Genomic DNA, 57,671 nt, shown 5'->3' with positions numbered 1-57,671 from the left:
GTCGCGAGCGCACGGTCCCGGTGGCCGTCCTGGACCACGAGGGCGAGCGCTACCTCGTCTCCTACCGCGGTCTGAGCGACTGGGCACTGAATCTGCGCGCGACCTCCAAGGGCCGGCTGACCAACCGGGGCCGCACGGAGGACATCACCGTGGAGGAGGTCCCGGAGGCAGACCGCCCACCCCTGCTCGCCGCCTACCGCGAGCGCTACGGCGGCATGCCCACGGTCTCCGGTGTCCTCGACGCCCTGCCGTCGCCCGCGGACCATCCCGTCTTCCGCATCCGCGCATGAGAGGCCGGCGGCACCGGGCGGGCGCCAGGGGCACCGGCCGTCACGCCACCAGGTGCCGCACCTCCGACACCACGAACTCGCCGTACCGCAGCGCCGAGCCCAGTGCCGCGAGCCGCGCGTAGTGCTCCGGCGAGAGCGCCGCGCCGGACGTGGTGCCGATCTGTTGCATCGCCCGCAGCAGCAGCGGAACGCGAGGTCCGGTGTGCAGCGGCGGACGCACTCGGTCAGCGCCCGCCCGACCTCGTCCGGCAGGAAGTCCGCCGCTTTGATCTCGGCCAGGACCGTGTCGGCCAGTTCCACGCCGTCCCACTCGGCGGGGACGGCGGCGGCCACATCGCCCCCGGCGTGCCTGGACAGCCAGGAGTCGCACAGGCCGGTGAGCGTCTCCATCCACCGCGTTCCCGAGGTGGCGCCGGTACGCCCTGCGGAGAAGAAGGACGGCCCAGCCTCTGTACCGGCAGGCCACAGCACCTCGATCGTCGCCGAGGGCAGGCGCAGCAGCAGCGCCGCGTCCCGCCGGACCGCGACGACGCTCTCCGGGTCCAGGCCGTCCCAGAGGTGGTAGCCGACCGCCTCGGCGGCCGTGGGCCCGTGATGCGTCCAGTCCGCGTGGAACATGCTCATCAGCCAGGTCACACCGAAGTCGGACTCATCGATGCTGCGCACCATCCGTCATCTCCAGGACATGACGAAGGCCCCGCTGCCGTGGAGCAGCGGGGCCTTCGTCACTGTGTTCAATTACAAACATGGGGTTGCCTCTCGGAAGAGGCGAGTGGAGATGGCGGGAATCGAACCCGCGTCCAACGGTGCAGAATCAGGGCTTCTCCGTGTGCAGTTCGCTGCGATTTTCTCGGCCCCGGCGATCACGCGAACAAGTCGCCGACGGGCCCAGTCACTGTTTGGTTTCCCATCGAACCCCGTGACCGGGCTCGATGGTTTAGTCCCCTAGATTATGCCAGGGTCCGGGTCGGGAACATCCCCGGGCTGACACCCGTTAGGGCCTTCACTCACTGCTTATTAGGCAGCGAGGGCGAAGGCGCGGGAATCGCTCTTGGAATTGGCGATTATTGGTTGCGACATATGGTTAACGAGATCATTGCCGCTTCCTCGACACGCTTCCCCTGCTTCAACAGCCGCTGTCGAAACCGATCATCCCCATGTTGATTTTTCAATGCTCCGAGAGGAGCGCGCACCCTCGGTGAGGTGCAGGATCCATCGTACGTGACCAACGCACGACGGTGCCAGTCTATTCCTACTGGGCCTGGGCCCGCTGCTTCCGCTTCGCCGCCGCGATCGCGCGGTCCGACTCCCGCCGGTCCTGCTTCTCGCGCAGGGTCTGCCGCTTGTCGTACTCCTTCTTGCCTCGCGCGAGCGCGATCTCGGCCTTCGCCCGGCCGTCCCTGAAGTACAGGGCGAGGGGCACGATCGTGTGACCCGTCTCCTGGGCCTTCGACTCCAGCTTGTCGATCTCCTCGCGGTGCAGCAGCAGCTTGCGCTTGCGGCGCGCGGAGTGATTGGTCCAGCTGCCCTGGTGATACTCCGGGATGTGGGCGTTGTGCAGCCACGCCTCACCCCCGTCGATCTGGACGAAGCCGTCGGTCAGGGAGGTTCGGCCCTCGCGCAACGACTTGACCTCGGTGCCCATGAGGACCAGCCCGGCCTCGAAGGTGTCGATGATCGCGTAGTCGTGCCGGGCCTTCTTGTTCTGGGCGACGATCTTGCGCTTGCCGCCCTTCTCCCCGTCCTGCGCCTTGCCGCCCCCGCCACCCTGCTTCGGCTGGGACTCCTTCGGTACGTACATTCCCTTGCTCATAGTGCTGCCCATTTTCGCACTAAGAGGGGGCATGGAGACCAGTGCTTATCCACGGGCGGACAACCTCTAGTCGCCCAGCCCTCCCAGCACCGTCTCCGCCTGCCGGAGAGCCCCCTCGTCGACCTCGAGGTCAGGCGTGATCCCGCGGCCGTCGACGCCTCGCCCCGACGGAGTCCGATAGTGCCCCACCGTCAGCTCGGCCACCGCCCCGTCCGGCAGCCGGCTGGGCATCTGCACCGACCCCTTGCCGAAGGTACGGGACCCCACGACCACCGCCCGCCCCCGGTCCTGCAGCGCCCCGGTGAGAAGCTCCGCCGCACTCATCGTCCCGCCGTCGACGAGAGCGACCAGCGCCCGGGTCGTGTCCCCGCCGGGCTCCGCGTGCAGCGCCTGCTGCGATCCGTCGACGTCGTACGTCGCGACCAGCCCGCCGTCGAGAAAGACGGACGCCGTGGTCACGGCCTCGGTGACCAGCCCGCCGGAGTTCCCGCGCAGGTCGAGAACGATTCCTCCGCCGGCCGGGGCCTGCCGCACGGCGTCCCGGACCTGGTCCCCGACACCCTTCGTGAACGAGTCGATCTTGATGACGGTGATCCCGCCGGCGAGCTCTCGAACGGTGACCGAGTCCGTGGACAGACGGGCCCGCCGTACGGTCTTCGTCCACGCGCGCGTGCCGCGCTCGAGGCCCAGCCGGACCGTCGTACCGGCCGCCGCGTCCGTGGCGTCGCCGCGCAGCAGGGAGACCACCTCGGTGACCGGATGCCCGTCGACCTTCTCCCCGTCCACGCTGCGCAGCCGGTCGCCCTTGCGGATCCCGGCGGACGCCGCGGGCGAGTCCGAGCTCACCCTGGTCACTTCGATACGGCCGTCCCGCTCGCGCCGCGCCCACAGCCCGACGCCGGTGTACTGGCCGTCGAGGGCCTCCTCGAACTCCTCGTACTCGTCCCGGGAGTAGACGGCACCCCAGCGGTCCCCGCTGCGGCTGACGGCACGCTCGGCGGCCTCCATGGGGGACGCGCCGTCGGCCTTGGCCTCCTCGGCCGCCTCCGCCACGTCCTCGTGATGACCCGCGGGAGCGGCCGAACGGGCCGCGTCCGACGAGGACTTCCGGTCGCCGCGGTCCGCCTCGGGAAAGGAACCGGTCGCCGCGCCGGCCACCAGCACGCTCGCGAACACCAATGTCAGGGCCGCCCCGCGGCGGATGCGGCGGGGCTGACAGAACAGGTCTCGGCCTGACATGCCGGTGAGTCTAGGACAACGCAAGAGGGCCGCACGGCCGGTTGACCGTACGGCCCTCTTGGCATGCGTCACACCTTCAGGTACTTGCGCAGCGCGAAGAACGCGGCCAACGCGGGCATCAGCACACTCGCCGCGAGGATCAGCGGCAGCTTCGTCAGTACGGCGTCCCAGCCCACGAAGTTGATCAGGTTGAGCTTCGTGGACAGGGCCATGCCGTGGTCGATGGTGAAGTACCGGCCGACGACCAGGAAGACACAGGCGAGCCCACCACCGATCGCGCCGGCGACGGCGGCCTCCATGATGAACGGCGCCTGGATGTAGAAGCCCGAGGCGCCCACGAGCCGCATGATCCCGGTCTCCCGCCGACGGCTGAACGCCGAGACACGCACCGTGTTGACGATCAGCAGCAGGGCGACGATCAGCATGAGCGCCATGACGCCCAGCGCGGCCCGGTTCATCAGGTTCAGCATCGTGAAGAGGTTGTCCAGGATGCCCTTCTGGTCCTGCACGGACTGCACGCCGTCGCGCCCGTTGAACGCGGTCGCGATGACCTGGTACTTCTCCGGGTCCTTCAGCTTGATCCGGTACGACTCCTGCATCTGGTCCGGCGTGAGGGACGCGGCCAGCGGGGAGTCGCCGAACTGCTCCTTGTAGTGCTTGTACGCCTCGTCCTGGGACTCGTGGGCGACCGTCTCGACGACCGACATCTTCTTCAGGTCGGAGAGGATGTCCTTCTTCTGGTCCTCGGTCACCGCGCCCTTGGCGCAGTTGGGGTCCGACTCGGCGTCGCTCTTGTTGCAGAGGAAGATCGAGACGTTGACCTTGTCGTACCAGTAGCCCTTCATGGCGCCGACCTGGTCGCTCATCAGGAGCGAACCGCCGAACAGGGCGAGTGACAGGGCGACGGAGACGATGACGGCGAAGGTCATCGTGAGGTTGCGACGGAGACCGACACCGATCTCGGAGAGTACGAACTGGGCGCGCATGGCGTCTTCTTCAGGCCTTTCCGGGGACTCTTCGAACGGCGGTCAGTGCTGGTAGCCGTAGACGCCGCGTGCCTGGTCGCGGACGAGACGGCCCTTCTCCAGCTCGATGACGCGCTTGCGCATCTGGTCCACGATGTTCTGGTCGTGGGTCGCCATCAGCACCGTCGTGCCCGTCCGGTTGATCCGGTCGAGCAGCTTCATGATGCCGACGGAGGTCTGCGGGTCGAGGTTGCCGGTGGGCTCGTCGGCGATCAGCAGCTTGGGCCGGTTGACGAAGGCCCGCGCGATGGCCACGCGCTGCTGCTCACCACCGGACAGCTCGCCGGGCATCCGGTCCTCCTTGCCGCCCAGCCCGACGAGGTCGAGCACCTGGGGCACGGACTTACGGATCTCGCCCTTCGACTTGCCGATGACCTCCTGCGCGAAGGCGACGTTCTCCGCCACCGTCTTGTTGGGCAGCAGCCGGAAGTCCTGGAAGACCGTCCCCAGCTGGCGGCGCATCTGCGGCACCTTCCAGTTGGAGAGGCGTGCGAGGTCCTTGCCCAGGACGTGCACCTGGCCCTGGCTGGTCCGCTCCTCGCGGAGAACCAGCCGCAGGAAGGTGGACTTCCCGGAGCCGGAGGACCCGACGAGGAACACGAACTCACCCTTCTCCACTTCCAGGGAGACATCCCTGAGTGCGGGGCGGGTCTGCTTGGGGTAGACCTTGGATACGTTGTCGAATCGGATCACGGATGCACCACGGTAGGCCGGGGGTAGATGAGCGTGACCATACGCGAACCGGGTGCGGGAGCGCAGGCGCCGGTTCGGGTTGCGTAGTGGATGGGGGGGTTTGTGCCGGCCTGGAAACCCTCGCTTCGGCAGCGCCCGGGCGACCCTCGGTGGAACCTGGCACAGTAGGGAAGGGAACGTTCTGCTACCCGCGGGCGTTGTCCTGTATGGAACCGACAGCAAGAAGGGTGACGCGCATGACGTACGACCGCCTGGTGTGCGCAAACTGCGCGGCGCCCGTGAATGAGGGCCGGTGCCCCGTGTGCCGCGCCAACCGCGAGCGGCTGCAGCAGGAGAACCTCTTCGCGGGCCTGAACCCGATGGCCCTGATCGCCCTGCTGGCGGTGCTGATCGCAGCGGTGGCTCTGCTGGCACATCAGACCGCGTAGGCCAGCACCCCGAGGACGCAGGAAGGGCCCGGAGCGGATACGCTCCGGGCCCTTCGCCGTACGGCAGGCGCACGTTAAGCAGATGCGCGACTACCGGAAGTCACCTTCAGGCGGCAGCGCCACCGCGGCCGCTCGCGAGGCGCGGCAGGATGCGGAAGCCGATGCCACCGGCGATCATCGTGGCGGCACCGACCAGCAGGAAGGCGGTCTGCCCGGCACCGGTCTCGGCGAGCTGCGCACCGCCCGTGCCCTGGGCGGCGGTGTCGGACGTGGTGTCCGTGCCGGTCTCGGTGAGGGCCGAGGAGCCCTCTTCCTGGACGGAGGTGTTGGAGCCGCCGTCGGGGTCGTTGTTGTTGCCGCCCCCGGCGTTGCCGTTTCCGTTGCCGTTTCCGTTGCCGTTTCCGTTCCCGTTCCCGTTGCCGTTCCCGTTCCCGTTGCCCGGGTCGGTCGGGTCATCGGTGGGCTCGGTGGGCTCGTCGGTCGGCTCCTCGGTGATCGGCGGCTCCTCGGTGACCGGCGGCTCCTCGGTGACCGGCGGCGAGTTGGGTGCGGTCGGGATGCCTCCGTCCGGAGGGGTCGGAGTGCCGTCGCCCGGCTCGCCGTCGCCGAGGCCGGTGTCGACGTTCACGCCGACCCCGCTCTCGTCCACGCTCACACCGATCTCCAGCGCGGAAGCGGCGCCGGCAGCGGTCAGCGAGGCGCCGGCCGCGATCACGGCACCAGCGGCTATGCGCGCGATCCGGATCCGCGTCTTCTTCGTCATGTGGTTGCTACCCCCAGTAGCTCATCGTCAATGAGGCGGCGCTCGGGGCCGTGATCGACGGGAGAAGGTAGCTGTACTTAGGTCCCCCGGTTCACATGCGCCCCAGAGATACGCATGCCGCGCTTTACCTTTCCCATTTTTCAAAGCAACGTCAAGGCCGTTGCGCGCGCGATGTCCTGGTAAGCGCTCTTTGCCGGGGAAAGCGGTCTGTGAGTGTGATGTAAAACCCAGACATAAAGCAAACTGCCGCCCGGTGGGCGGCAGTTGCGAAGGATTACCAAGTCGACAAAGTTACTTCTCCCGCTGCTTGCGCCAGCGAATCCCGGCCTCCAGGAAGCCGTCGATCTCGCCGTTGAACACGGCCTCGGGGTTGCCGACCTCGAAGTCGGTGCGCAGGTCCTTGACCATCTGGTACGGGTGCAGGACGTACGAACGCATCTGGTTGCCCCACGAGTTGCCGCCGTCGCCCTTGAGGGCGTCCATCGCGGCCTGCTCCTCCTGGCGGCGCCGCTCGAGCAGCTTGGCCTGGAGGACGTTCATCGCGCTCGCCTTGTTCTGGATCTGCGAGCGTTCGTTCTGGCAGGAGACGACGATGCCGGTGGGGAGGTGGGTGAGGCGCACCGCGGAGTCGGTGGTGTTCACGCCCTGGCCGCCGGGCCCGGAGGAGCGGTAGACGTCCACCCGCAGCTCCGACTCGTCGATCTCGATGTGGTCGGTCTGCTCGACCACAGGGAGGATCTCGACACCCGCGAAGGAGGTCTGGCGGCGCCCCTGGTTGTCGAAGGGCGAGATGCGCACGAGGCGGTGGGTGCCCTGCTCCACGGAGAGCGTGCCGTAGGCGTACGGGATCTGCACGGCGAAGGTGGTCGACTTGATGCCGGCCTCTTCGGCGTACGACGTCTCGTAGATCTCGGTCTTGTAGCCGTGCTGCTCGGCCCACCGCAGGTACATCCGCTGAAGCTTCTCGGCGAAGTCGGCGGCGTCGACGCCACCGGCCTCGGCGCGGATGTTGACGAGCGCCTCGCGGGAGTCGTACTCACCGCTGAGCAGCGTACGGACCTCCATCTCGTCGAGCGCCTTCTTGACGGAGACGAGCTCCGACTCGGCCTCGGCGAGGGTGTCCGGGTCGTCCTCCTCCTGGGCCATCTCGAACAGCACGGAGAGATCGTCGATCCGGCTGCGCAGCGCGTCGGCCTTCCTGACCTCGGCCTGGAGGTGGGACAGCTTGCTGGTGATCTTCTGCGCCTCGTCCGGGTTGTCCCACAGGGACGGCGCGGCCGCCTGCTCCTCGAGCACGGCGATGTCTGCCCTCAGCTTGTCGAGGTCCAGAACGGCCTCGATCGACTCCATGGTCGAGGAGAGGGACTTGAGCTCTTCGGATACATCGACGACTGCCACGCCCTCCAGCGTAACGGCTGTGGCAACCGACCTCGCCCGTCCACCACCGTCACCGGCCGGGAAGCAGGTCAAGCACTGCTCCGGCGGCATGCGGCGCCGTAGCGGCATCGCCGCGTCCCTGCTCGACAGCGCCCGAACCGCTCTTCCTCGACGAGCCGACGACCGGCCTCGGTCCGCGCGGCCGCCAAGAGGTCCGGGACATCGTGCGCGCGGTCGTCGCCCAGGGCACTGCCGTGGTGCTGGGGCCGCCACCCCGGCTTCCTCAGGGGGAGGCGGGCGCCGAGTTCTTCGTGTCCTGCGGTGACGCCCCGGCGTCGTCCGACGTGGCCGCCCACACCCCGACGCCCGCCGCGGCCACGAGCACCAGCGCCGCGGCTCCCACGGCCAGCCGGCGCCGCCGCGTGGTCGCCCGGTGCCGGGCCGAGCCCGGACGGGGCGCGCCCGCTGCCCGAGGCACCCGGGCGGTCCCCCGCGCGCCCCCGGCCAGCTCGTCGGGCGCCGGCACCCGCATCGACGTGTGCGTGTCCCGGTTGGAGTCGGCGGGCTTCGCGCCCGGGACCAACGGCACGGCTCCCCGCCGCACCGGCCGCCCGGAGGACACCGCGTCCCCGTCGGAAGCCGCCGTCGGTGCCTCCCCGTCCGGCTCCCCCTCTTCCTCCGCGTCCGGCTCGTCCACGTCCAGCGGTGGCATCCCGGCCAGCAAGGGCAACAGCTCCCGCAGTCGCACCCCCAGCTCGGACGCCCGCAGCCGAGAGGCCGGCGCCTTGGCCAGGCACTGCACGATCAGCTGCCACAGCTCATCGGGGATACCCGGAAGGGGAACCACCGTCTCCGTGACATGCCGTCGCAGCACCGCCCCCGGATGCCCGCCGCCGAACGGCGTGAACCCGGCCAGCAGCTCGTACAGGACGGTCGCGAGCGCGTAGATGTCCACGGACGCCCGTGGCGGCAGCCCCTCGACGATTTCCGGCGCCAGGTAGTCCGGCGTCCCGATGATCTTCGTGGCACGGGTCCGCCGCGGCGAGTCGATCAGCTTCGCCACACCGAAATCGGTCAGCAGCGCGGGATGCGAGCCCCCGGGGCCCAGCGGTCCCTGCATGTCCAGCAGGATGTTCTCCGGCTTCACGTCCCGGTGCACGACCCCCTTCGCGTGCGCCGCGGCCAGCCCGTCCGCGACGTCCGCCACGATCGCCACCGCCGCCTCGGGCGCGAGCCGCTTCTCCCGGTCGAGCCGGGTGCGCAGATCCGTGCCCCGGACCAGGTCCATGACGAGCGCGAGGTCGTTGCCGTCGACCACGAGGTCGCGTACGGAGACGACGTGGGGGTGCTCCAGGCCGAGCAGGGCCGTGCGCTCCTGGACGAAGCGGCCCACGAGCTCCTGGTCGGACGCGAGATCCTCGCGCAGCAGCTTGACGGCGACGGGCCCCTCGGGTCCCTCGCCCAGCCACACCGTGCCGGCGCTGCCCCGCCCCAGGATCTGGTTGGCGGTGTACCGGCTGCCGATCTTCCGTGCCAAGGCTGCTCCTACAGACGCGTGTTGTCGCCAAAGCTACGCGCCGCAAGAGCCAACCTTCACCGCGGAGACGGAAATCACCCGCTGGGTGTCGACAAATCCCCAGAGTTACTGCTGACCTGAGGAGTTTCCGCCCAGATCCCCGATCCACCCGCTCACGGTGTCGACGATGTCCCCGATCTGCTGCCAGTAGCTCTTGCCGGTGCCGATCCAGTCCTGGAGCGGGCTCAGCTCCCAGATCAGCCAGCTCGCGACGAACAGGATGACGATCGTGAACAGACAGCCCTTGAGGCAGCCCAGACCCGGGATCTTCATCGGGTTGGCGCTGCGCTGGCGCGGCTGCCGGGGTTCGCGCGCGGGGCGCTCGGGCTGCGGCGGGGGCGCGTACCGCTGCGGCTGCTGCTGCGGGGCGTACTGCTGGGGCTGGGGTTGCTGCCGGCGGCCGTGACCGCCGTCCTGCGGCGGCCGCTGCGGAGGGCGCTGCTGTCGCTGCGGCGGCTGTTGCTCCGGCCTGGCGACCTGCCGCTGCGGACGGCGGCGCAGCGGGTCCTCGTTGGGGTCGAGGTACTGGACCTGCGTCTGTTCGTTGCGGTCCCGGGCCGCGCGCAGCTGGTTCTGCCAGGGGTGCGGGTCCTCGGGCCCACCGGGCTGCTGTCCCTGCTGGCCGTACTGCCCCTGTCCCGGCCGGCCGGGCGGTACCGGCGGCATGACGGCGGTCGGATCGGCCGCGCCACGGTGCGGGAGTACGGCGGTGGGGTCGGCGGCGCCGACGGGGTTCCCGGGGCCGGTGTGCGGCAGGAAGCTGGTCGCGGCGTTCGGGTCGTAGGCACCGGCGGCGCCCGCGCCGTGCGGCAGCACCTGCGTCGGGTCGGCGGCGCCGGGCGCGTCCGGTACCGCGGCCGGGGCCGGGTCGGGCAGCAGCAGCGCGCCGACGTTGTCCGCGGCGGCGATCTGCGCGGAGTTCGCGTGCACGCCGATGCCCTCGGCGACGACCCGCAACCCGCGTGCGAGGTTCTCGGCGCTGGGACGCCGGTCCGGGTTCTTGCTCAGGCAGCGCTCTATGACCGTCCACAACGGGTCGGGGACCGTGGAGGGGCGGCGCGGTTCGGCGCTCAGGTGCTGGTGCAGGACTTCCAGGGCGGAGCCGCCGGAGAACGGCGGACGGCCGGTGACCAGCTCGTACAGCAGGATGCCGGCGCCGTAGATGTCGACCGCGGAGGTCTGCGGGCGGCCCTCGGCGGACTCGGGAGCGACGTACGCGGGCGTGCCGACGAATTCCTGCGTCCGGGTCAGGCCCGGGGAGTCCGCGAGACGCGCGATGCCGAAGTCGGTCAGGAGGGGGTGCATCTGGCCGCCGTACTGCCGCAGCAGCACGTTGGCGGGCTTGAGGTCGCGGTGGACCACCCCGTCGGCGTGGCTGGCGGCGAGGGCGTCGGCGATCTGGGCGGTGATCAGGGCGGCGCCGACGGGGCTGAAGGGGCCGTTCTCGCGCAGATAGCGGTGCAGGTCGGGGCCCTCGACGAGGTCCATGACCAGGGCGAGCAGATCGCCTTCGACGACCAGGTCACGCACCCGCACGATGTTCGGGTGGGTCAGCCGGAGCAGGACGGAGCGCTCGCGCAGAAACCGCATCACGATGTCCGGATCGCTCGCGAGCTCCTCCTTGAGGACCTTGATCGCGACGGTCTCGCCGGGCTGTCCCGGTACGGCGGCCTCGGCGCCCGCGGTCTCCCGCTGGCGGGCTCGCCACACGGTCCCCGTGGCACCGCGTCCGAGCGGCTCCTCGAGGAAGTACTTGCTGCCTACCGGCCGCACGTCATGCACTCCCTGCTGCTTGCTGTCGTTCCGACCCACTTCCGACCCACTGTAGTGCCGCTCCTCATGGCACTACGTAAGCGTTCCCAAGCGCGTTCGAAGGAAAGACGCTCCGGTCGGGTCCGCTGGTTGCCGGACGTTGGACGTGACCGATCTCAAGTGATCGTCGGCGCTGCACTGGTCAGGCACTTTTGGGGGCAGAGCTGACCAATCAAGATCACTTGCCCTCGGGCGGCGGGCGTGTTGTCAGTGGCAGGTGCGAGGATGCCTACCGTCAAGGCCGACGAACTTGGGCGCGTGCTGGTGCGCGAACTCGTCCGCGCAGAAGGGACCGCTGACGGCGATGCAGATCCGGCTGACCGTCGTAGACCCGCTGGGTCCGCCCGACCGCGCCCGGGGCCGCGCCACGAGCTGTGACGTGCTGGTCACGGCGCCCGTCGGCACAGCGCTGGCCGCGGTGGCGACGGCACTCGCCTCGGCGGTCCCGGCGGACGGGGGCACCTCCCGCGCGGGCGAAGCCGAGCGCGGGGGCGGCCCGGTCGTGCTGTACGCGGACGGGGAGCGGCTCGACACCCAGCGAGCCACCCTGGGCGAGCCACCGCTGATCGACGGCGCCGTGCTGTCCCTGGGCGCCCCGGCGGCCCCCGAGCCGCACCCCGAGCTCGACGACGCCCCCACCCAGCTCCACGTGGTCGCCGGCCCCGACGCCGGCGGCGTCCATCTGCTGCACGGCGGCCAGATCCACATCGGCCGCTCCGCCGACGCCGACGTCCCGCTGGACGACCCGGACGTCTCCCGCCTGCACTGCGCGGTCACGGTCGCCGCCGACGGCCGCGTCTCGGTGGCCGACCTCGACTCCACGAACGGCACGACCCTGGACGGCACCCGCGTGGGCACCCGCCCGGTCCGGTTCCCTCCGGGGGCACTGCTGAGGATCGGCGAGTCGGTGCTGCGCCTGTCACCGAGCGGGGGGCGACGGCTCGGGACGGAACCTGACGGCGAGGGCCACGTGCGGGTGACCTCCGTCGAGGGCGGGCCCGTGGCGGGCGACCAGCAGGGGCCGGGGGGCTCGGATGCCGCCACCCGGTCCGGCCGGACCGGCCGAGCCGGGTACGCGCCGGGCGGGAACGGGCAGGGGTCGGAAGCGGCCGGCGGGCCGGGCAACGGTGGTCAGGGGCCGAGCGCGACCGGGGCCCGCCGGGGCTCGGAGACCACCTCGGGGTCCGGCTCGGCCGGGTACCCGTCGTCGGATGCGGTCCAGGGGCGTGGAGTGGCAGGAACCCGCGAGGACGGCGGAAGTGCCTCCGGCTCGGCCCCCGGACAGGCCCAGCCCCTGCCACGCGCGCGCGGCAGGGTGTCGGAAAGGGCCGGGGCCGACAGGTCCGCGCCGTCCTCGGACGCGGGGCCGGCCGAGGGCTCGGCACGCACGCGTGAAGGCAGTGGCAGTGGCAGTGGCAGTGGCGACACCTCACCCCGGTCGCCCACCGACCGGACCCATCACACCTACGGCTCGGCGGGCTGGGGCGCCTCGGGCGGAGGCCCCGAGGGCACGGGAGGACAGGGCCACGGCCCCGCAGAGCCGCGGGCCGTCGTGCCGGAGCAGGGCGGTGCGCCCCGGATCGAGCGCCGGGACGAACCCGACGGCGGGCGCCCCGACACCGACGACAACCCCCGGAGCGCCGCCGGAGCGGTCTCCGACGACCCGGGCCACGGGCACGGCAGGGGCCCCGGCGGGGACACCCACGGCGGCCGGTCCGGGGTCGGCTCCTTCGAAGTGACGCGCACCACCGCAGTCCTCCCGCCTCCCGCAACCGGCCAGGACCTGCCCTCGGCTCCCGACGCCCCCGCGACCGGCCGCCGCAAGGGCACCCCCCTGCGCGGAACCGACGTACCGCACGGCGTGCGGCGCCGTGGTGGGCTGTCCGCGTGGGCCCGGCGGCTGACCGGAGGGCGGAGCGAGCAGGAGACGCCCGGGCGGGACGAGGCGTACGACGAGGAGAGCGCGCCCGTCACCGCGGTTCCATCGCCCGCCGCCACCCAGGCGCCCGAGGCCTGGCCCGACCCGGCGGCCCTGCTGCTGACGGCGCTGGGTCCCGGCGCGCGGCTGTGGGAGCGCGGGCCCGGGCATCCGGAGGCGCTCACCGTGCGGCTGGGCACCGCCGACCGTGCGGCGCCCGACGGCTCGGGGCTGCTGCCGGCCGTTCCGGTCACCGCGGATCTGCGCGAGGTCGGTGCACTGGGCCTCGCCGGTCCGCGCGCGCGGCTCGCCGGGCTGGCCCGCGCGGTGGTGGCCCAGCTGGCCGCCCTGCACGCGCCCGAGACCCTGGAGATCGTCCTGATCAGCGCGGACCGCTCCCGGCCCGCGCGAGAGCGCACCACCGAGTGGTCCTGGCTCGGCTGGCTCCCCCATGTCCGCCCGGGTCACGGCCAGGACTGCCGCCTCCTGCTCGCCCATGACCGCGAGCAGGCAGCGGCCCGCACCGACGAACTTCTGCGGCGCCTGGACGACCACCTGTCCGACGCGCAGGCCGCACCGGCCCGCAGGACGATCCCGGCGGCCCGCTCCGCCGCCCCGCCGGACCGCCTCCGCACCACCGCCCGACGGCCCTCCTGGGCGCGCGAGGACGCGGAGGACGAGACGAGCGGCGGTTTCCCGGGGCCGTACACCGTGGTCGTGGTGGACGGCGATCCCGGCGGCGCCGACCTGCGCAAGGCCGTGGCGCGGCTGGCTGCGGAGGGCCCCCTGGCCGGCATCCACGTCGTGTGCCTGGCCGAGACGGCCCCGGCCTCCCCGGCGTCCCCGGTGACGGACACCTACGAGGCGGCGTGCGCGGTGGCCCCGACGTTCCGCGAGTGCGGCGCGGTCGGCCTGCTCAGCGGGGACGTGGCGACGGCACTGCGGCTGACGCGGGTGGCGCGGGCGGGGGTTCCCGCGCGGGCGGGCATCGAGACCGACGGCCCCGGTGCGGCACCGTCCGGCGACCGCCCCGAGCCCGGACGCCCGGCCACCGGCACCTCCCACCCCGGAACCACCACGTCCCCGGCCGACGCACGCCAGGCGGACATCTCCCGCACCGGCACCAAGGCCCACCCCACCGGCACGCGCGCCGACGCTCGCACCGGCGCCGACGCCGACACCCTCCACCTGACCGCCGACCCCACCCCCGCCCCCGTCGGCCACGGCACCGTCGCCGCCGTGGACGCCGTCTCCGCGGCCTGGGCCGAGCGGTTCGCGCGCGCACTGGCGCCCTTGCGTACGGACGGCACCGCCGGTGGGGGGCACGCGCGCGTGTCCTCGCCGTTGCCCCAGGCGGCGCGGCTGCTGGACGAGCTGGGGCTGGCCCGGGCCACCCCGCCGTCGCTGATGACCCGCTGGGCGGACGCGGCCGACGACCCGGAGTCACTCGGCGGCCGGGCGTGGGCGGTGCTGGGGGCCGGACCGCGCGGCCCGGTCTGCGCCGACCTCGTGGCCGAGGGCCCGCACCTGCTGATCGAGGGCCCCGCGGGCAGCGGCCGTACGGAACTGCTGCGGGCGGTCGTCGCCTCACTGGCCGCGGCCGAGCGCCCCGACCGGCTGAGCATCGTCCTGATGGACGGCCGGGACAGCGTGAGCGCCGGGGGCGGCGGTCACGGCGAGGGCCTGCGGGTGTGCACGGACGTGCCGCATGTGACCACCCACCTCACCGCCAACGACCCGGTCCGCATGCGGGAGTTCGCCCAGTCCCTGAGCGCCGAGCTGAAGCGGCGCGCGGAGCTGCTCGGCCGCTCCGACTTCGCGGAGTGGCACACCGGCCGGGAGCTGTCGGGCCGTATGGTCGCCCAGCGCGCGGCGCATCCGCGGGGCACGACAGGCACCCCCGGCGACCCGGCCGCCGGCGACCTGGACTCCCCGCCCAGCTCCACGATCCGGCTGCGTCCGGCGGCGGCCCGCCGACAGACGGAGACGGCACCCCCGCTCCCCCGTCTGGTCGTGATCGTGGACGACCTGGACGCGCTGGTCTCCCCGCCCCTGGGCTCCCCCGGCAGGCCGGCCGCCGGCTCCGTCATACGCGCGCTGGAGGCGGTGTCCCGCGAGGGCGAGCGCCTGGGCGTCCACCTGGTGGCCGCGACCGGCCCGGGCGGCCGTACGGCGGAGTCCGAAGCGGCCCGCCGGGCCACCCTCCGCGTCACCCTGGACACCCCGGCCACCGGGCCGGACGAACCGGCTCCCGGCCGCGGCCGGCTCACCTGGTCCGACGGCCGGGTCACGGCCTTCCAGGCCGGCCGGGTCACCGGCCGCATCCCCCGGACGGCCACCCTCCGCCCCACGGTCGTCCCCCTGGAATGGGAACGCATGGGCGACCCACCGGCCCGCCGCCCGGTCCGGGAACTGGGCAACGGCCCGACGGATCTCGCCCTGCTGGCAAGTGCATTGGAACGGGCGGCGAGGGAAGTCGCAGCAGCAGAGGTCCCGTCGCTGCTCTAAGACGTGAAGGGATCCGGGGGCACCGCCCCCCACTGACGCGTGCCGCAACGCACCGGCACTGGTCACGACGGCATCACGATCTTCCGGTTGACAGCGGACGCCCACTTGCCGACCTCGTTCCCCCGGCGTAGACCAGTTCGCACGGGACAGCCCTCGAACGTTCGACGAGGAACGAAGAACGGGGTCGTGATGCGTAGCACGAGCAGCACCAACCGGAAGCCCAGGTCAGCGAACAGGGCTTCCGCGAAAACGGCGGCCGCCGCCCTCGCGGCAGCCCTCGCCCTGTCGCTCGCCGCATGCGGCGGAGACGACGACAAGAGCAGTGACACGGGCGCGACAGGCGGCAAGGAGACCGGCACCAGCCTCACCCTGCCCAAGCTGAACGGTCAGAACCTCCAGGTCGCCGCCGTATGGAGCGGCGAGGAGCAGGCCAACTTCAAGAAGGTCCTCGCGGAGTTCGAGAAGCGCACCGGCGCGAAGGTCTCGTTCGTGCCCGCGCAGGACCCGATCATCAACTTCCTCGGCTCGAAGGTCGCGGGCGGCCAGCCGCCGGACATCGCGATGCTCCCGCAGCCGGGTGCCATCAAGCAGGCCGTGGACAAGAAGTGGGCCAAGCCCCTCGGCACCGAGGCCAAGGCCGAGCTCGCCAAGAACTACTCGCAGGGCTGGCAGGACATCGGCAAGATCGGCGACACCCAGTACGGCGTCTACTACAAGGCCGCCAACAAATCCCTGATCTGGTACAACGCCAAGGTCTTCGAGAACGCGGGCGCCACCGAGCCGAAGACCTGGGACGAACTGCTCACCACCGCCCAGACGGTCTACGACTCGGGTGTGACCCCGTTCTCCGTCGGCGGCGCCGAGGGCTGGACCCTGACGGACTGGTTCGAGAACATCTATCTCTCCCAGGCGGGCCCGGAGAAGTACGACCAGCTGGCCAAGCACGAGATCAAGTGGACGGACCCGTCCGTGAAGGACGCGCTGACCACGCTGGCCCAGGTGTGGGGCAAGAAGGACTATGTCGCGGGCGGCGCGAAGGGCGCGCTGCAGACGGACTTCCCGGCCTCGGTGACGCAGACCTTCACCGGCGGCGACCAGCCCAAGGCGGCGATGGTCTACGAGGGCGACTTCGCGCAGGTCAACATCCAGACGGCCAAGGCGAAGGTCGGCACGGACGCGAAGGTGTTCCCGTTCCCGAAGGTCGGCGACACCGCCCCCGTGGTCTCCGGTGGCGACGCCGCCGTGATCCTGAAGGACTCCAAGGCGGCGCAGGCGCTGGCGACCTTCCTGGCCTCGCCCGACGCGGCGACGATCCAGGCCAAGTTGGGCGGCTATCTCTCGCCGAACAAGAGCGTGGACATCTCCTCGTATCCGAACCCGGTGCAGCAGAAGATCGCCAAGGCGCTGATCGAATCGGGTGACGACTTCCGCTTCGACATGTCCGACCAGGCCCCGCAGGCCTTCGGCGGCACCCCCGGCAAGGGCGAGTGGAAGGCGCTCCAGGACTTCCTGACGAACCCGAAGGACGTCGCGGGCACCCAGGCGAAGCTGGAGGCCGCAGCGGCGGCCGCCTACGGGAACTGACGCGATGACCTCGGCCACCGAGGCAGGGGCCCCTCCGGCCCCTGCCTCCCCCAAGTCGCGCAAGAGCGTGACCGGCACGCGCAGGACCGTGGCAGTGCTGTTCCTGCTGCCCGCTCTCGTGCTGCTGGGCGCGCTCGTGGTCTACCCGATCGGGTACTCGCTCGTCCGCAGCTTCTACGACCAGTCCGGTGACGGTTTCGCCGGAATCGACAACTACAAGGCGCTGTTCACCGACGACGGCATCCGCACGGCCCTGAAGAACAACATCATCTGGGTGGTGTTCGCGCCGACGATCTCCACCGCGCTCGGTCTGATCTTCGCGGTGCTGACCGAACGGGTGAGCTGGGGAACGGCGTTCAAGCTGGTCGTCTTCATGCCGATGGCGATCTCGATGCTGGCGGCGGGCATCATCTTCCGGCTCGTCTACGACCAGGACCCGGACAAGGGGTTCGCGAACGCGGTGTGGGTGGGCGTGCACGACACGTTCGCGCAGTCCTCGGCGTTCCCCAAGGCCCACCCGGGCCGGAACTCGCCGCTGGTGGCTCAGGGGGGCGGTTTCATCACCAAGACGACCGTCCACACCGGGGGCACCATCACCCTGCCCCTGGTCGGTGTCGCCCCGGACCAGATGCCCGGCGACGCGAAGAAGGCCGTGGCACCCCAGGCCGACCCGGGCCGGATCACCGGGACGACCTGGCAGGACTTCACCCGTGGCAAGGGCGTCGGCAAGCTCGGCGGGGTGGACCCGACCGAACTCGGCTATCCCGGCATGAAGATCGAGGCGGTCAAGGACGGCAAGGTCGTCGAGACGGCGAAGGCCGGGGACGACGGCACGTTCTCCTTCTCGGAGAAGGCCGACGGGGCCCAACTGCGGCTTCCGGCGAGCAACTTCAAGGAGGCCTACAACGGGATCGACTGGCTCGGCCCGTCGCTGGTGACGCCGGCGATCATCGGGTCGTACATCTGGATGTGGGCCGGTTTCGCGATGGTGCTGATCGCGGCCGGGCTCGCGGGCATCCCCCGCGAACTCCTGGAGGCCGCCCGGGTCGACGGCGCGAGCGAGTGGCAGGTCTTCCGCAGGGTCACGGTCCCCCTGCTGGCACCCGTGCTCGCGGTCGTCACCGTGACCCTGATGATCAACGTCCTGAAGATCTTCGACCTGGTCTTCATCATCCCTCCGGGCTCCTCGCAGGACGACGCGAACGTCCTCGCGCTTGAGCTGTACCGCAAGGGCTTCGCCGAGGACCAGCCGGGTATCGCGAGCGCCATCTCGGTGTTCCTGCTGCTGCTGGTGATCCCGGTGATGTGGTTCAACATTCGTCGGCTCAGGCGGGAGGTACGGCGATGACCACTCAGGCCGAAAGGCTTCCCGAGACGGCGGCGGCCGACGGGGTGAAGGCGAAGCAGTCGCTCGGCTCACGGCTCGTCGAACGCGTCAGCGGCGGCCTGATCAGCGTCGTCCTCGTCCTCGTCGGCCTGTTCTGGCTGGTGCCGACGATCGGGCTGCTGATCTCCTCGCTGCGCACCCCGGAGGACCTCGCCGCGACGGGCTGGTGGAAGGTCTTCACCGAGCCGTCCCAGATGACCTTCGACAGCTACGACAAGCTGCTCCACAACAGCGACATCACCGGCTCGATCGTCAACACCGTACTGATCACGGTCCCGGCGACGGTCCTGGTGATCGTCATCGGCGCGCTCGCGGGCTACGCGTTCGCGTGGATGGAATTCCCGGGCCGCGACTGGTGGTTCATGGGCGTGGTCGGTCTGCTGGTGGTGCCGGTGCAGGTGGCGCTGATCCCGATCGCCGAACTCTTCGGCAAGCTGGGCCTGTTCGGCAACATCTTCGGGGTGATCCTCTTCCACACGGGCTTCGGTCTGCCCTTCGCGGTGTTCCTGCTGCGGAACTTCTTCGCGGAGATCCCCCGCGAACTCCTGGAGGCGGCACGGCTCGACGGCGCGGGTGAACTGCGCCTGTTCGCCAGGGTGGTGCTGCCGCTCGGCGCGCCAGCGATCGCGAGCCTGGGCATCTTCCAGTTCCTGTGGGTGTGGAACGACATGCTGATCGCCCTGGTGTTCACGGACGCCGACAGCCAGCCGATCACGGTCGCCCTGCAGACCCAGATGCGCGCCTTCGCCGACAACGTCGACGTCCTGGCACCGGGCGCGTTCATCTCCATGGTGATCCCGCTGCTCGTGTTCTTCGCGTTCCAGCGGCAGTTCGTGTCCGGCGTGATGGCGGGCGCGGTCAAGTAGCCCGCACGACAGCCGACTTGAAGGGGCGGACCGATACCGGTCCGCCCCTTCACGTTCGCCCGAATGCCGTACAGACCGTAACCAAGCTCCTCCTTGGGGCGTTCCCGGGCAGAACTTCCGCGCCGAACCCATGGAGGTGCCGTGCCCAGGTTCAGTGTCATCGTCCCCGCGTACAAGGTTCAGGCGTATCTGCCCGCATGCCTGGAATCGGTGCTGTCACAGTCGTACGAGGATCTGGAACTGATCGTGGTCGACGACCTCTCGCCGGACGCGTGCGGCGAGATCGCCGACGAGTTCGCGGCCCGCGATCCACGCGTCCGGGCGGTCCACCTGGCGCGGAACAAGGGGCTCGGTCCCGCCCGCAACGCGGGGATCGCGGAGGCGACGGGCGACTACCTGGTCCTCCTCGACGGCGACGACACCCTCACCCCGCACGCACTGCGGGCGATCGCCGACCGGCTGAAGGAGACCGGCGAACCGGACGTCCTGCTCTACGACCACGCGCTCGCCCCCTGGTCGGGCGAGACCGTCCGCAACGCCTCCATGGGGCAGCTCACCGAGCAGGGCCCGGCCCCCTTCCTCCTGGAGGGCCGGCCGGGGCTGCTGCGGGCACCGACGGCGGCCTGGAACAAGGCATACCGCAGGGAGTTCGTGGACAGCGGGGGCTTCGCCTTCCCGTCCGGCCACCACGCGGACACGCCCTGGACCTACCCGGTCCTGATGACCGCCGAGTCGATCGCCACCCTGGACCGGGTCTGCGTCCACCACCGGCAGCGCCGGCGGAGCCGGGCCCTCGAAACGACCGGCCACTTCGACATCTTCGACCAGTACGACAGGGTCTTCGCCCACATCGACTCGCGCCCCGAACTCGCGCGGTGGCGGTCGGTGTTGTTCCGCCGCATGGTGGACGAGCTCTGGGCGGTGTTCGCCGACCGGGACCGTCTCCCGCGCGGCAGCCGCGCCGAGTTCCTGCGCCGGGCCCGCGACCACTACCGCGCCCACCGCATCCCCGGCCACCCGGTCCCGGTGCGCTCCTGGCCGCGCCACAAGGTGATCCGCCTGGGCCTGTACCGCACCTGCCGGGTCGTGGAACTGGCCCGGCGGCTCGGGCGGCTGGCCACCGGGCCGGTCGTCCGCCTCGCCAGGGCCCTGCGCGCGGCGGCCCTCCGGCTCCACTACCGCGTCCAGCTGTGCCTCCCCGTGCGCGAGGACCGGGCCGTCTTCGCCGCGTACGGGGGGCGCGGCCACGGCTGCAACCCGGGCGCGCTGGAGGAGGCGTTCCGCACCTTCGCCCCGCACCTCCGCACCGCGTGGATCGCCCGTCCCGAGCACCACCACACGATCCCGACCGCGACGCTCAGGCTGCGCCCCGGCACGGCCGCCTACTGGACGGCGCTCGCCCGCTCCAAGTACCTGGTGAACAACACCGACTTCGACCGCCGTCTGGTCAAGCGCCCGGGCCAGGTCCTCGTCCAGACCCAACACGGCACGCCTCTCAAGCACATGGGGCTGGACCTCCAGGAACGCCCGGCGGCCGCAAGGGACTTGGACTTCGACGAGATGCTGCGCGGTGTCGACCAGTGGGACCACCTCCTGTCCCCCAACCGCCACACCACCCTGACCTGGGAACGCGTCTACCCCGGCGGCTACACCGTGCTCCCCTACGGCTATCCCCGCAACGACGTGTTCCAGCGGGCGACTTCGGCGGACGTACGGCGGCTGCGCGAGTCCCTCGGCGTTCCCGAGGGGTCGGTCGCGATCCTGTACGCGCCGACCCACCGCGACTACCGCCGCACCCAGCGCACCACCCTCGACCTGGACCGCCTCCTGCGCCGGCTGGGCCCCCGCTTCGTCGTGCTGGCCCGCGCCCACCACCGCCACGGCGGCCCGCTCGTCTCCCCCGCGACCGGCCGGGTCATCGACGTCAGCGACCACCCGAGCGTCGAGTCCCTGTGTCTGGCCTCGGACGCCCTGGTCACCGACTACTCGTCCCTGATGTTCGACTACGCCAATCTCGACCGCCCGATCGTGATCCACGCCGACGACCACGAGGCGTACGAGGCGGCCCGCGGCACCTACTTCGACCTGCGGTCCTTCGCGCCGGGCGCGGTCGCGCGCAGCGAGGACGAACTGACCGACATCTTCGCCAGCGGCCACTGGCGCGGCTCCCGCTCCACCCAGCTGCGCTCGGCGTTCCGAGCGCGCTTCTGCCCGTACGACGACGGCCGCGCCGCCGAGCGGGTCGTACGCCATGTCGTCCTGGGCGAGACCGAGTTGCCACCAGTGATCCCGCTCGCCGAGCGCCACCCGGTGCCGTCTGCGGCGGCGGCGCTCGACCGCTTCCCGTTGGCCACCGTGCCCCTTCCCGCGACCACCGAGACCCACTAGAAGGGGTCCCCATGCCGTCCAGCCCGTCCCGTCCCACACCGACCCGTCCGTCCACCTGGCGCCCGGTGGGACGACCGGGGCGCCGGCTCCGTTCCTGAGCGCCCGCCCTAGCCCCGGGCCGCCTCCGGATGCAGCCGTACCCAGCCCTCCCAGGCCGACGTGATCATGTCCTGGACGTCGTGTTTGGCCTTCCAGCCGAGTTCGGTGGCTGCCAGGTCGGCCGAGGCGATGACGCGGGCCGGGTCTCCGGGACGGCGGGGAGTGACCGTCGGGGGACGGTCGTAGCCGGTGAGGGCGTTGATGTGGTCGATCATCTCGCGGACGGAGACGCCCTCGCCGCGGCCGATGTTGACGGTGAGGTCGCGGCCGGGGGATGACTGCAGGGCGCGGGCGGCGGCCACATGGGCCTCGGCCAGGTCGGCGACGTGGATGTAGTCGCGGACGCAGGTGCCGTCGGGGGTGTCGTAGTCGTCGCCGAAGATGCGCGGGGCCGCGTGGGCCGTGAGCTTCTCGAAGACCATCGGGACGATGTTGAAGACGCCCGTGTCGGCCAGCTCGGGGCTCGCCGCTCCCGCCACGTTGAAGTAGCGGAGGCAGGCCGTGGAGAGGCCTGTCGCGCGGCCGGTCGCGCGGACCAGCCACTCACCGGCCAGCTTGGTCTCACCGTACGGGGACATCGGCGCGCACGGGGTCTCCTCCGTCACCAGGGGGACGTCCGGCATGCCGTACACCGCCGCGGAGGACGAGAACACGAAGGAGAAGACCCCGGCCGCCGTCACCGCCTCCAGGAGGACGCGCAGGCCCTCGACGTTCTCCCGGTAGTAGTGCAGCGGCAGCTCCACCGACTCTCCGACCTGCTTCTTCGCCGCTAGGTGGACGACGCCGGTGACCTCGTGGTCGGCCAGGGTGTGCGCGATCCGCTCGGCGTCCAGCGTGGAGCCCACCACCAGCGGCACGTCGGCCGGCACGCGCTCGGCGATGCCGGTGGACAGGTCGTCGTACACGACCGCCTGTTCGCCCGCCTCGGTCATCGCCCTCACGACGTGCGCCCCGATGTAACCGGCGCCACCGGTGATCAGCCAGGTCATGTACGGCCGTCCCCTCTTCGGTTGACCCGTGTCCACGTATCAGTGAACCAGGCGGTCGGGCTGAATCTCGGTAGGTGTCAGTCCGGTCAGGCCTCGTTCGGCAGTTCCGCGTGCACCGCCGCGTCCAGGGCCGAGGTGAGCTGGTCCAGGCGGGCCCGCAGGTCGCGGATCTCGTCCATGTCGAAGCTGGTCGCGGAGGCGATCCTGCGCGGTACCTGCACCGCGCGCTCGCGCAGGGCGACGCCTTCCTCGGTGAGCCGTACGTCCACCGAGCGCTCGTCGCGGGCACTGCGCTCGCGCCGGACCAGGCCGGCCGTCTCCAGTCGCTTGAGGAGCGGGGACAGGGTGCCCGAGTCGAGCCGCAGGTGCTCGCCGAGCTTCTTGACGGGCAGGTCGCCGTGCTCCCACAGCACCAGCATCACCAGGTACTGCGGGTAGGTGATCCCCAGATCCTTGAGGATCACGCGGTAGACGCTGCCGAAGGCGCGCGAGGCCGCGTTCAGGGAGAAGCAGATCTGCTGGTCGAGGCGGAGCCAGTCGGTGGCGGTCGGTGGCGTGGTCATGGCTCCAGGATAGCTCTTGCGGGCCATTTAGTTGTGTGCAATTGAATTGTGTGCTCTACTTGTAACCGTGAGGCGGCCGCGGAGCCGCCGGAACAGACTTCGAGAGGGATGGTCTTTCATGGACGCGCTCTACACCGCTGTCGCCACCGCCACCCACGGCCGCGACGGCCGGGCCTACACGAACGACGGCAAGATCGACGTCGCGCTGGCCCCGCCGGTGGAGCTGGGCGGCAACGGACAGGGCACCAACCCGGAGCAGCTGTTCGCCGCCGGTTACGCCGCCTGCTTCGGCAGCGCCCTCGGTGTCGTCGGCCGCCAGGCCAAGGTGGACGTCAGCGACGCCGCCGTCACCGCCGAGGTCGGCATAGGCAAGCAGGGCGAGGGCTTCGGCCTCAAGGTCGCCCTCCGTGTCGAGCTGCCCGACTCCGTGGACGCGGAGACCGGCCGCAAGCTCGTCGAGCAGGCCCACCAGGTCTGCCCCTACTCCAACGCCACGCGCGGCAACATCGAGGTCGACCTCGTCATCGAGTAGGTCCAGGAACCCAACCCGACCTCCGGAACCGCGGTACGGACCGTAACGGCCGTGTGCGGCACCGGGGGTCGCACGAGGGCTTGCCTGCGCGGACGGCCCACCCTCGGGGCCGACCCGCGCGGGGGTGCGTTGCAGACCGGGGCCGACCCGCGCGGAAGGCCGTAACCGCTCGGGACTAGCCTGCGTGGATGGTCGTTCGCACAGAGCGCGCCCTGGGCGCCGTCATCGGCTCGGCCGTGGGGGACGCGCTGGGCGCCCCCTTCGAGTTCGGGCCGGAGGGTGCCTTCTCCGACCGCTTTCCGGAGCCGGGGCACGGCAGCGAGATGTGCGGAGGCGGCGGCTGGGACCCGGGCGAGGCGACCGACGACACACAGATGGCGGTCCTGGTCGCCGAGTCCCTGGTGGAGTGCGACGGGCTCGAACTCCCGGACATCTTTCGGCGGTTCCAGCGGTGGGCGGCGGCGGAGCCGAAGGACATCGGCCTCCAGACCGAGGCCGTGCTGAGCAGCGGCGACCCTTGGGACACCGCCGCCGCACTCCACTTCCAGGTGAACCAGCGAGCCGCAGGCAACGGAGCGCTGATGCGAGCGGCCCCGTCCGCCGTGCACTTCGCCCCCCACGGCCGCGAGGCCACCATGGACGCCGCCCGCCGGCTGGCCGCCCTCACCCACGGCGACCGGGCGGCCTGGGAGGGCACGGCCGTCTTCCACGAGCTGATACGGGTGGCCCTCGCCGGTGACGACCCGCTGGACGCCGTGGAGGCCACCCTCGACGCGGTCCACCCGGAGCACCGCCCGCGCTACGCCACCGTCCTGGCCACCGACTGGCATCCGGACCTGGCCACGGAGTTCAACGGCGCCGTATGGCCCTGCCTGGGCTCCGCGGTCTGGGCCCTGCGCACGACGACCTCGTACGAGACGGCCGTACGCGCCGCGATCGACCTGGGCGGCGACACGGACACGGTGGCAGCGGTGACGGGCGCCCTGGCCGGAGCGGTGTACGGCCTCGCAGACGTCCCGGAGCGCTGGACAGCACCCCTGCACGTACCCCTGCCGGGTTTCGCCGACCGGGTACTGAGAACGTCCGACTTGGCGAACCTCACCCATCGCCTCATCGGCTGACACCGAGTATCGGCGCCCACTCCCGAATGGCGCGCACCTCGACTCCCGGTGTGCGCCGGTAGTACGGGTCCGCCTCCAGAATCTCCTGCAGCTCCGCCCGCTCCACCGCGAACAGCAGCATCGCCCCCTGGTCGTCCTGCCACGGCCCCGCCGCGAACAGCTTCCCCTCGGCATGCAGGCGGCCGAGCGTCTCGCGGTGAGCGGGTCGGGCGGCAAGGCGTTCGGGCGCGGGCGTGAAGGCGAGTTCCACGACAAGCACAAGGTCCCCTTTCCAGGGCAACAGGCCGACGCGACCGACGTTAGGCTCAGCCCCCCGCACAGGTCTGTATCAGCCGATACAGCGAGGAGAGGAGCCGTCATGTCCGCGCCCGACTGGCGGCGCCTGCGGGGCGTCCCGCTGTTCGCCACGCTCCCCGAAGCCGACCTGCGCCGCCTGTGGGAGTCCTCGGTCCCCCGCCGCTACGCCCCCGGCGAGATCCTGCGCAGCCAAGGCACCCCCGCCGACCATCTGCTCGTCCTGCTCGACGGCACCGCGTCCGCGTCCGCCACGACCACCGCCGGACGCGTCATACGGTTCGGAACGTGGTCCGGCCCCTGCGCCCTCGACAAAGTCGCGCTGCTCGACGGAGCCGGCCACACGGCCACCTTCACCGCGCTCACCCCATGCGCCGTACGGGCCGTCCCACGCGGCCGCTTCACCACCCTGCTCGACGACTCCGCGACCGTGCGCGCCCACGTCTTCCGGCTCCTCGCCGCCCAGGCCCGCGCCCAGCAGGAACGACTCACCGACACGGCCACCCTCCCCTGCGAGGCCCGCCTCGCGGCCTGGCTGCTGGACGAGCTCGGCCGGGACGGAACCGACGGCCACGTCCCCCTCCCCGGCGGTCAGCGCGAACTCGCCGACCTGCTGGGAGTCACCCGCGTCACGGTCAACCGTGCGCTGTCCCGGCTCCGGCGGGACGGAATCGTCGGCCCCACGGAGAACGGCGGCGGCCGGATCCGGGTGCTCGCCCCGGAACTCCTCGCCCTGCGTGCGGCGCGGCATACCGGCCACAGTCGCTGAGGCAGGCTCAGAGCGCCTTCAGCGCCTCCGTGGTCGCGCGCGCGAGTGCCGCGAGATATCCCTTCGGCAGCTTCGGGCTGCGGATCACCACGGAGCGCCAGTACAGGGGGCCGGAGATCAGATCGAGGGCCAGCTCGTCGTTGAAGCCCGTGCGGAGCTCCCCGCGCTGCTCCGCCGCCGTGATGATCTTGCTGGCGACGCCCTCCTGACCCTTCTGCAGCGCGTTCTGCAGGGCCTCGGCGATCTCGGGATTGCGGGCCGCCTCGGCCTGCAGGTCCGGGATGATCTGCGAGGCCACCGGGTGGCGCAGCGCCCGGGACGTCACCTCGTACAGCATCCGCAGGTCGTCCTCGAGCGAGCCCGTGTCCGGCACCGGCAGGCCCATCACCGCGATCTCCGAGACGACGTCGAGGACCAGGTGCAGCTTGGAACGCCAGCGGCGGTAGACCGCGGTCTTGCCGACGCCCGCGCGGCGCGCGATGCCCTCGATCGACATCCGTGCGTACCCGGCGGCCGCGAGCTCCTCGAAGACGGCCGCTCGAATGGCTTCCGTCACATCCTCACGGAGGACGGCGGCTCCTGCCGGGGCACGGCGGCGCGGACGGGTCGGCGGCGCGTCGGCGTTGGTCGTCATGCGGACCAGCATAGGGCGTAGCGACGAAACGGTCCCGTCCCGACGCGCGTGCGCCGCGACGAAACGGGTGCGTCCCGACGCGGCGCGTCACGAGGGGTCGCGTCACGACGATACGGTTACGTTCCATCGTCATCCGTCGCGACGAAACGGTTGCGTTCCGACGCTCACTCGTCCTACGCTCACGTTGCGACGATACGGTCCCGTCCCGACGTAAGAGAACGTGAAGAGTCACGTAAGGAAACGTCGGATGACGGGCGGCCCCGGCCGCACGCGGCACCACCCCCACCCCCCGAGTGAAAGCAGCGGATGTGAGCCAGGTCCTCGACACACCGCCCCCGACAGCGCCTCCGACCGACGACGACCTCGCGGCCCTGGCCGCCCGGCACGGTCTCACGGTCAGCGGCGCCCGTCCCTCGCTGCCGGAGTACGTCCGCCAGTTGTGGGCGCGGCGCCACTTCATCACCGCGTTCTCGACCGCCAAGCTCACCGCGCAGTACAGCCAGGCGAAGCTGGGCCAGGTCTGGCAGGTCATGACCCCGTTGCTGAACGCGGCGGTGTACTACTTCATCTTCGGCGTGCTGCTGGGCACCAAGAGGAACGTGCCGGACTACGTCCCGTTCCTGGTCACGGGCGTGTTCATCTGGACGTTCACGCAGAGCTCGATCATGGCGGGCACCCGCGCGATCTCCGGCAACCTCGGCCTCGTGCGCGCCCTGCACTTCCCGCGGGCCGCGCTGCCGATCTCGTTCGCCCTCCAGCAGCTGCAGCAACTGCTCTTCTCGATGGCCGCCCTGGTCGTCATCCTGCTCTGCTTCGGTGTGCCCCTCGCCGCGTCCTGGCTGCTGGCGATCCCGGCGCTGGTCCTTCAGTCCACGTTCAACGCGGGCGTCTCGATGATCATGGCGCGGATGGGCGCCAAGACGCCGGACATCGCGCAGCTGATGCCGTTCGTCCTGCGCACCTGGATGTACGTCTCCGGCGTGATGTGGAGCATCGACAAGCTGGCCAAGGGCCACCACGACTGGCCGTCCTGGGTGGTCCCCGTCCTCCAGGCCAACCCGGCCGCCGTCTACATCGACCTGATGCGCTACTCCCTGATCGACAGCTTCCACGCAAGCCAGCTGCCGCACCACGTGTGGGCGCTCGCGGTGGGCTGGGCGCTGGTCGCCGGCGTCGGTGGCTTCATCTACTTCTGGAAGGCTGAGGAGACGTACGGCCGTGGCTGACATCGAGAACGACAAGATCCCCACCGTCGTCGTCGACGGCGTGGACATCGTCTACCGCGTCAACGGCACCGGCGCGGGCAGGGGCTCCGCCACCGCCGCCCTCAACCGCATGATGCGCCGGGGCCAGGTCGAGAAGGCAGCGGGCGTACGCAAGGTGCACGCCGTCAAGAACGTGTCGTTCGTCGCCTACAAGGGCGAGGCGGTCGGACTGATCGGCACCAACGGCTCCGGCAAGTCGACCCTGCTCAAGGCGGTCGCGGGTCTGCTCCCGGTGGAGAACGGCCGTATCTACACCCACGGCCAGCCCTCCCTCCTCGGCGTCAACGCGGCCCTGATGAACGACCTCACCGGCGAGCGCAACGTCTACCTCGGCGGGCTCGCGATGGGCATGTCCCGCGAGCAGGTCAGGGACCGCTACGAGGAGATCGTCGACTTCTCGGGGATCAACGAGAAGGGCGACTTCATCACCCTGCCGATGCGCACCTACTCCTCCGGCATGGCGGCCCGCCTGCGTTTCTCCATCGCCGCCGCCAAGGACCACGACGTTCTGCTCATCGACGAGGCTCTCGCCACCGGCGACCGCTCCTTCCAGAAGCGCTCCGAGGCCCGCATCCGCGAGCTGCGCGAGACCGCGGGCACGGTGTTCCTGGTCAGCCACAGCAACAAGTCGATCCGCGACACCTGCGACCGGGTGCTCTGGCTGGAGCGCGGCGAACTGCGCATGGACGGCCCGACCGACGAGGTCCTGGCGGCCTACGAGGACTTCACGGGCGGCCCCGACAAGGCGAAGACGAAGGTCGCGGCCTGAACCGGCCCTGACCCACGGCTTTCGCTCATACGACGACGAGGGCGCCCGGAACTTCACGGTTCCGGGCGCCCTCGTCGTCGTATCACTGATGAATGCTGCCGCTCACTTATGAATGCTGCCGCAGCAGCGTCCGCATGGTGCGCATCGCCACCGACAGGTTGGCCAGGTCGAACGCTTCCGAGCCCTGGATCTCGTCCAGGGTGGTGCGCGCCCGGCTCAGGATCGGGGCGTTCTTCTCCTCCCAGGCCTTGAAGCGCTGCTCGGGGGTCGAGGTGCCGTTGCCGACGGCCAGGACGTCCGCGGTCAGCGCCGAGTGGGCCGCGTAGAGGTCCTCACGGATGGAGGCGCGGGCCATGGACTGCCAGCGATCGGCGCGGGGCAGCTCGATGATGCGGTCCATGAGCTGGGTGATGTGGAGGCGGTCGGCGAGGTCGTAGTACACCTCGGCGACGTCCATCGGGTCGCGGTCCATGCGGTCGGCCACCGAGACGATGTCCAGCGTCGGGAAGGCGGAGGAGAACCCGGCCACGCGCGTGGCGAGTTCGTCCGGAACGCCGGCGCCGGCCAGCTCGTCGTAGATCTTCTGGTACCACTCCAGGTCGGCGCCCCGCAGCAGCTTCGGCAGCTGCGACCACACCTGTTCGACGCGGTCGCCGAAGAACTCGACGGTCTCGGCGAGCTGGAGCGGCTGCGGCCGGTTGTTGAGCAGCCAGCGCGTGCCGCGCTCGACCAGTCGGCGCGAGTGCAGCCGGATCCGGGTCTGTACGGCGGCCTCGACCTGGTTGTCGAGGGCCTCGACCCCGTCCCACACCACGCCGGAGCGGAAGATGGCGCGGGCCACGGTCTGCGCCCGGACGATCTCCTCGAGCGAGGCGCCGGTCTCCTCGCGCAGGCGGTGCAGATAGGTCGTACCACCGGTGTTGACCGTGTCGTTGACCAGGACGGTCGTGGTGATCTCGCGGTGCAGCGGGTGGTTGTCGATGTGCTCGGGGAACTTCTCGCGCAGCGCGGTCGGGAAGTACGTGTGCAGCAGGCCGCGCAGATAGGGGTCGTCCGGCAGCGAGGTGTGCAGCAGCTCCTCGGCGACCGTGATCTTCGTGTACGCCAGCAGGACGGCCGTCTCCGGGCTGGTCAGGCCCTGTGCGGCGCCGAGGCGTTCGCGGATCTGGCGGTCGGTGGGCAGGAACTCCAGGGCCCGGTCGAGGTGGCCCTCGCGCACCAGGTGGCGCATGAAGCGCTGCTGGGCGTGGAGCATGTCCTTGGACTGGGCGAGCGCGTTGGCGATGGCGGTGTTCTGCGCGTAGTTGTTGCGCAGGACCAGGCGGCCGACCTCGTCCGTCATCTCGGCGAGCAGCTTGTTGCGCTGCTTGACCGTCATGTCGCCCTCGGCGACCAGGCCGTTGAGGAGGATCTTGATGTTCACCTCGTGGTCGGAGGTGTCCACACCGGCGCTGTTGTCGATGGCATCGGTGTTGATCTTCCCGCCGTGCAGCGCGAACTCGATCCGGCCGAGCTGGGTCAGTCCCAGGTTTCCGCCCTCGCCGACGACCCGCACCCGCAGGTCGGCGCCGTCGACGCGGATCGGGTCGTTGGCCTTGTCGCCGACGTCCGCGTGGGTCTCGGTGGAGGCCTTCACGTAAGTGCCGATGCCGCCGTTCCACAGCAGGTCCACCGGCGCCTTGAGGATCGCCTTCATCAGATCGGCCGGGGTCATCTTGGCGACCTTGCCCTCGATGCCGAGGGCCTCGCGGATGTGAGCGTTGACCGGGATGGACTTGGCGGTGCGGGGGAAGATGCCGCCGCCCGCCGAGATCAGCTCGGTGGTGTAGTCGGCCCAGCTGGAGCGCGGGAGCTCGAAGATACGGCGACGCTCGGCGTAGGAGGTGGCCGCGTCGGGCTTCGGGTCGATGAAGATGTGCCGGTGGTCGAAGGCGGCGACCAGGCGGATGTGCTCGGAGAGCAGCATGCCGTTGCCGAACACGTCACCGGACATGTCGCCGATGCCGACGACCGTGAAGTCCTCGGCCTGTGTATTGACGCCCAGCTCCCGGAAGTGCCGCTTGACGGACTCCCAGGCACCGCGGGCGGTGATGCCCATGCCCTTGTGGTCGTAGCCGGCCGAGCCGCCGGACGCGAAGGCGTCGCCGAGCCAGAAGTTGTACTGCTCGGCCACCCCGTTGGCGATGTCCGAGAAGGTCGCGGTGCCCTTGTCGGCGGCGACGACCAGGTAGGTGTCGTCCTCGTCGTGCCGTACGACGTCGGCGGGCGGGACGACTTCACCGGCCACCATGTTGTCGGTGATGTCGAGCAGCGCCGAGATGAACGTCTTGTAGCTGGCGATGCCCTCGGCCAGCCATGCGTCCCGGTCGACGGCCGGGTCGGGCAGCTGCTTGGCGACGAAGCCGCCCTTGGCGCCGACCGGCACGATGACGGTGTTCTTCACCATCTGCGCCTTGACCAGGCCGAGGATCTCGGTGCGGAAGTCCTCACGCCGGTCGGACCAGCGCAGACCGCCGCGCGCGACCTTGCCGAAGCGCAGGTGCACGCCTTCGACGCGCGGCGAGTAGACCCAGATCTCGAACGCCGGGCGCGGGGCCGGGAGGTCGGGGATGGCCTGCGGGTCGAACTTCATGGAGACGTAGCCGTGCGGCTTGCCGCCCGCGGCCTCCTGGAAGAAGTTGGTGCGCAGGGTCGCCTTGATGACGGTCAGGAAGGAGCGGAGAATCCTGTCCTCGTCCAGCGAGGCCACCTGGTCGAGGGCCGCGTCGAGCTCCTCGAGGAGGGCGTCCACGAGTTCGTGCCCTGCGCGCTGGCGGTCCGGCGACATCCGGGCCTCGAACAGGGAGACGAGCAGCCGGGTGGTGTGCACGTTGTTGCGGAGGGTGTCCTCCATGTAGTCCTGGCTGAACGTCGAGCCCGCCTGGCGCAGGTACTTGGCGTACGCCCGCAGCACCATCGCCTGCCGCCAGCCCAGGCCGGCGCTCAGCACCAGGGCGTTGAAGCCGTCGTTCTCCGCCTTGCCGGTCCAGGTGGCGGCGAAGGCCTCCTGGAAGCGCTCGCGGCCGTCGTCGCCGAGATAATCGCCGCCGCCGTTCTGCGACTTGGGCATGCGCAGGCCGAAGTCGTAGATCCAGGCGATGCTGCGGTCGGAGCAGCGCAGTTCGTAGGGCCGCTCGTCCGTCACCTCGACGCCGAGCCGGCTGAGGACCGGCAGCACGGCGGACAGGGAGATGGCGTCGCCCTTGCGGTAGATCTTGAAGCGGCGCTCCTCGGGGGCGGCGCCCACCGGCTCGTAGAGGCTGAGCGCGAAGTCGTTCTCCTCGCCGAGCCGCTCCAGGTGGATGAGGTCGGCGACCGCGGAGCGCGGAGTGTGGTCGGCCTTGTAGCCCTCCGGGAAGGCGCTGCCGTAGCGGCGCGACAGCTCGGCGGCGCGCTCCTCGCCGAGCTCGGCGTTGAGTGCCTCCGCGAAGCCGTCGGCCCAGGAGCGGGCGGCCTCGACCAGGCGGGCCTCGATGCGCTCCTTGTCGCTGTCGCTGAGCTGCTGCAGCTCGGTGCCCTGCGGAACGCGGACCACGAAGTGCAACCGGGACAGGATCGACTCGGTGTTCCAGGCGGTGAAGTCGACGCTGATGCCGCCGAGTTCCTCCTTCAGGATGTCGATGATCCTGAGGCGGACGCCGGTGGTGTAGCGGTCACGGGGCAGGTAGACGAGGGCCGAGTAGTAGCGGCCGTACTCGTCCTGGCGCAGATAGAGGCGCAGCCGCCGCCGCTCCTGGAGGTACAGGACGGAGGTGGCGATGGACTCCAGCTCGTCGGCCGGGGTCTGGAAGAGCTCGTCGCGCGGGTAGGTCTCCAGGATCTGGAGCAGGTCGCGGCCGTCGTGGCTGTTGGGCGAGAAACCGGCCCTTTCGAGCACTTCGTCCACCTTGCGCCGAATGACCGGAACCCGGCGCACCGATTCGGTGTAGGCGGCGGAGGAGAACAGTCCGAGGAAGCGCCGCTCGCCGACGACATTGCCGTCTGCGTCGAACTTCTTGACACCGATGTAGTCGAGATACGACGGCCTGTGCACCGTCGCCCGGCTGTTGGCCTTGGTCAGCACGAGCAGCTTGTGCTCGCGGGCCTTCGCGCGGGCGTCGGCGGGCAGCCGCTCGAAGGACGGGCTGACCGGGTGGCCCTCCTCGCCGGCGTGCTGCGGGTCGGAGCGCAGGATGCCGAGGCCGGTGCCGGGGACTGCCGCGAGGGAGTCGTCCTCCCTGAGCTGATACTCCCGGTAGCCGAGGAAGGTGAAGTGGTCGGCGGCCAGCCAGCGCAGCAGCTCGCGGGCCTCGTCGATCTCCATGCCGCGCAGATCGGTGGCGACGGGCTCGGCGGGCAGTTCGTCGGCCATGCGCAGGGCCGTGTCCCGCATCTTCTCCCAGTCCTCGACGGCCTCCCGGACGTCGGACAGGACGCGCAGCAGGTCGGCGGTGATCTGCTTCAGGTCACCGCGGTCGGTCTCGCGGTCGATCTCGACGTGGATCCAGGACTCGATGTGCGCGTCGTGCGGGAGGTCGGCGGCGGAGGGCGGAGCGGTGAGGACCTCGATCAGCTTGCCGGTGAGGTCGCGGCGGACGACGACCTGGGGGTGGATGACGACATGGATGCCGCGCCCCTGCCGGGTCAGCTCATTGGTGACGGAGTCGACGAGGAAGGGCATGTCGTCGGTGACGACCTCGACGACCGTGTGGGTGCAGGTCCATCCGTTCTCCTCCACCGTGGGCGTGTGCACCCGCACGTTGGCCGTGCCCTGCGGGCGCGTCTCGCCCAGCCGGAAGTGGGAGAGAGCGGCTCCGTAGATGTCGACCGGGTCGCGGTCGGTGAGGTCTTCAGGGGCCGTGTGCAGGTAGTAGCGCTGGAGGAACGCGAGGACGGTCTCGCTGTCCGGGGTGTCCGGGGTGCGGGGGGTGTCGTCGTCCGTCGTCCCAGTCGGTAGGTGCCCCCCGGCCGGGCTGTTCTCAGCTACCCGTGCGGCCCTCTCGAGCAGCTCGGCCTTGGCTTCGTCCAGCTTGGTCTGCATTGTCCTCTGACTCCTGTCGCGCGCCGTTGCGTGACGTAGAAGGAAGTACGGTCTCTTCCCCTGCGGCTCGACGCCACGGCCCGGGGTCTCCGGTCTGCTCAGACGCTATGCCGCAAGGTGAGATGAGCGGGGGTATATCAGCCATTCTCGACACGCCCGCCAGGTGTGACGCTGCTCTCTGCCGCGCCGGTGACGAGGGTGTACTCGGCGTCATGAGGGCCCTGACGGCCCCGTCCCGCCCGCGAGGACCAGCGACCGCCGCCCGGCCACGGAGGTGTTCCGTGCGCACCGGGCGCAGGGCGGGGGCCACAGTGCCCCCGCGAACTATCGCGCTGATCACGCCACCCAGGCTATCGCTCCTTACAGGGGGGTCGTCATGAGCCGTATGTGTACAAAACCGGGGGTGGAACTTTGACACTCTGCACAGTGCCCACGTCGCATCCAGGCCATGACCTTCTTCCCTCCCCTTCGCACACCCTCTTGGCAAGCACGGCTCCGCGGTGCACGTTGCCGACATGACCGTAAAAATCCTCATCGTCACCGGCGACGCAGCAGAGTCGCTGGAGGTCCTGTACCCCTACCAGCGCCTCCGTGAGGAGGGCTACGAGGTCCACATCGCGGCCCCCGCCCGCAAGAAGCTCCGCTTCGTCGTCCACGACTTCGAACCCGGCTTCGACACCTACACCGAGAAGCCCGGCTACACCTGGCCCGCCGACCTGGCCTTCGCCGAGGTCGACGCCGGTCAGTACGCCGCCCTCGTCATCCCCGGCGGCCGCGCCCCCGAGTACCTGCGCAACGATCCCGAGCTCCGCAAGATCCTCAAGTCGTTCTTCGACGCGGACAAGCCGGTCGCCCAGATCTGCCACGGCCCCCTGCTCACCGCCGCGATCGACGGCCTCCGCGGCCGCCGCGTCACGGCCTATCCGGCCCTGGAACCCGACATGCAGTCCGCCGGCGCCGCTTTCCAGGACGCCGAGGTGGTGGTCGACGGCACCCTGGTCTCCTCCCGCGCCTGGCCGGACCATTCGGCCTGGATGCGTGAGTTCCTGGAGGTGCTCAGGGCGAAGGCACCGGTGACCTGACCGACGGGGTACCGCATGCCATCGCGGTCGCGGAACTGGCGCGAACCGTCATGCCGCTATTCGCTCGGCCTCCGCAACCGCCTCCGCCAGGGTGTCCACCACCGGCACCCCCGCCACCTCGAGACTGGCCCGGCTGTGCGACCCCCCGGTGTAGAGCACGGCCCGAGCCCCCACCCGCATTGCCGCCACCGCGTCGTCCGCGGCGTCCCCGATCACCACGGTCCGGGCCGCCTCGACCCCCACCAGTGCGGAGAGATGCCGCTCCATGTGCTCCGCCTTGCTCCCCCCGGACGGCCCGGTCCGCCCGTCCACCCGCAGGAAGTGCGCCTCGATCCCGAACCCCCGCACCAGCGGCAGCAGCTCGTCATGCACGTACATGCTGAGGAGCGACTGACTGTGCCCGGCCGACCGCCATCCCGCGAGCAGCTCCACCGCCCCGTCGGTGAGCCCGCACCCCACCCGGTGCTCGGCGTAGTACCGGTGGAAGGTCTCGTCCATGACCTCCCACTCCGCGTCGGTGGGCAGCCGGCCGAGCAGCCGCTCGTAGAACTTCGGCACCGGCACGCAGTACAGCGCCCGGTACTGCTCCATCGTGATCGGCGCGAGCCCGAGTTCGCCGAACGCCGCGTTCGTCGCTCCGATGATCGCGTCGTTGTCGTGGAACAGCGTGCCGTTCCAGTCCCAGACGATGTGCGCCCCTGTCAGCTTCCCCATGCCAAAAACGTACCCGCCCCCACTGACAATCAAGAGACCAGCAGGTCAAAGAGGGTAAAGCGGCGGCCCGGCAGGACGGATCGCGCTCAGCCGCCCAGTCCCACCAGATTCGGGATCTCCTGCGTCGCGTACCACAGCAGTTCGTGGTCCTCGGCCCCGTCCACGACGAACTGCGCGTCGTCGTCCCCGGCGTCGGCCGCCTCCAGCGCGTCGGCGGCGGCGGTGACGTCCTCCTCCGCGTCGTCCGAGTCGACGTGCACCGCGGCCGCCTTGGCGAGCCTCACCGTCCCGGCCACCCGCACCTCACCGAGCGCCGAGGGGTCCAGCGCCCGGTCGGGATCGGCGACCGCTGCCCCGTCGGCCACGTCGACGGCCACCACGACCCGGCGCCGCGCGGCCCCGGGGTCCACCGCGAGCAACCGCAGCGAGGCCAGCGCGGCCCGGTTCAGTGCCGCGTACTCCAGCTCCTCGATGTCGTCGGAGAGGTACCACTCGCGCAGGGCGGGCGTGACGGCGTAGGCGAGGAGCGGTCCGGCCCCCAGCTCACCCGTCTTGTACGCCTCGGCGAGACCGGAGAGGGTCAGGGGGACGTAGACGCGCATGGCTGGCCGCTTTCGTGGTCGGAGAACATGATCGGAAGGGCTCCGCGAAGGCCTTCAGGATACGTGCGGGCGTCCCCTTTCGAGTCCCTGCCCACGCCTCGGCGGGCGTCCACCCCGGGCCCGGAATTCACCCGCCCCATCCCCGGGGTCACGGGGTTCCGCCCTCTCCGGCCACCCTGATAGGTGAACATTCCGGCGACCCGACGCGGCCCGTCGCTTCCTTGCCGCCGTGGTCCACGGCCCCGTACAAGATCTCCAACGAAAGTTACCGCCCGGTACTTCCCGGGCTCGCAGAACGGGGATCCCATGAACAAGGTCATGACCAGGGCTCAGCACCACCCCGGCACCCGCCCGCCGGCTCGCCGCGACTCCCGCCGCCCGAGCGGCACGCCACCCCGCACTCCCGGCGGCAGCGCGCCGCGCACCGCCCCGGGCGACGGCCGCCCACCGGGTTCCCCCGGCAGCGGCCCGCGCGCCCGCACGGGCCCCGCGGACACCCGCCCGCACGGCACCCCGGGTCCGAACGGCACGACCACCGGAACTCCGCGTCGCAGCACCACGTCAGGCCCCGGGACAGCCGGAACCACCGCCGACACAAGCATTACGGCCGGCTCCGCGCCCACCACCGTCGTCGCAGCAGCACTCGCCGACGGACGCACCGCAGGCCCCGCCACAGGAACCCGGACCCGTCCCGCCCCCGTCGTCCCGTCCCAGGCCCCGCGCCGCCCGCTGGTCCCCCAGCCCCGCCCCACCGACCTCTTCGCAGATCTCCTCCTCGCGGTATTGAGCGGTCAGCGCCCGGTCCACTCGATGCTCCGGCACACCGCGGGCCGCGCCTACGACGAACTGGCCTGGCTCGCCGAACGCGGCCCCCTGCGCACCCGCGGCGCCCGCCCCGTCGTCCGGGACATCGGCTACTACGTCCCCCGACCGGGCGCCGTGGAGGCCTTCGCCCGGATCGGTGCCGGCGACCAGCTGCGCGCCATGGCCTTCCGCCTGGAACAGGGCCAGGACCTCCGCTGGCGCTGCACGGCGGTCGAACTGGGCGGCTCCCGGGCTCCCCGTCCGGACGACGACTGACAGGCCCGCAGAAGTCCGCCGGCCCGTCCCACGCCGAAGGGCCGGCCACCCCGAGGTGACCGGCCCTTCCTACGTCACGGCGCCACCGGCACCGTCCCATCGATCGGCTACGGCGCCTGTCGCGCCGTAGCCACTACTTCTTGCGCCGCCCCCGACCACGGGACTGCTTGCGCCGCTCCGCGCGCGTGAGGCCGTCCGCCTCGGAGCGCACGGGCTCGTCGTCGTCGGAGAACTCGCCCTCGATGACACCGCCCTCGCCGTCCACGGTCGGCGCGGAGAAGTGCAGGTCCCTGCGCTGCGGGGCGTCGAGCCCCTTCGCGCGGATCTCGGGACGCGAGCCGGCCTGCGCCGGAACCGCGTCCTGCTTGGCGAGGGACGGCTTCTCGTCCTCCACCGGGACCTCCTCGACCTGCTGCTCGACCTGGACCTCCAGGTTGAACAGGTAGCCGACGGACTCCTCCTTGATGCCCTCCATCATGGCGGTGAACATGTCGAAGCCCTCGCGCTGGTACTCGACCAGCGGGTCCTTCTGCGCCATCGCGCGCAGGCCGATGCCCTCCTGGAGGTAGTCCATCTCGTAGAGGTGCTCGCGCCACTTGCGGTCCAGGACCGACAGCACGACCCGGCGCTCCAGCTCACGCATGATCTCGGAGCCGAGCTGCGCCTCACGCGCCTCGTACTGCTCGTGGATGTCGTCCTTGATCGACTCGGAGATGTACTCGGCGGTCAGGCCCGCGCGGTCGCCCGCCGCCTCCTCCAGCTCCTCGACGGTGATCTTCACCGGGTAAAGCTGCTTGAACGCGCCCCACAGCCGGTCGAGGTCCCAGTCCTCCGCGAAGCCCTCGGCGGTCTCCGCCGCGATGTACGCGTCGATCGTGTCGTCCATGAAGTGCACGACCTGCTCCTGCAGGTCCTCGCCCTCCAGGACGCGGCGCCGCTCGCCGTAGATGACCTCGCGCTGGCGGTTGAGGACCTCGTCGTACTTCAGGACGTTCTTACGGGTCTCGAAGTTCTGCTGCTCTACCTGCGACTGCGCGGACGCGATCGCGCGCGTGACCATCTTGTTCTCGATCGGGACGTCGTCCGGGACGTTCGCCATCGACATCACGCGCTCGACCATCTGGGCCTTGAACAGCCGCATCAGGTCGTCGCCCAGGGAGAGGTAGAAGCGGGACTCGCCGGGGTCGCCCTGTCGGCCGGAACGACCGCGCAACTGGTTGTCGATACGGCGCGACTCGTGCCGCTCGGTACCGAGGACGTAGAGCCCGCCGAGCTCCTTGACCTCCTCGAACTCCGCCTTGACGGCCTGCTCGGCCTTCTCCAGGGCGGCGGGCAGGGCCGCGGCCCACTCCTCGATGTGCTCCTCGGGGTCGAGGCCACGCTGGCGCAGCTCCGCCTCCGCGAGGTCCTCGGGGTTGCCGCCGAGCTTGATGTCGGTACCACGGCCGGCCATGTTGGTGGCGACGGTGACGGCGCCCTTGCGGCCGGCCTGGGCGACGATCGTCGCCTCACGGTCGTGCTGCTTGGCGTTCAGCACTTCGTGCTGGACGCCGCGCTTGCTGAGCTGCTGGGAGAGGTACTCGGACTTCTCGACCGACGTCGTACCGACGAGGATCGGCTGGCCCTTCTCGTGCTTCTCGACGATGTCGTCGACGACCGCCTCGAACTTCGCGACCTCGGTGCGGTAGATCAGGTCCGACTGGTCCTTGCGGACCATCGGCCGGTTGGTCGGGATCGGGACGACGCCGAGCTTGTAGATCTGGTGGAACTCGGCGGCCTCGGTCATCGCCGTACCGGTCATGCCGCAGAGGCCCGGCTGTTCCTTGCCGTTGTGGTCGTGGCGCTTGTAGAGGCGGAAGAAGTTCTGGAGGGTGATCGTGGCAAGGGTCTGGTTCTCGTCCTTGATGTCCACCCCTTCCTTCGCCTCGATCGCCTGGTGCATCCCCTCGTTGTAACGGCGGCCGGCGAGGATACGGCCGGTGTGCTCGTCGACGATCATGACTTCGCCGTCCATGACGACGTAGTCCTTGTCCTTCTTGAAGAGCTCCTTCGCCTTGATGGCGTTGTTCAGGTAGCCCACCAGAGGGGTGTTGACCGACTCGTAGAGGTTGTCGATGCCCAGCCAGTCCTCGACCTTGCTGACACCGGACTCGTGGATGGCGACCGTGCGCTTCTTCTCGTCGACCTCGTAGTCGCCGGTCTCCTCGATGCCCTTGAGCGGGTTTCCGGCCTCGCCCTTCTTCAGGCGGGTGACCAGCTTGGCGAAGTCGCCGTACCACTTGGTGGCCTGGTCGGCCGGACCGGAGATGATCAGCGGCGTACGGGCCTCGTCGACGAGGATGGAGTCGACCTCGTCGACGATGGCGAAGTTGTGGCCGCGCTGGACGAGTTCGTCCTGGGACCACGCCATGTTGTCGCGCAGGTAGTCGAAGCCGAACTCGTTGTTCGTGCCGTACGTGATGTCGCACGCGTACTGCTCGCGGCGCTGGGCCGGCGTCATGTTGGCGAGGATGCAGCCGACGCTCAGGCCGAGGAACTTGTGGACGCGGCCCATCATCTCGGAGTCGCGCTCGGCCAGATAGTCGTTGACCGTGATCAGGTGCACGCCCTTGCCGGACAGCGCGTTCAGATACGCCGGCAGCGTACCGACGAGGGTCTTGCCCTCACCGGTCTTCATCTCGGCCACATAGCCGAGGTGGAGGGCGGCGCCGCCCATGATCTGCACGTCGTAGTGGCGCTGGCCCAGCGCGCGCTTGGCGGCCTCGCGCACGGTGGCGAACGCCTCGGGGAGCAGGTCGTCCAGGCTCTCACCGTCGGCGTACCGCTGCTTGTACTCCTCGGTGAGGGCCCGCAGCTCGGCGTCGGAGAGGTCGATGAAGTCCTCTTCGATGGAGTTGACCTGGTCCGCGATGCGGTGCAGCTTGCGCAGGATCTTGCCTTCGCCTGCACGCATGATCTTCGAGAGGACGGACACGGGGGTTGGTCTCCTTGCCGGTCGGGCCTGGGACGGTCGGTTTCCATTTGACTTACTGAGCAACGGCCATCGTATGCGAGGACCCCGCCGCGTCGGGAGGCCTGCCGGGGAGGCCGACTGTCAGCTCCTTCAAATCTGTTTCAAAGGGAACAACGGGCGGGGAACTCCGATGGTGCCGCCCCCCGCCCACGAATTGCGCGAATTGTGATCGCGTGCTCACTCACAGCGAAACCAGTGGCGTCTTCACCGAACACCTGAGCAGAATCGGCTGATGGAACCCGTCATCCTGACCACGGCCCGTCTCCTGCTGCGCACACCCACCCCGCGGGACACCGAGACCGTCCTCGCGGCCGTGCAGGACCCCGACATCCTGCGCTGGACCACGATCCCCTCGCCGTACCTGCCCGAGCACGCCCAGGGTTTCACGGAGCAGCTGGTCCCAGAGGGCTGGGCGAACGACACGATGGCCACCTGGGGCCTCTTCCTTCCCCAAGGAGAGGAGCTGGTGGGCATGCTCGGCCTCACCAAACGCTCCGCGGGCACGGCCGAGATCGGTTACTGGAGCACCAAGGAACAGCGCGGCAACGGCTACGTCACGGAGGCCGTCGAGGCCGCCGCCCGCTGGGCCTTCGGCGAGTGGTCGATCGACCGCGTCGAATGGCGGGCGGAGGTCGGCAACCACGCCTCGCGCGCGGTGGCGGAGCGCGCCGGCTTCACCATCGAGGGCGTCCTGCGTTCCTCGCTCGTCCACCAGGGCGTACGCCGGGACTGCTGGGTGGGCGCGTTGCTGCCCTCGGACCTGGGCCTGCCGTCGACGGCGCAGTACCTTCCCGCCTCTGAGTAGATCCGCAGGTCACCTCGCACTGTCAGTGCCGGGCCCTATCGTTCGGACCCATGACGACCCCGCCTCCCACCACCGACCTCTCGGCCGACGAGGCCCGCCGCATCGTGCTGCGCGCCCAGGGCTTCCTCGGCACCCCCGACCGCCGGGCCGGAGTCCGCGGCGTCCTCCGTCACCTCGGGGCGGTCCAACTCGACACCATCTCGGTCCTCGCCCGCTCCCACGAGCTGATCCCGTACGCCCGTCTCGGTGCGGTGGGCCGCAAGAAGGTGGAGAGCGCCTACTGGACCGACACGCATGCTTTTGAGTACTGGTCGCACGCGGCGTGCATCCTCCCCATCGAGGAATGGCCCCACTTCGCCTTCCGCCGCCGCGCCTACCGCAGCCGCCCGCACTGGAACCACCAGCTCCCGGACGGCACCTACGACCAGGTCATCAAGCAGCTCCGCACCGAAGGCCCCCTCACCGCCACGGAGTTGGGCGGTGCGAAGAAGACCAGCGAGTGGTGGGACTGGTCGGGGACCAAGGTCGCCGTCGAGCGCGCCCTGATGTACGGCGAGGTGGTCTGCGTGGAGCGCCGTGGCTGGAAGCGTGTGTACGACCTCGCCGAGCGCGCCGTCCCCGCCGACCTGCTCCACGACGAGCTGGACGACGCCGAGTGCCTGCGCCGCCTGGTCCGACTCGCCGGCCAGTCCCTGGGGGTCGGCACCCGCGCGGACATCGCCGACTACCACCGCCTCAAGGGCGAACAGGTCGACGCGGTGATCGCCGACTCCGGCCTGGTCCCGGTCACGGTCGAGGGCTGGGGCAAGCCCGCCTGGGCCGACCCCGCGGCCCTGGAGACACCCCCGCGCGGCCGCCACCGCACCACCCTGCTGTCCCCGTTCGACTCCCTGATCTGGGAACGCGCGCGCACTGAGCGGATCTTCGGCTTCACCCACCGGCTGGAGGCCTACGTCCCCAAGCCCAAGCGGGTCTACGGCTATTTCGCGATGCCAGTGCTGGCCGGTGGGCGTCTCGTGGGCCGCGTGGACCCGGCCCGGGAGGGGAGCACGCTGGTGGCCAGGCAGGTCACTCTGGACGGTCCGAAGGCGGTCCCGGCCGTGGCTCAGGCCCTGGTCGAGGCGGCGAGCTGGGTGGACTGCACGGACATTCGGGTCGAGCGGGTGGACGCGCCGGACCTGCGCGAGCCCCTCGCCAAGGAGGTCACCGGAGCGCTGACGACGGCCCTGCGCTGACCAGGAGCCGCATCAGCGGATCTCGAGGATCTTCTCCCGCATCGCGTAGACCACCGCTTCCATCCTGGAGTGCAGCTGCAGCTTCTCCAGGATGTTGCGCACATGGTTCTTCACGGTGTTCTCGGAGATGAACAACTCCTTCGCGATATCGCGGTTGTTCATCCCGGTGGCAACGAGCTTGAGGACTTCCAGCTCACGGTCGGTCAGCCGCGGGGCGGGCACGAGGCGTCGCTCGTCCGTCCGCTGGATCATCGACTTGAACTCGGTGAGCAGCTTCGACGCCATGGAAGGGCTGATCTGCGACTGTCCGTCGGCCACCGCGCGAATGGCGGTCGCCACCTCGTCGGTGGAGATCTCCTTGAGGAGATAGCCGGTCGCGCCGGCCTTGATCGCGTCGTAGAGGTCGGCTTCCTCGTCGCTGATCGTCAACATGATGATCTTGGCGCTGGGTGCCACTTCCTTGATGGAGGTGCACGCCTCGATCCCGCCCCGCTTGGGCATCCGCACGTCCATCAGAACGATGTCCGGCAGCAGGTCGGCGGCCTTGTCGACGGCCTCCGCGCCGTCGCCCGCCTCCCCCACGACCTGGATGTCCTCCTCGGCCGCGAGCACGATCTCCAGTCCGCGCCGGAAGAGTGCATGGTCGTCCACGACGAGAACCCGGATCGGCTCCTTGCGTGGAGAGCCCGCGTCCGTGCCCGTGCTGACGACACCGTCGCCGGCGTCCTCGCCGTGCAGCGGTCCGAAGCTGTCCGCCATCGTTCCTCCCCCTGAAGGCTGTGGCTTGTCCTGTGCCATCGCCAACCCAAGGCAACGACCCACCGGTTGGGCCGGTGTGGCCATGATTTCATGCCCGGACGACAGTGAGATGACAGAGCGGTACGCGAAAGGGTCGCACGCGGGTGCCCCTGGGGGCGCACAAGCGCTCCAGGGGCACCGGCTCAGCTGTCATCCGGGAGGGTCAGCCACCCGTCGTGTCTCCGGCCGCGGGAGAGTGCGCCCGGGCGACCATCGGGTCCGTGCTCAGGTGGATGACCCCGTAGTCGTAGGCGTGCCGCCGGTAGACGACACTCGGTTCCTTGGTCTCGGAGTCGACGAACAGATAGAAGTCGTGCCCGACCAGCTCCATCTCGTAGAGAGCCTGGTCGAGGGTCATCGGTGAGGCGACGTGGGTCTTCTCGCGGACCACCAGGGGGCCTTCACCCTTGATCTCCAGCGAGCCGATCTTCTTGGTGGGCACACCGTCCGACTCTTCCTCGTGAACGGCCTGCCCGTTGCCGTTGAGCGTCGCCGCGCCCGGAACGTGGTCGGCGACCTCGGCAGCCGTGAGTCGCCGTGCGCCCCTGCGTGTGTGGCGCTTGTCGTGCTCCTTGCGCAGCCGGGCGTCCAGCTTCTCCGCCGCCAGGTCGAGTGCCGCGTACGGGTCGCTGGCTGCCGCTTCCGCCCGGATCACCGGACCGCGGGAGCGGAGCGTGATCTCCACTCGGTCACAACGGTCGGCCTGTCGGGGGTTCGGCTCCTTGGACACCTCGACGTCGAGGCTGATCACCTTGCCATCGAGCTTCTGGATCTTCTCCAGCTTCAGCTTCTCGGCCACGTGCTTGCGGAACCGCTCGGGCACCTCGGTCTTGCGGCCCTTGACGACGATGTCCACGCAGAACTCCGTTCCCGGATCGCTCCGCCTCGATGCGGAGCGTCTCCCTTTTGCACCAGGCTCCGGTGAGCTCCGGAACCTCGGACTCGGTGACTTCCACCTCCTCCCCCGCGAGCAAGATCCCCATTCCACCGTCGCGCATGATGGTGGAAATCCCGCGGGCACGGCATTCGGATTTGCGAGGCTTGGCCTGCGCCTTTCTCTCACAACCGAACATATCTCGCCTGGACGGATGTCGTCACCCTCTACTGCGGCGTACCTCCGTTCAGGTGAATTGATCCTCTCGTAACCTGCAACGATGCAACTACGCAGTCAGTTCCGGTTTATTTCGAAGGAATCCGGTGAGGCCGCGACCACAGCCGCGCAGATCACGTCGCGGACGCCACCGACGCCCGCCGCTGTCACCGAGCAGCGCTCCCGGTCCGTGTCCTCCTCCGTCACTGTGACCAACCGTTCCCCCATGCTTTCCCGAGTTGCAGCGGTGTACACGACGTCCGTCCCTTCACCGCCGCATCCGGCCACCACGCGTCCACCGCGGCGCCCGCCCGCGTCTTGCCGCCGTTGCCCATGCCATTCGCCCGTTCCCCCTTGGACGCGCTGTTCCGCTGTCCCCTGCTGCCGAGGACATTGCCGTGTACCCGTCTCCTGCGGCCGACACCCTCTGCACCCTTCCGCCTTCTGTTGCCGTTGATCACGGTGTCCGACCCTCATCTGTTCACCAGGGTTCCCGGTGTTCTCCCGAGCCCGCGCCTCCCGAACAGCCCGCGCCGCCTCGGTGAGGGACGCGCCTGTCGTCATCAGGTCGTCGACCAGCACGACCAGCCCTTCGGTCAGCAGACGTCCGCCGCCGGGAACCACGGCCAGCGCGCCCGCGAGATTGTCCAGCCGCTGCCGGGAGTTGAGCCCCGACTGGTCGGCCACCCGCCGCCGCTGCCGCAGTACGGCCACCACCCGCGCCGGCATCCCCGCCCGCCGCAGCTCCCCCGCCGCCGCGAGCGCGATCCGCCGCGCCGGATCATGCCCCCTGGCCCGAACCGCCCGCCGCGCGGACGGCACGGGAACGAGCAGCACCGGCACACCGGGGCCCTCCCACCACCACCGGCCCCCGACACCCGCCCCCACCCCCACCCGCAGGCCACCGCACCCGTCGGCTCGAGCCACGGACGCACCCGCAGCGCCACCCCTGCCCCCGTCAAAGCCCACCGTCACCCGACCGAAAGACGCACTCCCCACCTCTCGACCGGGCCCGACCAAAGCCCCATGGCTCCCCCCGCAGGATCCGCGAGACCGCCCCGACGCGGACCCCTCACCGCCCGGCTCACCCACCTCTCGCACCGCCGCCCACACCGCCCCCGCCAGAGCCGTACCGAGCGGCCCAACGAGGCCCAGCGCCCCCCGCTCCTTGTGGGCCAGCAACACCGCCCGAACCGAATCCGCATACCGAGCCGCCGCGTGCACGACCGGCAGTCCGGGCGGCTCCGGCATCGGCCGCACCCGGCTCGGTACGGCCCCGTCCAGGGCGGCACGGCACTCCGGACAGAGCACCGTGCGAGGCCGCCCACAGCCCCCGCACTCGGCCGGCAGCACCAGTTCGGTCAGGTCCCGCCACCACCCCCGCATGCCCACCACTGTGCCAACGCCGAAGCCGACCGGCCACCCCTGTGGATAACTCCCCGCGGAAAAAGCCGCCCTCGACACGAACAACAGTTCCCACCAAAATCTCCGGCCTCCGTTACAGCCAGTCGGTCGGCCGAACACAGCCCGCGAATCAGTTCCCCGTACAACGAATCCGTGCACGAATCCGGCCCGTTCCCCCCAGCGAATCCAGTTCGACCGATCAGCCGCGAATCCCCACCCGCCCCAAAACAAAAGCGGCCACCTCCACCAGGGCCTCACCCCGGCAAAAGCGGCCGCTCCCGACAGCGCGGTCCCGTCACCTCACCCCGGATAGACCGGCGCCGTCCCGTCCGCGTCCACCTTCTGCCACTGCGCCCCCGCAGGCAGCCGTACGATCCCGTCCTCCGAGTAGGCCACCAACGGCATCTCGTCGTCCTCGGACGCGGCGATCTCCTTCACCCCCGTGAGCGCGGCCGGCGGCGGCCCCTCCGGAGTGGAGCCGTCGACCTGGACGTACCGCGTCTGCTGCACACCACCCTGCTCACGTCCGACCACCACGAGCCTGCTGTCGCCGGCCCAGGACATGGTCGTGACCTCCTCCAGATCAGGCGTCGTGGAGCGCAGTTCCCGCACCGACACGCTCTGCGGATCCCCGGTCCTGCCCTCCCGCTCGATCCGCCCGACGAACAGGGACTGCTTGCCGCCCTTCTCCACGACGAGGGCGATCCGCACCCCGTCGGCGGCCACTCGAAGGTCCTTGATACGCCCGTCCAGCCCGGGAGTCGCCACCTCCAGCGGCTTGCCCGCGCCCTCCTTGAACAGCAGCAGCCGCGGATCAGCGGGGTTCTGGTCGGCCACCCACAGATCGCCCTCGGTGTCCCAACTCGGCGTAGTCAGCCGGTCCCCGGCCGTCTTGCCGTTGCTGACCACCACCGGCTCCCCGAGTGACCCGCCCGACACCAGCGACCCCACGTACAGCGCCTTGCCGTCGATACCGACACCGGCTGCCGTGTGCTCGTCACGCGAGACGGCCACCGACCGCAGGTCCTTGTCCCCGTCGCCCAGCGCTCCGGGCACCGGTACCGGCTCGGCCTTCGTACCGCCGGCATCCGCTTCGGCCGAAACCCGTACCAGCCGGTGCCGGCCGTCCACGAAGTAAAGGAACGCGGGATCCTCGACCGAACCGCGCGTGGCGGCGCCGTTGGCCGCGTTCTCCTTCACGGAACACAACTGCTTGCCGTCCGCCTGCAGTTCGACATCGTCCACGGCGGGGCTGAGGTTCTGCAGGGTGAACAGCAGCTGGGTCCCCATCGCTTCGCACTGGTCCAGACCGACGTGCCTGGCCTTGTCATTGAGCGGCACCGTCAATGTGTTCTGGTCGTCCGGAGCCAGCGAGGAGGCACCGTCCTTCAGCGCGGCACCGGTCGGAAAGCGCGTCCTGACGACGGGGTCGAGCCAGCTCGTCGGCCCGCTGAGCAGGGATCGCACCAACTGCGTCATGGGGTCCACGCGTTCGCGCACATACACGGGATCGGCGACCGCCACGGTCTGCGGAGCCGTCGCCGCCCTCGTGTTCGAGGCGAAGTAGTACTTGTTGACGGACACGTAGTTGCGCTGGAAGTCCGACTTCCCCATGACGACACCCGGCGGAGGGCTGTCGATCCGCCACTGCTTGCTCTTCTTGTCGTGCACGAGGTGCACGGTCTCCCGGTACTCGCCGGAGGCGGGCGCGTACGACTGCTGCGCGTCCACCACGGCCACCTTGGTGCCGGTCAGGGTGAACGCCGTGTCGTCGCCCTGCTCCCGGCCCACGGGAGGCACGACGTCGGCTCCGGGCCCGTCGTCGAGCACCGTGGTGGACAGCCCCGGCTGCCACTGCTTCGCGGCACTCCGGGTCAGGTACTTGCGGGCGGTCTCGTAGTCCGGATCGTCGCTGGTCAGCGCCTCCAGAAAGCCCTGCACGATGTCCAGGGGCTCGGCGTCCTCCTGGGGCGGCATCGCGTAGACCCGCACCTGGGTGTCCTTCTGCGGGGTGGCGTCGACCCCGCGCAGATCCCCGCTGTCCGGCATGGAGGCACATCCCGCCAGCAGTACGACGCCACAGGCGGCGTACGCCATGGCCCGCCCCGGCGTGCGCCGGCCGCCCCCCTCGCGGTCAGCGTCCACGGAATGCCTCTCCCTGCTGTTCGTACGACTCCTGCGGCCCCGCGACGTCCCGGCGGCTCACGGTCTCACCGCCGGGTCTGTCCCCGGCGGAAGTGCTGTCCGGTCGTGCCGCACCGGACGTCGGCCGGGGCACCACGCGCGCGCCGTTGCCGGGGAGCGCCGTCGGGTCGGCCGTGGGTGTCACAGAGGCCGACCTGGGCGCTATCGGATCCCGCGAGGTCACCTGGTCACCCGTCGGCTGAACCGGCACGGTGGCCGTCTTGTCGCCGCCCCCACGCGGCAGACCGGCGTCATTGAGTCCACGGTTGCGACGCGAGTCCTTGGGCTCCAGCGGTATCGGCGAGCCCCGCAGCGGCTCGTCGGCCGTCCTCGGCAACGTCAGCCGGAACTGTGAACCGCCGCCCGGCTCGCCCCACGCCTGCAGCCAGCCGCCGTGCAGCCGCGCGTCCTCCAGGGCGATGGACAGCCCCAGTCCCGTCCCGCCGGTGGTACGCGCGCGTGCCGGGTCGGCCCGCCAGAAACGGCTGAACACGCGCGTGGCCTCGCCGGGCTTGAGCCCGACGCCGTAGTCACGCACCGCGATCGCGACCGCGCCGCCCGCCGAAGCCAGCTTGACGACGACGTCCTTGCCCTCACCGTGCTCGACGGCGTTGACGACGAGATTGCGCAGCACCCGCTCCACGCGCCGGGCGTCGGCCTCGGCGACGACGGGCTGCTGGTCGCCCACGACGCGGACGGTGGTGCCCTTGCGCTCGGCGAGCGGCGCGGCCCCGCCGACCACTCGCCTCACGACCTCCCTGAGGTCTATCGGCTCCGCCTCCAGCGCCGCCGCGCCCGCATCGAAGCGGCTGATCTCCAGCAGGTCCGCGAGCAGCGTCTCGAACCGGTCCAGCTGGTCGGCGAGCAACTCGGCCGACCGCGCGGTCATCGGATCGAAGTCCTCGCGAGCGTCATGGATGACGTCAGCGGCCATCCGCACGGTCGTCAGCGGCGTCCGCAGCTCGTGCGACACGTCCGACACGAACCGCCGCTGCATCCGCGACAGGTCCTCCAGCTGCTGGATCTTCAGCTGAAGGTTCTGCGCCATCTTGTTGAAGGCCTCACCGAGCCGCGCGATGTCGTCCTCACCGGTGACCTTCATCCGCTCCTGGAGCCGCCCGGCGGACAGCCGCTCCGCGATCCCGGCAGCCATCCGCACCGGCGTGACGACCTGCCGCACCACCAGCCAGGCGATCGCGCCGAGGAGTACGACGACGAAGAGCCCGGCGGTCGCCAGGGTGCCCTTGACCAGGCTGAGCGACTTCTCCTCCTGAGTGAGCGGAAAGAGGTAGTACAGCTGGTACGGGTCGCCGTTGGGGTCGTTGACCTGCTTGCCGATGACCAGGGCCGGCTGGGGGTCCTGGTAGGGGTCATAGACGATGCGGGTGTAGCTCTGGGCGGCCGTCGTGCTCTCGTCGATCTTCTCGCGCAGAGCCTCAGGGACGCTGGCCGTCGGGTCGACGTCGCCCGAGGCACGCGGCCCCCGCCCGCTCCCGCTGTCGCCGCCCACAGGCAGGGTCACGACGTCGAAGGCGCCCTGACCGCCACTGGAGAGCGAGTAGACGAGGTTGCTCATCCACTCGATGACGAACTGGTCGGACTGACCATCCGCCGGGGCCGCCTCGTCGGTACCGGCACCGGCCTCGTCCGCCTTCTGTTTGGCCACCGCGAACCCACCGGTGGCCTGGCTCTGCGACGCCTTGACCTTGGCGTCCAGGAGCCCGTTGCGCACCTGCCCGATGACGACGAAACCCAGCAGCAGCACCACACCGAGCGACATCAGCAGGGTCGTGGCGACGACCTTGAGCTGGATGTTGCGCCGCCACAGCCGCATGACGGGCAGCAGCGGCCGGCGCACCCAGCGCATGAAGAGCCTGAGGACCGGACTGCCCTGGACTCCACCCTGAAGCAACCCGATCTCGACGAAACGTCCCCAGCGGGAACCCGCCGACTTCCGCCCGACAGGCCGCCCCGCAGCCGCCCCGGTCCGTCCGGGCGACGAAGCAGCACTGTCTCCGGACATGTCAGCTGGGCCCTGCCTTGTAACCCACACCACGGACGGTCACCACGATCTCCGGCCGCTCCGGGTCCTTCTCGACCTTGGAGCGCAGCCGCTGCACATGCACATTGACGAGCCGGGTGTCGGCGGCGTGCCGGTAGCCCCATACCTGCTCGAGGAGCACCTCACGTGTGAACACCTGCCACGGCTTGCGCGCGAGCGCGACCAACAGGTCGAACTCGAGCGGCGTCAACGCGATCGACTGCCCGTCCCGCTTCACGGAGTGCCCGGCCACGTCGATGACCAGGTCACCGATGGCGAGCTGCTCGGGAGTCGGCTCCTCCGACCTCCGAAGCCGCGCCCGGATCCGGGCCACAAGCTCCTTCGGCTTGAACGGCTTCACGATGTAGTCGTCGGCACCGGACTCCAGGCCCACGACCACATCGACGGTGTCGCTCTTCGCCGTGAGCATCACGATCGGTACCCCGGACTCCGCCCTGATCAGGCGGCACACCTCGATGCCGTCCCGCCCGGGCAGCATCAGATCCAGCAGCACCAGATCCGGCTTGGCCTCACGGAATGCGGCCAGCGCCTTGTCACCGTCGGCTACGAAAGACGGCTCAAAACCTTCACCACGCAGCACGATGCCCAGCATCTCGGCAAGTGCGGTGTCGTCGTCGACGACAAGGACTCGTCCCTTCATAAAGACATCATCCCATTCTCATAACAGTGGTGAAGGCAGTGGTGAGACAGCTCACCGACCAGTGACCTTAGTCGTACTGGACCGTCAGTGTCTGCCTCGACCGCCGCTGAGGAGCTCCGCCGTGGATTCAGGCGGAATACGTGGCCACCGCATCCGGATCAGCTGGTCGTCACCTCCCGGGACCTCGCACACAGCTCGGCAAGAGCCTCGGCCGTCACCGGCGACACCACGCCCTCCTCCGTGACGATCGCCGTCACCAGCTCGGGCGGCGTCACATCGAAGGCCGGGTTGTACGCCTGGGTCCCCAGCGGCGCCACCGGAATCCCACCGCCCGCCTCGGCTCCCGCCACCGGCACCTGGGGCGCCGCGATCTCGGTCACCTCGTGCCCGGGCCGCTGCTCCACCTCGATCGACGCCCCGTCCGGGGTGTCCGGATCGACCGTGGTCACCGGCGCCACCACGATGAAGGGCACATGGTGGTACCGCGCGAGCACCGCGAGCGGATAGCTCCCCACCTTGTTCGCCACCGACCCGTCGGCCGCGATCCGGTCGGCCCCGATCAGCACCGCGTCCACCTCCCCGGCCGCGAACAGCGAGCCCGCCGCGTTGTCGGTCAGCAAGGTGTACGCCATCCCGCTGCGCGCCGCCTCGTACGCCGTCAGCCGGGCACCCTGGAGCAGCGGACGCGTCTCGTCCACCCACAGCCGCCGCAGCCGCCCCGCCCGGTGAGCCGCGAGCGCCACCGCGAACGCCGTCCCCTCACCGCCCGACACCAGCGAACCGGTGTTGCAGTGCGTCAGGATCCGGTGTCCGCCGCCCGGCAGCAGTTCGTCCAGCAGCGCCAGCCCACGCTCGGCCATCGCGGCACTGGCCGCCGCGTCCTCCCGGTGCAGCCTGCGCGCCGCCGCCAGCGCAGCCCCGGCCGCCAACTCCTGGTCACCGCTCTTGGCGAGCTCGGCCCGGTGGGCGGCCTCGGCTCTGCGCACCCCGACGGCGAGATTCACCGCGGTCGGACGCGCGCCCGCCAACACGGCCGCCGCCTCGTCCACGTCGAACCCGCGCGCGGCGGCGAGCGCGACCCCGTACGCCCCCGCGATGCCGAGCAACGGCGCCCCGCGCACGGCGAGCGAACGGATCGCCTCCACCAGAGCGGACGCGTCCGTACAGACCAGTTCGACCTCCTCGGCCGGCAGCCTCGTCTGGTCGAGAAGCACCAGGACAGGGCCTTCGGGTGGCTCCTCCCAGCGGATCGCCGGAAGCTCGGTGGGCTTGCTGTCCTCACCGGATTGCGCGTACTGATCAGCCATGCCGTCAGTCTGCCCCTTGTGCGGCGGAGTATTGAAGCTGTGCAGCCCATACCGCGGCTGGTCCTTCGCAGACCACCCCATGGCACGATGGCTGCCAACCTGCCGCCGCGACCCGCGGACGGGCACCGTGAAGGAGCGACGATGAACGACACTCCGGGCTGGGCCTCGCCCGGATCCGCCCCGCCCGACGGGCACAAGCCCGGCACGTCCGATCCCGCCGAGCCCGCCGACCGGCCCGAAACTGCGAACCCCGCGCAAGAGCCGCAGAACAACCCGCAGGACGCCGACTCGAAGTGGTCCCAGGAACAGCCGCCCCCCGGTCAGTGGTCCGCCCCCACAGGCCCCGCCGCTCCCGGCCAGACACCTCCGCCCCCGCCGCCCGGCCCGGGCTGGGGATCCCAGCCCCCCGCCGGCCCACCCGGAGGCTACGGCCCTCCGCCGGGCTGGGGCGGCGGCTGGGGCGGCCCCCCGCCCGCGGCCAAGCCCGGCGTGATCCCCCTGCGCCCGCTCGGCGTGGGCGAGATCCTCGACGGCGCGGTCTCCACCATGCGCACCTACTGGCGCACGGTCCTCGGCATCTCGCTGACCGTCGCGGTCGTGACCGAGGTCCTCGTCATCCTGCTCCAGGGCTTCGTCCTGAACGACAGCGCAGGGACCGAGGCCCTGAACGACCCCAGCGCCAGCGCCGACGAGCTGACCCGCGCCCTGGGTGAGACCATGCTCGGCAGCACCGTCGTCTTCCTGATCTCCCTGATCGGCACGGTCGCCGCGACCGCGCTGCTGACAACGGTCACCAGCCGGGCCGTGCTCGGCAGGCCGGTCACCACCGGAGAGGCCTGGCGCGACGCCCGCCCGCAGGTACCCAGGCTGTTCGGCCTGATCTTCCTGCTGCTGCTCATCACCTTCGGTGTGCTTGCCGTCGGGGCGCTGCCCGGCATCCTCGTGGCTGCCGCGGGCTCGAACGGCGGCGGCATCGCCCTCGTCATCCTGGGCCTCCTCGGCGCCGGCGTCGTCGCGCTGTGGCTGATGATCCGCTTCTCCCTGGCCTCGCCCGCGCTGATGCTGGAGAAGCAGAGCATCGTGAAGTCGATGAGCCGCTCCACGAAGCTGGTCCGCGGTTCCTGGTGGCGGGTCCTCGGCATTCAACTGCTGGCCGGGATCATCGCGAACATCGTCGCGGCGATCATCGTCATTCCCTTCACCTTCCTCGCCGCAGCGCTCAGTGGCGAGGGTGTCGGCGGCTTCGTCAACGGCACCGGCGACCTCGGCTGGACGTTCCTCATCATCAGCGGCATCGGCTCGGTGATCGGCTCCATGATCACCTTCCCGATCACGGCGGGCGTCACCGTGCTCCTCTACATCGACCAGCGCATCCGCCGCGAGGGCCTCGACCTCGAACTGGCCCGGGCAGCCGGCGTCCAGGGCTACGGCACCGGCCCCACATCCGGGAGCTGATGCGGTGAACCTGCCGGGGGGAGTGCTCACCATGCTGCGCGCCGGCGACACATCCGTGCTGTCACTGGCGCGGTCCGCCGACGAACCGCCACTGACAATCCCGCGCGACCCCGCGCGAGAGGCGGCCCGCCGCGAGCTGTCCAAGCGCATGTACCACGAGAACGACCCCAGCTGGTTCCAGCGCGCCCTCAACGCGTTCTGGGACTGGGCCGACAAGCTGTTCAACGCCGCCTCGTCCGCGACACCAGGGGGACCACTCGGCCTCGTCGTCGTCATCGCCGCCGTCCTCCTGGTCGTCGGCGCGCTGTGGTGGCGCCTGGGCACTCCGCGCCGCGGGCCGGCCTCCTCCGCCGCCCTGTTCGACGACCGCCCACGCAGCGCCGCCGACCATCGCGCGGCCGCCGAGGCACACGCCGCGCAGGGCCACTGGAACCAAGCCGTCCAGGAACGCATGCGTGCCATCGTCCGCTCCCTGGAGGAACGCACCCTCCTCGACATCCGCCCCGGTCGCACCGCGGACGAGGCCGCCGCGGAAGCGGGCCGCGCCCTGCCCTCCCACACCGACCGGCTGCGCTCCGCGGCCCGGGACTTCGACGACGTCACGTACGGCGGCCGGGCCGCGAGCGAGCGGTCGTACCACCGCATCGCCGAACTCGACCGCGACCTCGAACGCACCAAGCCGGTGCTCGCGGCCAGCGCGAGCAGCCACAGCGCGGCCCACAACGCCCGCCAGGGAGCCGCCGAATGACCACCGAGGCCACGCTCCCGTCCACCTCGGTCTCCCCCACCGCCCGCCAGGTGTGGACCCGCGCGCGAGGCGTCGTGCTCGCCCTCGTGCTTCTCCTCGTCGCGGCCGTGGCGATCGCAGCGATCCGCTCCACCGAACGCCACGGCAGCCTCGACCCGCGCTCCGCCGACCCCTACGGCAGCCGCGCCGTCGCCGAACTCCTCGCCGACCGAGGCGTCGACACCCGAGTGGTCACCACCCTCGACGAAGCACGCTCCGCGGCCGGTGCCGACACCACGCTCCTGATCGCCGTACCCGACCTCCTGACGCACCGCCAGCAGAGCCAACTGCACTCCGCGACCGCCGACTCCGACGGCCGCACCCTCCTCGTCGCCCCAGGCAGCGGGTCCGTGGAACGGCTGGCCCCCGGCATCGTCGCGGACCCCGCCACCAGCCTCGACTCGACGCTCTCCCCCGACTGCGCCCTGCCGGCGGCCCGGCGCGCGGGCTCCGCCGACACCGGCGGCATCCGCTACACCGTCACACAGCCCGGCTACGACGAGTGCTACCCCAGCGACCGGCTGCCCACCCTGGTGCGCGTCCCGGCGGCCTCCGGGGACGGCGACACCGTCGTGCTCGGCGCCCCCGACATCCTCTACAACGACACCCTCGACGAGCAGGGCAACGCCTCGCTCGCCCTCCAACTCCTCGGCTCCCGCCCCCATCTGGTCTGGTACCTCCCCTCGCTCTCCGACCCCTCCGCCACCGACCCGGACGAGGAGAAGGGCTTCCTCGACCTGCTCCCCTCGGGCTGGCTGTGGGGCACACTGCAACTCTTCTTCGCGGCGGCACTCGCCGCCCTGTGGAGGGCACGCCGGCTGGGCCCGCTCGTGCCCGAGAAACTCCCCGTGGCGATCCGCGCCTCCGAAACCGTCGAAGGCCGCGCCCGCCTCTACCGCAAAGCCAACGCCCGCGACAGCGCGGCCACCGCTCTTCGCTCCACCACCCGCACCCGTCTCGCCCCCCTCGTAGGCGTCCCCGTCACCCAGGCGCACGCGCCCGAAGCGCTGCTTCCCGCCCTGTCCGCCCATCTCCACAGAGACGGAGACGGACAGTCCCTGCATTCCCTCCTCTTCGGCCCGCCGCCCGGCGACGACGCAGCCCTCATCTCCGTAGCCGACCAACTCGACGCCCTCGAAAGAGAGGTACGCCGTTCATGATGGACCCGACCACTGACAACGCCGGGACCACCGGGGACTCGGGCCCCGCCAGGGCCTCCCTGGAAGCCCTACGCGCCGAGATCGCCAAAGCCGTGGTCGGCCAGGACCCCGCCGTGACCGGTCTCGTCGTCGCCCTCCTCTGCCGCGGACATGTACTACTAGAAGGAGTCCCTGGGGTCGCCAAAACGTTGCTCGTCCGCGCCCTCGCTTCCGCACTCGAACTCGACACCAAGCGCGTCCAGTTCACGCCCGACCTCATGCCGAGCGATGTGACGGGCTCCCTGGTCTACGACACCCGCTCCGCCGAGTTCTCCTTCCAGCCCGGCCCGGTCTTCACCAACCTGCTCCTCGCGGACGAGATCAACCGCACCCCGCCCAAGACCCAGTCGTCCCTCCTGGAGGCCATGGAGGAACGCCAGGTGACCGTCGACGGCACCCCGCGCCTCCTCCCCGACCCGTTCCTGGTCGCCGCGACGCAGAACCCGGTCGAATACGAGGGCACCTACCCCCTCCCCGAAGCCCAGCTGGACCGTTTCCTCCTGAAACTGACGATCCCGCTCCCCTCCCGCCAGGAGGAGATCGACGTCCTCACCCGCCACGCCGAGGGCTTCAACCCCCGCGACCTGCACGCCGCCGGCGTACGCCCCGTCGCAGGTCCCGCCGACCTCGAAGCCGCACGCGCCGCGGTCGCCAAGACCACGATCTCCCCCGAGATCACCGCCTACGTCGTCGACATCTGCCGCGCCACACGCGAGTCCCCTTCCCTCACCCTGGGCGTGTCCCCGCGCGGCGCCACGGCCCTTCTGGCCACATCGCGCGCATGGGCGTGGCTGACCGGCCGCGACTACGTGATCCCCGACGACGTGAAGGCCCTGGCCCTCCCCACCCTCCGCCACCGCGTACAACTGCGCCCGGAGGCCGAGATGGAGGGCGTGACGGCCGACTCCGTCATCAACGCGATCCTCGCCCACGTCCCGGTCCCCCGCTGATGGCCCTCACCGGACGCGCCGCACTCCTGGCAGCCCTGGGTTCTCTCCCGGTCGGCATCTGGGAACCCAGTTGGACGGGCATCCTCGCCGTCAACGCCCCCCTGGCAGTGGCCTGCGCCTGCGACTTCGCCTTGGCGGCACCCGTACGACGACTCGGCCTGGCCCGCTCCGGTGATACTTCCGCCCGCCTGGGTGAGGCCGCCGACGTCACCCTCACCGTCACCAACCCGTCCGGCCGCCCCCTCCGTGCCCACGTGCGCGACGCCTGGCCCCCCAGCAGCTGGCAGCCCGGCACGGAGGTGGCAGCCTCCCGCCACCAGCTGACCGTCCCCCCCGGCGAACGCCGACGCCTCACCACTCGCCTACGCCCCACCCGTCGCGGCGATCGCCAGGCAGACCGAGTGACGATCCGCTCCTACGGACCCCTCCGGCTCTTCTCCCGCCAGGGCACCCACAAGGCCCCCTGGACGGTCCGCGTGCTGCCCCCGTTCACCAGCCGCAAGCACCTCCCCTCGAAGCTCGCCCGCCTGCGCGAACTCGACGGCCGCACCAGCGTCCTCACCCGCGGCGAAGGCACGGAATTCGACAGCCTGCGCGAGTACGTCCCCGGCGACGACACCCGTTCCATCGACTGGCGAGCCACCGCCCGTCAGACGTCCGTCGCCGTACGCACCTGGCGCCCCGAACGTGACCGCCACATTCTCGTGGTCCTCGACACCGGCCGCACATCGGCAGGCCGCGTGGGTGACGCACCCCGCCTTGACGCCTCCATGGACGCGGCACTGCTCCTGGCCGCCCTCGCCTCCCGCGCCGGAGATCGCGTGGACCTCCTCGCATACGACCGCCGAGTACGCGCCCTGGTCCAAGGCCGAACGGCCAAGGACCTCCTTCCCTCCCTGGTCGACGCGATGGCCCCCCTAGAACCCGAACTTGTCGAGACGAACGCTCGGGGCCTCACAGCCACAGCCCTGCGTACGGCTCCTCGCCGCTCCCTGATCGTGCTGCTCACCAGCCTCGACGCCGCACCTATCGAGGAGGGCCTGCTGCCCGTCCTTCCTCAGCTCACCCAACGTCACACGGTCCTTCTGGCCTCAGTGGCGGATCCCCATATCGCCCGCATGGCCACGGCCCGGGGAAGCACAGATGCGGTCTACGAGGCCGCAGCAGCCGCCCAGGCGCAGACGGAGCGCCATCGCACCGCGGAACAACTCCGCCGCCATGGGGTGACTGTCGTCGACGCGACACCGGACGATCTGGCGCCGGCGCTGGCCGATGCCTATCTCGCATTGAAGGCGGCAGGCCGCCTGTAAACGAAAAAAAGGGGGGCGCGAAGCGCCCCCCTTGAGGAAACCGAGCATGAAATGCAGAAAGGCCCACACCATATGGCGTGGGCCTTTCCGTCTAAAAATTGTTCGGCGGTGTCCTACTCTCCCACAGGGTCCCCCCTGCAGTACCATCGGCGCTGTAAGGCTTAGCTTCCGGGTTCGGAATGTAACCGGGCGT

The 57,671-nt window shown here is 70.6% G+C and carries 45 protein-coding genes, 1 rRNA gene, 1 other RNA gene and 1 pseudogene (1 of these 48 running past the window's edge); 22 read left to right on the top strand and 26 right to left on the bottom strand.

Going from position 1 to position 57,671, the window contains the following annotated elements; translation table 11 throughout:
* Window positions 1-290: the 3' portion of a nitroreductase family deazaflavin-dependent oxidoreductase gene (locus ACIBJB_RS44560; RefSeq protein WP_398939881.1), read on the top strand. It extends 118 nt beyond the left edge of the window; only the last 290 of its 408 coding nucleotides appear in the window; the start codon falls outside the window, past its left edge; it ends in the stop codon at window positions 288-290.
* A 40-nt stretch (window positions 291-330) separates the two neighbouring features.
* On the opposite strand, the gene ACIBJB_RS44555 is transcribed toward ACIBJB_RS44560, so the two are convergent.
* From ACIBJB_RS44555 to ftsE, 6 genes are all read right to left on the bottom strand, one after another.
* Window positions 331-510: a hypothetical protein gene (locus tag ACIBJB_RS44555; RefSeq protein ID WP_398939880.1), complete on the bottom strand. Its 180-nt coding sequence runs from the start codon at window positions 508-510 to the stop codon at window positions 331-333.
* Window positions 511-1,060: 550 nt separating this feature from the next.
* Window positions 1,061-1,447, bottom strand: a transfer-messenger RNA (tmRNA) gene (ssrA, locus tag ACIBJB_RS44550).
* Window positions 1,448-1,542: 95 nt separating this feature from the next.
* The gene (gene smpB, locus ACIBJB_RS44545; RefSeq protein WP_057610801.1) at window positions 1,543-2,091 is read right to left on the bottom strand and encodes an SsrA-binding protein SmpB; all 549 of its coding nucleotides are present in this window, start codon (window positions 2,089-2,091) and stop codon (window positions 1,543-1,545) included.
* A gap of 78 nt (window positions 2,092-2,169) precedes the next feature.
* Window positions 2,170-3,342, bottom strand: coding sequence for a S41 family peptidase (locus tag ACIBJB_RS44540; RefSeq protein ID WP_398939879.1), 1,173 nt, complete (start codon window positions 3,340-3,342; stop codon window positions 2,170-2,172).
* A 68-nt stretch (window positions 3,343-3,410) separates the two neighbouring features.
* Window positions 3,411-4,328, bottom strand: coding sequence for a permease-like cell division protein FtsX (ftsX, locus tag ACIBJB_RS44535; RefSeq protein ID WP_398939878.1), 918 nt, complete (start codon window positions 4,326-4,328; stop codon window positions 3,411-3,413).
* Between the two features lie 42 nt (window positions 4,329-4,370).
* The gene (gene ftsE, locus ACIBJB_RS44530; protein WP_057610798.1) at window positions 4,371-5,060 is read right to left on the bottom strand and encodes a cell division ATP-binding protein FtsE; all 690 of its coding nucleotides are present in this window, start codon (window positions 5,058-5,060) and stop codon (window positions 4,371-4,373) included.
* A 236-nt stretch (window positions 5,061-5,296) separates the two neighbouring features.
* Between ftsE and ACIBJB_RS44525 the strand changes: the two genes are divergently transcribed.
* The gene (locus tag ACIBJB_RS44525) at window positions 5,297-5,488 is read left to right on the top strand and encodes a hypothetical protein (protein ID WP_328638978.1); all 192 of its coding nucleotides are present in this window, start codon (window positions 5,297-5,299) and stop codon (window positions 5,486-5,488) included.
* A 106-nt stretch (window positions 5,489-5,594) separates the two neighbouring features.
* Here ACIBJB_RS44525 and ACIBJB_RS44520 read toward each other — a convergent pair whose 3' ends face one another.
* Window positions 5,595-6,251: a hypothetical protein gene (locus tag ACIBJB_RS44520; RefSeq protein WP_398939877.1), complete on the bottom strand. Its 657-nt coding sequence runs from the start codon at window positions 6,249-6,251 to the stop codon at window positions 5,595-5,597.
* A gap of 291 nt (window positions 6,252-6,542) precedes the next feature.
* Complete coding sequence (gene prfB, locus ACIBJB_RS44515; protein WP_398939876.1) at window positions 6,543-7,649, bottom strand: peptide chain release factor 2; 1,107 nt, start codon at window positions 7,647-7,649, stop codon at window positions 6,543-6,545.
* A 55-nt stretch (window positions 7,650-7,704) separates the two neighbouring features.
* On the opposite strand from prfB, the pseudogene ACIBJB_RS44510 reads away from it, so the two are divergent.
* Window positions 7,705-7,891 (top strand): annotated as a pseudogene (locus ACIBJB_RS44510) (ATP-binding cassette domain-containing protein); the annotation flags it as partial.
* A 20-nt stretch (window positions 7,892-7,911) separates the two neighbouring features.
* Here the strand turns inward: ACIBJB_RS44510 and ACIBJB_RS44505 are convergent.
* Both ACIBJB_RS44505 and ACIBJB_RS44500 read right to left on the bottom strand, forming a co-directional pair.
* Window positions 7,912-9,165 carry a serine/threonine-protein kinase gene (locus ACIBJB_RS44505; RefSeq protein ID WP_398939875.1) on the bottom strand — a complete coding sequence of 418 codons (1,254 nt, stop codon included), beginning with the start codon at window positions 9,163-9,165 and terminating at the stop codon, window positions 7,912-7,914.
* Window positions 9,166-9,270: 105 nt separating this feature from the next.
* On the bottom strand, window positions 9,271-10,977 hold the full coding sequence (locus ACIBJB_RS44500; RefSeq protein ID WP_398939917.1) for a serine/threonine-protein kinase: 1,707 nt from the start codon (window positions 10,975-10,977) through the stop codon (window positions 9,271-9,273).
* A gap of 343 nt (window positions 10,978-11,320) precedes the next feature.
* On the opposite strand from ACIBJB_RS44500, the gene ACIBJB_RS44495 reads away from it, so the two are divergent.
* The 5 genes from ACIBJB_RS44495 to ACIBJB_RS44475 all read left to right on the top strand — a co-directional run bounded on the left by ACIBJB_RS44495 (window position 11,321) and on the right by ACIBJB_RS44475 (window position 21,667).
* The gene (locus tag ACIBJB_RS44495; RefSeq protein WP_398939874.1) at window positions 11,321-15,442 is read left to right on the top strand and encodes an FHA domain-containing protein; all 4,122 of its coding nucleotides are present in this window, start codon (window positions 11,321-11,323) and stop codon (window positions 15,440-15,442) included.
* 189 nt (window positions 15,443-15,631) lie between these two features.
* Entirely contained in the window at window positions 15,632-17,026 is a 1,395-nt protein-coding gene (locus ACIBJB_RS44490) for an ABC transporter substrate-binding protein (protein WP_398939873.1), read from the top strand.
* Between the two features lie 4 nt (window positions 17,027-17,030).
* Window positions 17,031-18,374: a carbohydrate ABC transporter permease gene (locus ACIBJB_RS44485; protein WP_398939872.1), complete on the top strand. Its 1,344-nt coding sequence runs from the start codon at window positions 17,031-17,033 to the stop codon at window positions 18,372-18,374.
* Window positions 18,371-19,279 (top strand): carbohydrate ABC transporter permease, encoded by a 909-nt coding sequence (locus ACIBJB_RS44480; RefSeq protein WP_280858022.1) that lies wholly within the window; start codon window positions 18,371-18,373, stop codon window positions 19,277-19,279. Before ACIBJB_RS44485 ends, ACIBJB_RS44480 begins: the two co-directional genes overlap by 4 nt.
* Window positions 19,280-19,420: 141 nt before the next feature.
* The gene (locus ACIBJB_RS44475; protein WP_398939871.1) at window positions 19,421-21,667 is read left to right on the top strand and encodes a CDP-glycerol glycerophosphotransferase family protein; all 2,247 of its coding nucleotides are present in this window, start codon (window positions 19,421-19,423) and stop codon (window positions 21,665-21,667) included.
* Between the two features lie 107 nt (window positions 21,668-21,774).
* On the opposite strand, the gene galE is transcribed toward ACIBJB_RS44475, so the two are convergent.
* The gene (galE, locus tag ACIBJB_RS44470) at window positions 21,775-22,755 is read right to left on the bottom strand and encodes a UDP-glucose 4-epimerase GalE (RefSeq protein WP_398939870.1); all 981 of its coding nucleotides are present in this window, start codon (window positions 22,753-22,755) and stop codon (window positions 21,775-21,777) included.
* 86 nt (window positions 22,756-22,841) lie between these two features.
* Window positions 22,842-23,318 (bottom strand): MarR family winged helix-turn-helix transcriptional regulator, encoded by a 477-nt coding sequence (locus ACIBJB_RS44465; RefSeq protein ID WP_398939869.1) that lies wholly within the window; start codon window positions 23,316-23,318, stop codon window positions 22,842-22,844.
* 118 nt (window positions 23,319-23,436) lie between these two features.
* On the opposite strand from ACIBJB_RS44465, the gene ACIBJB_RS44460 reads away from it, so the two are divergent.
* Together ACIBJB_RS44460 and ACIBJB_RS44455 are read left to right on the top strand one after the other, a co-directional pair.
* Entirely contained in the window at window positions 23,437-23,850 is a 414-nt protein-coding gene (locus ACIBJB_RS44460) for an organic hydroperoxide resistance protein (protein ID WP_062050787.1), read from the top strand.
* 188 nt (window positions 23,851-24,038) lie between these two features.
* Entirely contained in the window at window positions 24,039-24,971 is a 933-nt protein-coding gene (locus tag ACIBJB_RS44455) for an ADP-ribosylglycohydrolase family protein (protein WP_398939868.1), read from the top strand.
* On the opposite strand, the gene ACIBJB_RS44450 is transcribed toward ACIBJB_RS44455, so the two are convergent.
* Window positions 24,961-25,230 (bottom strand): YciI family protein, encoded by a 270-nt coding sequence (locus ACIBJB_RS44450; protein ID WP_398939867.1) that lies wholly within the window; start codon window positions 25,228-25,230, stop codon window positions 24,961-24,963. The two genes, ACIBJB_RS44455 and ACIBJB_RS44450, sit on opposite strands and share 11 nt — an antisense overlap.
* Window positions 25,231-25,329: 99 nt before the next feature.
* Here ACIBJB_RS44450 and ACIBJB_RS44445 point away from each other — a divergent pair, with 99 nt between their 5' ends.
* Window positions 25,330-26,034 (top strand): Crp/Fnr family transcriptional regulator, encoded by a 705-nt coding sequence (locus ACIBJB_RS44445; RefSeq protein ID WP_398939866.1) that lies wholly within the window; start codon window positions 25,330-25,332, stop codon window positions 26,032-26,034.
* Between the two features lie 7 nt (window positions 26,035-26,041).
* On the opposite strand, the gene ACIBJB_RS44440 is transcribed toward ACIBJB_RS44445, so the two are convergent.
* A complete protein-coding gene (locus tag ACIBJB_RS44440) occupies window positions 26,042-26,680 on the bottom strand; it encodes a TetR/AcrR family transcriptional regulator (RefSeq protein WP_328638989.1) in 639 nt (212 codons plus the stop codon).
* Between the two features lie 296 nt (window positions 26,681-26,976).
* On the opposite strand from ACIBJB_RS44440, the gene ACIBJB_RS44435 reads away from it, so the two are divergent.
* Window positions 26,977-27,894 (top strand): ABC transporter permease, encoded by a 918-nt coding sequence (locus tag ACIBJB_RS44435; protein WP_398939865.1) that lies wholly within the window; start codon window positions 26,977-26,979, stop codon window positions 27,892-27,894.
* Entirely contained in the window at window positions 27,887-28,702 is an 816-nt protein-coding gene (locus tag ACIBJB_RS44430) for an ABC transporter ATP-binding protein (RefSeq protein WP_398939864.1), read from the top strand. The genes ACIBJB_RS44435 and ACIBJB_RS44430 overlap by 8 nt, the downstream gene beginning before the upstream one ends.
* Window positions 28,703-28,808: 106 nt before the next feature.
* On the opposite strand, the gene ACIBJB_RS44425 is transcribed toward ACIBJB_RS44430, so the two are convergent.
* Window positions 28,809-33,761 carry an NAD-glutamate dehydrogenase gene (locus ACIBJB_RS44425; protein WP_398939863.1) on the bottom strand — a complete coding sequence of 1,651 codons (4,953 nt, stop codon included), beginning with the start codon at window positions 33,759-33,761 and terminating at the stop codon, window positions 28,809-28,811.
* Window positions 33,762-34,276: 515 nt separating this feature from the next.
* Between ACIBJB_RS44425 and ACIBJB_RS44420 the strand changes: the two genes are divergently transcribed.
* Window positions 34,277-34,843, top strand: a complete 567-nt coding sequence (locus tag ACIBJB_RS44420; protein WP_398939862.1) for a DJ-1/PfpI family protein — start codon at window positions 34,277-34,279, stop codon at window positions 34,841-34,843.
* 48 nt (window positions 34,844-34,891) lie between these two features.
* On the opposite strand, the gene ACIBJB_RS44415 is transcribed toward ACIBJB_RS44420, so the two are convergent.
* Both ACIBJB_RS44415 and ACIBJB_RS44410 read right to left on the bottom strand, forming a co-directional pair.
* Window positions 34,892-35,557: an HAD family hydrolase gene (locus ACIBJB_RS44415; RefSeq protein ID WP_398939861.1), complete on the bottom strand. Its 666-nt coding sequence runs from the start codon at window positions 35,555-35,557 to the stop codon at window positions 34,892-34,894.
* A gap of 86 nt (window positions 35,558-35,643) precedes the next feature.
* Window positions 35,644-36,159, bottom strand: a complete 516-nt coding sequence (locus tag ACIBJB_RS44410; RefSeq protein ID WP_398939860.1) for a DUF6912 family protein — start codon at window positions 36,157-36,159, stop codon at window positions 35,644-35,646.
* A gap of 306 nt (window positions 36,160-36,465) precedes the next feature.
* Here ACIBJB_RS44410 and ACIBJB_RS44405 point away from each other — a divergent pair, with 306 nt between their 5' ends.
* Window positions 36,466-37,239, top strand: a complete 774-nt coding sequence (locus ACIBJB_RS44405; RefSeq protein ID WP_398939859.1) for an Rv3235 family protein — start codon at window positions 36,466-36,468, stop codon at window positions 37,237-37,239.
* Between the two features lie 133 nt (window positions 37,240-37,372).
* Here ACIBJB_RS44405 and secA read toward each other — a convergent pair whose 3' ends face one another.
* Window positions 37,373-40,213, bottom strand: coding sequence for a preprotein translocase subunit SecA (secA, locus tag ACIBJB_RS44400; protein WP_398939858.1), 2,841 nt, complete (start codon window positions 40,211-40,213; stop codon window positions 37,373-37,375).
* A gap of 271 nt (window positions 40,214-40,484) precedes the next feature.
* On the opposite strand from secA, the gene ACIBJB_RS44395 reads away from it, so the two are divergent.
* Together ACIBJB_RS44395 and ACIBJB_RS44390 are read left to right on the top strand one after the other, a co-directional pair.
* Entirely contained in the window at window positions 40,485-41,057 is a 573-nt protein-coding gene (locus ACIBJB_RS44395) for a GNAT family N-acetyltransferase (protein WP_398939857.1), read from the top strand.
* 50 nt (window positions 41,058-41,107) lie between these two features.
* The gene (locus tag ACIBJB_RS44390; protein ID WP_398939856.1) at window positions 41,108-42,292 is read left to right on the top strand and encodes a winged helix-turn-helix domain-containing protein; all 1,185 of its coding nucleotides are present in this window, start codon (window positions 41,108-41,110) and stop codon (window positions 42,290-42,292) included.
* Window positions 42,293-42,304: 12 nt separating this feature from the next.
* On the opposite strand, the gene ACIBJB_RS44385 is transcribed toward ACIBJB_RS44390, so the two are convergent.
* The 7 genes from ACIBJB_RS44385 to mtnA form a co-directional block, all read right to left on the bottom strand.
* Window positions 42,305-43,051, bottom strand: coding sequence for a response regulator (locus ACIBJB_RS44385; protein ID WP_398939855.1), 747 nt, complete (start codon window positions 43,049-43,051; stop codon window positions 42,305-42,307).
* Between the two features lie 202 nt (window positions 43,052-43,253).
* Window positions 43,254-43,946, bottom strand: coding sequence for a ribosome hibernation-promoting factor, HPF/YfiA family (gene hpf, locus ACIBJB_RS44380; RefSeq protein WP_069766607.1), 693 nt, complete (start codon window positions 43,944-43,946; stop codon window positions 43,254-43,256).
* A gap of 312 nt (window positions 43,947-44,258) precedes the next feature.
* Window positions 44,259-45,023, bottom strand: a complete 765-nt coding sequence (locus ACIBJB_RS44375) for a ComF family protein (RefSeq protein ID WP_398939854.1) — start codon at window positions 45,021-45,023, stop codon at window positions 44,259-44,261.
* Between the two features lie 861 nt (window positions 45,024-45,884).
* Window positions 45,885-47,729: an LpqB family beta-propeller domain-containing protein gene (locus ACIBJB_RS44370; protein WP_398939853.1), complete on the bottom strand. Its 1,845-nt coding sequence runs from the start codon at window positions 47,727-47,729 to the stop codon at window positions 45,885-45,887.
* Window positions 47,719-49,791: an MtrAB system histidine kinase MtrB gene (mtrB, locus tag ACIBJB_RS44365; protein WP_398939852.1), complete on the bottom strand. Its 2,073-nt coding sequence runs from the start codon at window positions 49,789-49,791 to the stop codon at window positions 47,719-47,721. The genes ACIBJB_RS44370 and mtrB overlap by 11 nt, the downstream gene beginning before the upstream one ends.
* A gap of 1 nt (window position 49,792) precedes the next feature.
* Window positions 49,793-50,470, bottom strand: a complete 678-nt coding sequence (gene mtrA / locus ACIBJB_RS44360) for a two-component system response regulator MtrA (protein ID WP_093772505.1) — start codon at window positions 50,468-50,470, stop codon at window positions 49,793-49,795.
* A 158-nt stretch (window positions 50,471-50,628) separates the two neighbouring features.
* Complete coding sequence (gene mtnA, locus ACIBJB_RS44355; protein WP_398939851.1) at window positions 50,629-51,777, bottom strand: S-methyl-5-thioribose-1-phosphate isomerase; 1,149 nt, start codon at window positions 51,775-51,777, stop codon at window positions 50,629-50,631.
* Window positions 51,778-51,918: 141 nt separating this feature from the next.
* Between mtnA and ACIBJB_RS44350 the strand changes: the two genes are divergently transcribed.
* From ACIBJB_RS44350 to ACIBJB_RS44330, 5 genes are read left to right on the top strand one after another with little or no spacing between them, the layout of a single operon-like run.
* Window positions 51,919-53,232, top strand: coding sequence for a glycerophosphoryl diester phosphodiesterase membrane domain-containing protein (locus ACIBJB_RS44350; protein WP_398939850.1), 1,314 nt, complete (start codon window positions 51,919-51,921; stop codon window positions 53,230-53,232).
* Window positions 53,233-53,263: 31 nt separating this feature from the next.
* On the top strand, window positions 53,264-53,980 hold the full coding sequence (locus tag ACIBJB_RS44345; RefSeq protein WP_398939916.1) for a DUF4129 domain-containing protein: 717 nt from the start codon (window positions 53,264-53,266) through the stop codon (window positions 53,978-53,980).
* Window positions 53,977-55,179, top strand: coding sequence for a DUF4350 domain-containing protein (locus ACIBJB_RS44340; protein WP_398939849.1), 1,203 nt, complete (start codon window positions 53,977-53,979; stop codon window positions 55,177-55,179). Before ACIBJB_RS44345 ends, ACIBJB_RS44340 begins: the two co-directional genes overlap by 4 nt.
* Window positions 55,179-56,168 carry an AAA family ATPase gene (locus ACIBJB_RS44335; protein WP_398939848.1) on the top strand — a complete coding sequence of 330 codons (990 nt, stop codon included), beginning with the start codon at window positions 55,179-55,181 and terminating at the stop codon, window positions 56,166-56,168. The genes ACIBJB_RS44340 and ACIBJB_RS44335 overlap by 1 nt, the downstream gene beginning before the upstream one ends.
* Window positions 56,168-57,478, top strand: coding sequence for a DUF58 domain-containing protein (locus ACIBJB_RS44330; RefSeq protein WP_398939847.1), 1,311 nt, complete (start codon window positions 56,168-56,170; stop codon window positions 57,476-57,478). The genes ACIBJB_RS44335 and ACIBJB_RS44330 overlap by 1 nt, the downstream gene beginning before the upstream one ends.
* A gap of 100 nt (window positions 57,479-57,578) precedes the next feature.
* On the opposite strand, the gene rrf is transcribed toward ACIBJB_RS44330, so the two are convergent.
* Window positions 57,579-57,671: ribosomal RNA gene (rrf, locus tag ACIBJB_RS44325) — 5S ribosomal RNA — on the bottom strand; the annotation flags it as partial.

This window comes from Streptomyces sp. NPDC050759 (assembly GCF_044456945.1).
Classification (GTDB): Bacteria; Actinomycetota; Actinomycetes; order Streptomycetales; family Streptomycetaceae; genus Streptomyces.
This window is presented reverse-complemented; position numbering and strand designations above follow the sequence as displayed.

Coding starts and splice junctions, on each gene's coding strand:
- ACIBJB_RS44405 (WP_398939859.1), top strand. CDS start 36,466: ATGAACAAGGTCATGACCAGGGCTCAGCACCACCCCGGCACCCGCCCG.
- ACIBJB_RS44445 (WP_398939866.1), top strand. CDS start 25,330: ATGTCCGCGCCCGACTGGCGGCGCCTGCGGGGCGTCCCGCTGTTCGCC.
- ACIBJB_RS44525 (WP_328638978.1), top strand. CDS start 5,297: ATGACGTACGACCGCCTGGTGTGCGCAAACTGCGCGGCGCCCGTGAAT.
- ACIBJB_RS44395 (WP_398939857.1), top strand. CDS start 40,485: ATGGAACCCGTCATCCTGACCACGGCCCGTCTCCTGCTGCGCACACCC.
- ACIBJB_RS44460 (WP_062050787.1), top strand. CDS start 23,437: ATGGACGCGCTCTACACCGCTGTCGCCACCGCCACCCACGGCCGCGAC.
- ACIBJB_RS44330 (WP_398939847.1), top strand. CDS start 56,168: ATGGCCCTCACCGGACGCGCCGCACTCCTGGCAGCCCTGGGTTCTCTC.
- ACIBJB_RS44385 (WP_398939855.1), bottom strand. CDS start 43,051: ATGGCGGACAGCTTCGGACCGCTGCACGGCGAGGACGCCGGCGACGGT.
- ftsX (WP_398939878.1), bottom strand. CDS start 4,328: ATGCGCGCCCAGTTCGTACTCTCCGAGATCGGTGTCGGTCTCCGTCGC.
- ACIBJB_RS44480 (WP_280858022.1), top strand. CDS start 18,371: ATGACCACTCAGGCCGAAAGGCTTCCCGAGACGGCGGCGGCCGACGGG.
- mtnA (WP_398939851.1), bottom strand. CDS start 51,777: ATGGCTGATCAGTACGCGCAATCCGGTGAGGACAGCAAGCCCACCGAG.
- ACIBJB_RS44335 (WP_398939848.1), top strand. CDS start 55,179: ATGGACCCGACCACTGACAACGCCGGGACCACCGGGGACTCGGGCCCC.
- ACIBJB_RS44495 (WP_398939874.1), top strand. CDS start 11,321: ATGCAGATCCGGCTGACCGTCGTAGACCCGCTGGGTCCGCCCGACCGC.
- galE (WP_398939870.1), bottom strand. CDS start 22,755: ATGACCTGGCTGATCACCGGTGGCGCCGGTTACATCGGGGCGCACGTC.
- ACIBJB_RS44410 (WP_398939860.1), bottom strand. CDS start 36,159: ATGCGCGTCTACGTCCCCCTGACCCTCTCCGGTCTCGCCGAGGCGTAC.
- ACIBJB_RS44345 (WP_398939916.1), top strand. CDS start 53,264: ATGCTGCGCGCCGGCGACACATCCGTGCTGTCACTGGCGCGGTCCGCC.
- ACIBJB_RS44350 (WP_398939850.1), top strand. CDS start 51,919: ATGAACGACACTCCGGGCTGGGCCTCGCCCGGATCCGCCCCGCCCGAC.
- ACIBJB_RS44465 (WP_398939869.1), bottom strand. CDS start 23,318: ATGACCACGCCACCGACCGCCACCGACTGGCTCCGCCTCGACCAGCAG.
- ACIBJB_RS44490 (WP_398939873.1), top strand. CDS start 15,632: ATGCGTAGCACGAGCAGCACCAACCGGAAGCCCAGGTCAGCGAACAGG.
- ACIBJB_RS44390 (WP_398939856.1), top strand. CDS start 41,108: ATGACGACCCCGCCTCCCACCACCGACCTCTCGGCCGACGAGGCCCGC.
- ACIBJB_RS44425 (WP_398939863.1), bottom strand. CDS start 33,761: ATGCAGACCAAGCTGGACGAAGCCAAGGCCGAGCTGCTCGAGAGGGCC.
- ACIBJB_RS44440 (WP_328638989.1), bottom strand. CDS start 26,680: ATGCTGGTCCGCATGACGACCAACGCCGACGCGCCGCCGACCCGTCCG.
- ACIBJB_RS44420 (WP_398939862.1), top strand. CDS start 34,277: ATGACCGTAAAAATCCTCATCGTCACCGGCGACGCAGCAGAGTCGCTG.
- ACIBJB_RS44340 (WP_398939849.1), top strand. CDS start 53,977: ATGACCACCGAGGCCACGCTCCCGTCCACCTCGGTCTCCCCCACCGCC.
- ACIBJB_RS44485 (WP_398939872.1), top strand. CDS start 17,031: ATGACCTCGGCCACCGAGGCAGGGGCCCCTCCGGCCCCTGCCTCCCCC.
- ACIBJB_RS44455 (WP_398939868.1), top strand. CDS start 24,039: ATGGTCGTTCGCACAGAGCGCGCCCTGGGCGCCGTCATCGGCTCGGCC.
- mtrA (WP_093772505.1), bottom strand. CDS start 50,470: ATGAAGGGACGAGTCCTTGTCGTCGACGACGACACCGCACTTGCCGAG.
- mtrB (WP_398939852.1), bottom strand. CDS start 49,791: ATGTCCGGAGACAGTGCTGCTTCGTCGCCCGGACGGACCGGGGCGGCT.
- ACIBJB_RS44520 (WP_398939877.1), bottom strand. CDS start 6,251: ATGACGAAGAAGACGCGGATCCGGATCGCGCGCATAGCCGCTGGTGCC.
- ACIBJB_RS44415 (WP_398939861.1), bottom strand. CDS start 35,557: ATGGGGAAGCTGACAGGGGCGCACATCGTCTGGGACTGGAACGGCACG.
- smpB (WP_057610801.1), bottom strand. CDS start 2,091: ATGTACGTACCGAAGGAGTCCCAGCCGAAGCAGGGTGGCGGGGGCGGC.
- ACIBJB_RS44540 (WP_398939879.1), bottom strand. CDS start 3,342: ATGTCAGGCCGAGACCTGTTCTGTCAGCCCCGCCGCATCCGCCGCGGG.